This window comes from Streptococcus porcorum, assembly GCF_053203725.1.
This window is the reverse complement of sequence record NZ_JBRUDG010000010.1, coordinates 1-57,481: the sequence shown is the minus strand read 5'-3', so window position 1 is coordinate 57,481 and position 57,481 is coordinate 1. Positions and strand designations below refer to the sequence as shown.

The 57,481-nt window shown below is 40.2% G+C and carries 62 protein-coding genes (1 of these 62 cut by a window edge); 51 read left to right on the top strand and 11 right to left on the bottom strand.

Annotated elements, in window-relative coordinates; genetic code table 11:
* A protein-coding gene (gene vga(F) / locus ACVRWY_RS04230) for an ABC-F type ribosomal protection protein Vga(F) (protein ID WP_037622512.1) crosses the window boundary here: on the top strand, positions 1–1,060 show its 3' portion. The gene continues 326 nt to the left of window position 1, outside the view; the window shows 1,060 of its 1,386 coding nt (coding positions 327–1,386); the start codon falls outside the window, past its left edge; it ends in the stop codon at positions 1,058–1,060.
* A 254-nt stretch (positions 1,061–1,314) separates the two neighbouring features.
* Here vga(F) and ACVRWY_RS04225 read toward each other — a convergent pair whose 3' ends face one another.
* The 6 genes from ACVRWY_RS04225 to ACVRWY_RS04200 are packed head-to-tail and all read right to left on the bottom strand — an operon-like array spanning position 1,315 to position 4,423.
* Complete coding sequence (locus ACVRWY_RS04225) at positions 1,315–1,614, bottom strand: DUF5960 family protein (protein ID WP_027974808.1); 300 nt, start codon at positions 1,612–1,614, stop codon at positions 1,315–1,317.
* Positions 1,601–1,969 carry a hypothetical protein gene (locus ACVRWY_RS04220; protein ID WP_014636307.1) on the bottom strand — a complete coding sequence of 123 codons (369 nt, stop codon included), beginning with the start codon at positions 1,967–1,969 and terminating at the stop codon, positions 1,601–1,603. The genes ACVRWY_RS04225 and ACVRWY_RS04220 overlap by 14 nt, the downstream gene beginning before the upstream one ends.
* Complete coding sequence (locus ACVRWY_RS04215) at positions 1,966–3,381, bottom strand: Y-family DNA polymerase (protein ID WP_354368203.1); 1,416 nt, start codon at positions 3,379–3,381, stop codon at positions 1,966–1,968. The genes ACVRWY_RS04220 and ACVRWY_RS04215 overlap by 4 nt, the downstream gene beginning before the upstream one ends.
* Before the next feature lie 4 nt (positions 3,382–3,385).
* Positions 3,386–3,514: a hypothetical protein gene (locus ACVRWY_RS04210; RefSeq protein ID WP_014636309.1), complete on the bottom strand. Its 129-nt coding sequence runs from the start codon at positions 3,512–3,514 to the stop codon at positions 3,386–3,388.
* On the bottom strand, positions 3,504–3,731 hold the full coding sequence (locus ACVRWY_RS04205; RefSeq protein ID WP_354368206.1) for a hypothetical protein: 228 nt from the start codon (positions 3,729–3,731) through the stop codon (positions 3,504–3,506). Before ACVRWY_RS04205 ends, ACVRWY_RS04210 begins: the two co-directional genes overlap by 11 nt.
* A gap of 2 nt (positions 3,732–3,733) precedes the next feature.
* On the bottom strand, positions 3,734–4,423 hold the full coding sequence (locus ACVRWY_RS04200; protein WP_354368208.1) for an XRE family transcriptional regulator: 690 nt from the start codon (positions 4,421–4,423) through the stop codon (positions 3,734–3,736).
* A 287-nt stretch (positions 4,424–4,710) separates the two neighbouring features.
* Here ACVRWY_RS04200 and ACVRWY_RS04195 point away from each other — a divergent pair, with 287 nt between their 5' ends.
* Both ACVRWY_RS04195 and ACVRWY_RS04190 read left to right on the top strand, forming a co-directional pair.
* Complete coding sequence (locus tag ACVRWY_RS04195) at positions 4,711–6,534, top strand: ImmA/IrrE family metallo-endopeptidase (protein ID WP_354368210.1); 1,824 nt, start codon at positions 4,711–4,713, stop codon at positions 6,532–6,534.
* Between the two features lie 333 nt (positions 6,535–6,867).
* The gene (locus ACVRWY_RS04190) at positions 6,868–7,437 is read left to right on the top strand and encodes a hypothetical protein (RefSeq protein WP_354368212.1); all 570 of its coding nucleotides are present in this window, start codon (positions 6,868–6,870) and stop codon (positions 7,435–7,437) included.
* A 38-nt stretch (positions 7,438–7,475) separates the two neighbouring features.
* Here the strand turns inward: ACVRWY_RS04190 and ACVRWY_RS04185 are convergent, their stop codons facing one another.
* From ACVRWY_RS04185 to ACVRWY_RS04165, 5 genes are all read right to left on the bottom strand, one after another.
* Positions 7,476–9,437, bottom strand: coding sequence for a DNA polymerase (locus ACVRWY_RS04185; protein WP_354368214.1), 1,962 nt, complete (start codon positions 9,435–9,437; stop codon positions 7,476–7,478).
* 234 nt (positions 9,438–9,671) lie between these two features.
* Entirely contained in the window at positions 9,672–10,220 is a 549-nt protein-coding gene (locus tag ACVRWY_RS04180; protein ID WP_046391433.1) for a DUF2815 family protein, read from the bottom strand.
* A gap of 4 nt (positions 10,221–10,224) precedes the next feature.
* The gene (locus ACVRWY_RS04175) at positions 10,225–11,346 is read right to left on the bottom strand and encodes a DUF2800 domain-containing protein (RefSeq protein ID WP_354368216.1); all 1,122 of its coding nucleotides are present in this window, start codon (positions 11,344–11,346) and stop codon (positions 10,225–10,227) included.
* Positions 11,339–11,662 carry a hypothetical protein gene (locus ACVRWY_RS04170; RefSeq protein ID WP_172010419.1) on the bottom strand — a complete coding sequence of 108 codons (324 nt, stop codon included), beginning with the start codon at positions 11,660–11,662 and terminating at the stop codon, positions 11,339–11,341. Before ACVRWY_RS04170 ends, ACVRWY_RS04175 begins: the two co-directional genes overlap by 8 nt.
* A complete protein-coding gene (locus ACVRWY_RS04165) occupies positions 11,637–11,771 on the bottom strand; it encodes a hypothetical protein (RefSeq protein WP_256797823.1) in 135 nt (44 codons plus the stop codon). The genes ACVRWY_RS04170 and ACVRWY_RS04165 overlap by 26 nt, the downstream gene beginning before the upstream one ends.
* 288 nt (positions 11,772–12,059) lie before the next feature.
* Between ACVRWY_RS04165 and ACVRWY_RS04160 the strand changes: the two genes are divergently transcribed.
* The 48 genes from ACVRWY_RS04160 (at position 12,060) to ACVRWY_RS03925 (ending at position 57,384) form a co-directional block, all read left to right on the top strand.
* Entirely contained in the window at positions 12,060–14,345 is a 2,286-nt protein-coding gene (locus ACVRWY_RS04160) for a phage/plasmid primase, P4 family (RefSeq protein WP_354368218.1), read from the top strand.
* Positions 14,346–14,628: 283 nt separating this feature from the next.
* Positions 14,629–14,910 carry a VRR-NUC domain-containing protein gene (locus tag ACVRWY_RS04155; RefSeq protein ID WP_024399317.1) on the top strand — a complete coding sequence of 94 codons (282 nt, stop codon included), beginning with the start codon at positions 14,629–14,631 and terminating at the stop codon, positions 14,908–14,910.
* Positions 14,891–16,267 carry an SNF2-related protein gene (locus ACVRWY_RS04150; protein ID WP_354368221.1) on the top strand — a complete coding sequence of 459 codons (1,377 nt, stop codon included), beginning with the start codon at positions 14,891–14,893 and terminating at the stop codon, positions 16,265–16,267. Before ACVRWY_RS04155 ends, ACVRWY_RS04150 begins: the two co-directional genes overlap by 20 nt.
* Positions 16,260–16,736 carry a hypothetical protein gene (locus ACVRWY_RS04145; RefSeq protein ID WP_172005657.1) on the top strand — a complete coding sequence of 159 codons (477 nt, stop codon included), beginning with the start codon at positions 16,260–16,262 and terminating at the stop codon, positions 16,734–16,736. The genes ACVRWY_RS04150 and ACVRWY_RS04145 overlap by 8 nt, the downstream gene beginning before the upstream one ends.
* Positions 16,737–16,930: 194 nt before the next feature.
* Positions 16,931–17,113: a DUF6900 domain-containing protein gene (locus ACVRWY_RS04140; RefSeq protein WP_354368268.1), complete on the top strand. Its 183-nt coding sequence runs from the start codon at positions 16,931–16,933 to the stop codon at positions 17,111–17,113.
* A gap of 45 nt (positions 17,114–17,158) precedes the next feature.
* Entirely contained in the window at positions 17,159–18,196 is a 1,038-nt protein-coding gene (metK, locus tag ACVRWY_RS04135) for a methionine adenosyltransferase (protein ID WP_354368223.1), read from the top strand.
* 32 nt (positions 18,197–18,228) lie between these two features.
* Positions 18,229–18,621 carry a GNAT family N-acetyltransferase gene (locus ACVRWY_RS04130; RefSeq protein WP_000393259.1) on the top strand — a complete coding sequence of 131 codons (393 nt, stop codon included), beginning with the start codon at positions 18,229–18,231 and terminating at the stop codon, positions 18,619–18,621.
* On the top strand, positions 18,622–20,061 hold the full coding sequence (locus tag ACVRWY_RS04125) for a bifunctional aminoglycoside N-acetyltransferase AAC(6')-Ie/aminoglycoside O-phosphotransferase APH(2'')-Ia (RefSeq protein WP_001028144.1): 1,440 nt from the start codon (positions 18,622–18,624) through the stop codon (positions 20,059–20,061).
* A 476-nt stretch (positions 20,062–20,537) separates the two neighbouring features.
* Entirely contained in the window at positions 20,538–20,903 is a 366-nt protein-coding gene (locus ACVRWY_RS04120; protein ID WP_354368227.1) for an HNH endonuclease signature motif containing protein, read from the top strand.
* A gap of 298 nt (positions 20,904–21,201) precedes the next feature.
* The gene (locus ACVRWY_RS04115; RefSeq protein WP_044688781.1) at positions 21,202–21,663 is read left to right on the top strand and encodes a hypothetical protein; all 462 of its coding nucleotides are present in this window, start codon (positions 21,202–21,204) and stop codon (positions 21,661–21,663) included.
* The gene (locus tag ACVRWY_RS04110; RefSeq protein ID WP_354368229.1) at positions 21,635–22,888 is read left to right on the top strand and encodes a site-specific DNA-methyltransferase; all 1,254 of its coding nucleotides are present in this window, start codon (positions 21,635–21,637) and stop codon (positions 22,886–22,888) included. Before ACVRWY_RS04115 ends, ACVRWY_RS04110 begins: the two co-directional genes overlap by 29 nt.
* Positions 22,889–22,984: 96 nt before the next feature.
* Positions 22,985–23,233 (top strand): Nmad4 family putative nucleotide modification protein, encoded by a 249-nt coding sequence (locus tag ACVRWY_RS04105; RefSeq protein WP_354368231.1) that lies wholly within the window; start codon positions 22,985–22,987, stop codon positions 23,231–23,233.
* 1 nt (position 23,234) lies between these two features.
* Positions 23,235–23,447 carry a DUF4314 domain-containing protein gene (locus ACVRWY_RS04100; RefSeq protein ID WP_024399324.1) on the top strand — a complete coding sequence of 71 codons (213 nt, stop codon included), beginning with the start codon at positions 23,235–23,237 and terminating at the stop codon, positions 23,445–23,447.
* A gap of 282 nt (positions 23,448–23,729) precedes the next feature.
* Entirely contained in the window at positions 23,730–24,203 is a 474-nt protein-coding gene (locus ACVRWY_RS04095; protein WP_024414194.1) for a phage terminase small subunit P27 family, read from the top strand.
* Positions 24,200–25,792: a terminase large subunit gene (locus ACVRWY_RS04090; RefSeq protein WP_354368234.1), complete on the top strand. Its 1,593-nt coding sequence runs from the start codon at positions 24,200–24,202 to the stop codon at positions 25,790–25,792. Before ACVRWY_RS04095 ends, ACVRWY_RS04090 begins: the two co-directional genes overlap by 4 nt.
* Positions 25,793–25,862: 70 nt before the next feature.
* Positions 25,863–26,120, top strand: a complete 258-nt coding sequence (locus ACVRWY_RS04085; RefSeq protein WP_018374772.1) for a type II toxin-antitoxin system Phd/YefM family antitoxin — start codon at positions 25,863–25,865, stop codon at positions 26,118–26,120.
* Positions 26,117–26,488, top strand: coding sequence for a type II toxin-antitoxin system death-on-curing family toxin (locus tag ACVRWY_RS04080; RefSeq protein WP_024409988.1), 372 nt, complete (start codon positions 26,117–26,119; stop codon positions 26,486–26,488). Before ACVRWY_RS04085 ends, ACVRWY_RS04080 begins: the two co-directional genes overlap by 4 nt.
* 140 nt (positions 26,489–26,628) lie before the next feature.
* Positions 26,629–27,912 (top strand): phage portal protein, encoded by a 1,284-nt coding sequence (locus ACVRWY_RS04075; protein ID WP_354368236.1) that lies wholly within the window; start codon positions 26,629–26,631, stop codon positions 27,910–27,912.
* Positions 27,905–28,600, top strand: coding sequence for a head maturation protease, ClpP-related (locus tag ACVRWY_RS04070; protein ID WP_354368238.1), 696 nt, complete (start codon positions 27,905–27,907; stop codon positions 28,598–28,600). Before ACVRWY_RS04075 ends, ACVRWY_RS04070 begins: the two co-directional genes overlap by 8 nt.
* Positions 28,601–28,618: 18 nt before the next feature.
* Positions 28,619–29,824: a phage major capsid protein gene (locus ACVRWY_RS04065; protein ID WP_024052957.1), complete on the top strand. Its 1,206-nt coding sequence runs from the start codon at positions 28,619–28,621 to the stop codon at positions 29,822–29,824.
* Positions 29,825–29,826: 2 nt separating this feature from the next.
* Positions 29,827–30,084: a head-tail connector protein gene (locus tag ACVRWY_RS04060; protein WP_024418894.1), complete on the top strand. Its 258-nt coding sequence runs from the start codon at positions 29,827–29,829 to the stop codon at positions 30,082–30,084.
* Entirely contained in the window at positions 30,084–30,422 is a 339-nt protein-coding gene (locus ACVRWY_RS04055; protein ID WP_024418893.1) for a head-tail adaptor protein, read from the top strand. Before ACVRWY_RS04060 ends, ACVRWY_RS04055 begins: the two co-directional genes overlap by 1 nt.
* On the top strand, positions 30,415–30,783 hold the full coding sequence (locus ACVRWY_RS04050) for an HK97 gp10 family phage protein (protein WP_024418892.1): 369 nt from the start codon (positions 30,415–30,417) through the stop codon (positions 30,781–30,783). Before ACVRWY_RS04055 ends, ACVRWY_RS04050 begins: the two co-directional genes overlap by 8 nt.
* 6 nt (positions 30,784–30,789) lie before the next feature.
* Positions 30,790–31,116, top strand: a complete 327-nt coding sequence (locus ACVRWY_RS04045; RefSeq protein ID WP_024418891.1) for a hypothetical protein — start codon at positions 30,790–30,792, stop codon at positions 31,114–31,116.
* 1 nt (position 31,117) lies between these two features.
* The gene (locus ACVRWY_RS04040) at positions 31,118–31,687 is read left to right on the top strand and encodes a major tail protein (protein ID WP_018374763.1); all 570 of its coding nucleotides are present in this window, start codon (positions 31,118–31,120) and stop codon (positions 31,685–31,687) included.
* Between the two features lie 11 nt (positions 31,688–31,698).
* Positions 31,699–32,118, top strand: coding sequence for a hypothetical protein (locus ACVRWY_RS04035; protein ID WP_172020094.1), 420 nt, complete (start codon positions 31,699–31,701; stop codon positions 32,116–32,118).
* 182 nt (positions 32,119–32,300) lie between these two features.
* Positions 32,301–35,159, top strand: coding sequence for a phage tail tape measure protein (locus tag ACVRWY_RS04030; RefSeq protein WP_354368242.1), 2,859 nt, complete (start codon positions 32,301–32,303; stop codon positions 35,157–35,159).
* Positions 35,156–35,878: a phage tail protein gene (locus ACVRWY_RS04025; RefSeq protein WP_354368244.1), complete on the top strand. Its 723-nt coding sequence runs from the start codon at positions 35,156–35,158 to the stop codon at positions 35,876–35,878. The genes ACVRWY_RS04030 and ACVRWY_RS04025 overlap by 4 nt, the downstream gene beginning before the upstream one ends.
* Entirely contained in the window at positions 35,878–40,425 is a 4,548-nt protein-coding gene (locus tag ACVRWY_RS04020) for a phage tail spike protein (RefSeq protein ID WP_354368246.1), read from the top strand. Before ACVRWY_RS04025 ends, ACVRWY_RS04020 begins: the two co-directional genes overlap by 1 nt.
* Before the next feature lie 12 nt (positions 40,426–40,437).
* The gene (locus ACVRWY_RS04015) at positions 40,438–40,644 is read left to right on the top strand and encodes a hypothetical protein (RefSeq protein WP_044685893.1); all 207 of its coding nucleotides are present in this window, start codon (positions 40,438–40,440) and stop codon (positions 40,642–40,644) included.
* Between the two features lie 5 nt (positions 40,645–40,649).
* Positions 40,650–41,018, top strand: a complete 369-nt coding sequence (locus ACVRWY_RS04010) for a hypothetical protein (RefSeq protein ID WP_044685892.1) — start codon at positions 40,650–40,652, stop codon at positions 41,016–41,018.
* Positions 40,996–41,391: a phage holin family protein gene (locus tag ACVRWY_RS04005; protein WP_024388660.1), complete on the top strand. Its 396-nt coding sequence runs from the start codon at positions 40,996–40,998 to the stop codon at positions 41,389–41,391. Before ACVRWY_RS04010 ends, ACVRWY_RS04005 begins: the two co-directional genes overlap by 23 nt.
* Before the next feature lie 6 nt (positions 41,392–41,397).
* A complete protein-coding gene (locus ACVRWY_RS04000; protein WP_354368249.1) occupies positions 41,398–42,867 on the top strand; it encodes a LysM peptidoglycan-binding domain-containing protein in 1,470 nt (489 codons plus the stop codon).
* A 165-nt stretch (positions 42,868–43,032) separates the two neighbouring features.
* Positions 43,033–43,434, top strand: coding sequence for an RNA polymerase subunit sigma-70 (locus tag ACVRWY_RS03995; protein WP_172025452.1), 402 nt, complete (start codon positions 43,033–43,035; stop codon positions 43,432–43,434).
* Complete coding sequence (locus ACVRWY_RS03990) at positions 43,431–43,592, top strand: SHOCT domain-containing protein (RefSeq protein ID WP_162841141.1); 162 nt, start codon at positions 43,431–43,433, stop codon at positions 43,590–43,592. The genes ACVRWY_RS03995 and ACVRWY_RS03990 overlap by 4 nt, the downstream gene beginning before the upstream one ends.
* 56 nt (positions 43,593–43,648) lie before the next feature.
* Entirely contained in the window at positions 43,649–44,857 is a 1,209-nt protein-coding gene (locus ACVRWY_RS03985) for a recombinase family protein (RefSeq protein ID WP_105143029.1), read from the top strand.
* A 2-nt stretch (positions 44,858–44,859) separates the two neighbouring features.
* Positions 44,860–46,425 carry a recombinase family protein gene (locus ACVRWY_RS03980; RefSeq protein WP_222813119.1) on the top strand — a complete coding sequence of 522 codons (1,566 nt, stop codon included), beginning with the start codon at positions 44,860–44,862 and terminating at the stop codon, positions 46,423–46,425.
* A gap of 133 nt (positions 46,426–46,558) precedes the next feature.
* Positions 46,559–47,383, top strand: coding sequence for a Cof-type HAD-IIB family hydrolase (locus ACVRWY_RS03975; RefSeq protein WP_354368252.1), 825 nt, complete (start codon positions 46,559–46,561; stop codon positions 47,381–47,383).
* 1 nt (position 47,384) lies between these two features.
* Positions 47,385–48,824, top strand: coding sequence for a glycoside hydrolase family 1 protein (locus tag ACVRWY_RS03970; RefSeq protein ID WP_354368254.1), 1,440 nt, complete (start codon positions 47,385–47,387; stop codon positions 48,822–48,824).
* A 117-nt stretch (positions 48,825–48,941) separates the two neighbouring features.
* Positions 48,942–50,261, top strand: coding sequence for an FAD-containing oxidoreductase (locus ACVRWY_RS03965; protein WP_354368256.1), 1,320 nt, complete (start codon positions 48,942–48,944; stop codon positions 50,259–50,261).
* 14 nt (positions 50,262–50,275) lie between these two features.
* Positions 50,276–50,884: a GDSL-type esterase/lipase family protein gene (locus ACVRWY_RS03960; protein WP_354368258.1), complete on the top strand. Its 609-nt coding sequence runs from the start codon at positions 50,276–50,278 to the stop codon at positions 50,882–50,884.
* A 123-nt stretch (positions 50,885–51,007) separates the two neighbouring features.
* On the top strand, positions 51,008–52,255 hold the full coding sequence (locus ACVRWY_RS03955; protein WP_354368259.1) for an NRAMP family divalent metal transporter: 1,248 nt from the start codon (positions 51,008–51,010) through the stop codon (positions 52,253–52,255).
* A 143-nt stretch (positions 52,256–52,398) separates the two neighbouring features.
* The gene (locus ACVRWY_RS03950; RefSeq protein WP_354368270.1) at positions 52,399–53,151 is read left to right on the top strand and encodes an ABC transporter ATP-binding protein; all 753 of its coding nucleotides are present in this window, start codon (positions 52,399–52,401) and stop codon (positions 53,149–53,151) included.
* Entirely contained in the window at positions 53,152–55,122 is a 1,971-nt protein-coding gene (locus ACVRWY_RS03945) for an ABC transporter permease (RefSeq protein ID WP_354368261.1), read from the top strand. It abuts the gene before it with no gap.
* A 91-nt stretch (positions 55,123–55,213) separates the two neighbouring features.
* A complete protein-coding gene (gene relB / locus ACVRWY_RS03940) occupies positions 55,214–55,465 on the top strand; it encodes a type II toxin-antitoxin system RelB family antitoxin (RefSeq protein WP_029998583.1) in 252 nt (83 codons plus the stop codon).
* On the top strand, positions 55,449–55,715 hold the full coding sequence (locus ACVRWY_RS03935) for a type II toxin-antitoxin system RelE family toxin (RefSeq protein ID WP_024385715.1): 267 nt from the start codon (positions 55,449–55,451) through the stop codon (positions 55,713–55,715). The genes relB and ACVRWY_RS03935 overlap by 17 nt, the downstream gene beginning before the upstream one ends.
* A gap of 38 nt (positions 55,716–55,753) precedes the next feature.
* Entirely contained in the window at positions 55,754–56,422 is a 669-nt protein-coding gene (locus ACVRWY_RS03930) for a DNA-binding response regulator (RefSeq protein ID WP_354368264.1), read from the top strand.
* Positions 56,419–57,384, top strand: a complete 966-nt coding sequence (locus ACVRWY_RS03925; RefSeq protein ID WP_354368266.1) for a sensor histidine kinase — start codon at positions 56,419–56,421, stop codon at positions 57,382–57,384. The genes ACVRWY_RS03930 and ACVRWY_RS03925 overlap by 4 nt, the downstream gene beginning before the upstream one ends.
* The last annotated feature ends 97 nt before the right edge of the window (positions 57,385–57,481 follow it).

The following is a 57,481-nucleotide window of genomic DNA, read 5'->3' as shown; positions in this document are numbered from 1 at the left end:
CCAAGAACACCAGGAAAAGCTAATCAAACAAATCAAACGCTATCGAGGTAGTCTACTAGTTGTTAGTCATGATCGGCATTTTCTCAATCAAGTAGCCAGTCACATTTGGCATTTAGAAGAAGGAAAGTTTCAGGTTTATCTAGGAAATTACGAGGCGTTTGTAGAAAGTCGCCGAGCTAGGCGAGAAGGACAGCAGCAGGCCTATGAAACCTATCAGAAAAAAGTTGCCCAACTGAAAAAAGCCCAACATGAACGCCAAGTCAAGTCTCAGAAGATGGGGAAGAAAAAGAAAGGTGTTTCATCGTCTGAGTGGAAGGTTAGTGCTATGATGGGTTCCTATGATAGTCAAGCCAAGTCTATGGCCAAGACTGCCAAGCATTTGGAAAAACGGATAGAGCGTTTGGACAAGGTTGAACAACCCAGAAAGGAAGCGTGGGTAAAGATGGAAGCGAAAGGTGCCTTAGATACGGGTCTTCACAGTCTCTTTCGCTTGCAGGCTGGTCAGCTCTGGATTGGAGAAAAGTATTTATTTGATTTTCCTCAGCTTGGCATGATTTTTGGAGACAAGCTAGCTTTGGTTGGGTCAAATGGTACTGGGAAAACAAGTTTTGTTCGGAAATTGATTTCAAAAGAATTAGAAGGCTATTACAATCCAAAATTAAAAATTGCTTATTTCTCCCAGGATTTGACAAGTCTCAATGAAGAAGAAACAGCCTTTGTGAATGCTAGCTCAACGTCGCTTCAAGACAGGGGAACGGTTCTCAATCTTTTAGGCATGTTGGGGATTTCTTACGATAAGGCCCAGCAGAAGGTAGCAAATCTGTCTGGTGGTGAACGTGTTCGACTTTCTTTGGCCAAGGTCTTGTTATCGGATGCAAATCTTTTGATAGTAGATGAGCCAACAAACTATCTGGATATTACAGCCATAGAAGCTCTGGAGAAATTTTTGCAGGAATACCAGGGAAGTGTGCTCTTGATTTCCCATGATCAGCGGTTTGTTGAGAGTATTGTCCAAAGAAAATGGCTGGTTGAGTATAATCAGCTAACTGAGGAGCCATAGATGTACTCGCTTAGTCTCTATTGTCTTACATTGATGTATTGATATTTTCCTCAGAAGGAAAGAATTAAACATAGGGTATGTTTTTATAGAAAAGCTTAAAATAAATAGTGGCGCAATAGTGGAAAAGATTACAGATAATTACCCAATATATTTTGGTAAGAAGTATGGCATTAATTTAGAAGCTGAAAAGGAATTTTCAATTGAACAATAAATAACAAAAATATAAAAAACAGGAACAGTCAATTGAACAGTTCCTATTTTTCTGCTAAATATGTTGTAGTTTTCTTATATGTATAATGATAGATTAGTGGATTCTCTTCTAAGGTTCTTACTTCAAATATGAAGAAGTGATCGCGATTATCTCTAGCCTTTTCCTTATTTAGGACAAAGTAATTCTTACGAGAAGTTGCCATTGTTTTGAGGATATCATCAGTCAGAAAGGTCAATGGAATATTCATGTTGGAGTAGCGGTAGAAGTCACGTTCAAAATCTTGGTAGCTCTCGCTATAATAGTCCATTTGCAGGTGATTACGCTGAAATTCAAGCTGATTCATAGAGCACCTCCTCTACAAGTTCAATACTAACAATGTCTTTTAATTTCAAATTAATGTGACCTGTTGTAGTTTTTATTAATATGAAATCTTTGGTCAGACTTGGTATTGTTCCAGTATAGGAAACTCGATTGTTTTTTTCAACTACATGAATGCGCGTGTTCAGTTGCCCAGCATACACCTGACTGAGGAGTAATAATTTCTTCTCCAGTGACAAATCTGACATATACGTTACTTTGTTTGCATCGTCAGTGAGTGCTGATGTATGCTCAGATAGGAAAAAGCCCATCCATTTTTGCATCTTAGTATCCTGGTACTCTCTTGCTGATTGAAATGGTAAGTATGAACGGTCAATCATTTTAATCCCTCCAATCCACCAGCGGAATGACCGCCGATAAGTTTACTGCGTTCAATATTTCTGGAACCTTCAGTTAGGACTGTTCCTTTTTGAATAGCTAAAAAGCCAAACTGTTCTCTGACAACATCAATTGCTGTCTGAAGTCTATTTTCTTTTTCAATTTGTTCTACATCATCAAATAGTGATAGTAGGGTATAGTTTTCATCTACAAAACCACTATAAGATACACCAATTTGTCTCACTGCACCAGAGATGTATTTCTTTCGGAATAATCCAAGTACATGGCCCACCATTATTTTGGGGAGATTTGCTGGTTCAATTTTTTTCTGAGCATTAATAGATTTATTCATCTCAGTCCTAGAATAGCCAATATGGATTGAAACAACAGTTGCTTTCTTATGGGCTGAACGCAGTCGATTAGCAACCTGGTCAGCCATTTCAGCTAATACGATTTCAATTTCTCTTTGGGTTCTGTAATCTCTAGGAAGTACTTGTGAGTTACCCAATCCTCGTGATTTTGGTTTATAGGGTTCATGGACGTTGCTCTCATCAACTCCATTGGCGTGAAACCAAAGTTGAACACCGACTTTACCGAATTCTTTTTTGAGAATATCAGGATTGAAATTGGCCAGTTCTTTGATTGAATGAATACCAAGTTTTTGTAAGTTAATCTCGGTTTTACTACCAATCCCCCAAAAGTCTGTTAAATTTGGAATGGCCCATACCTTGGTTTCTACATCTTCGTATGACCAGTTAGCTCTCATTGTAGCAGTTTTCTTAGCTTCATTATCTAGAGCTAGTTTAGCTAGAAGAGGATTGGAATTGCTCATTCCAACAGTTGAAATAATACCTGTTTTACGATAAATATCTCTCTGAATCATAGCCGAAATATTATCTAACTTATCTTTCCTTGACATTGACTTATCAGAAATAAAGTAAGAGAGTGAGCTAGTAAGGTCAATAAAGCCTTCATCGATTGAATAGGGGAGAATGTCATCTGGAGCAGCATAGTCTTGAAAGATACGCTGAATCTCTAGATTCTTCTCAATATATCTGTCCATTCGAGGAGGAACGATGAGTGTACGCTTTGCCCAGTGTTCAATAAACGATTTATACTTCGGTGTTACCTCAATTTCCTGTTTCCATGCATTTTGATAGCTGAATTTTCGAGTGTTGATATCAAATGGCAAGTCGTAGGAACGACCTACATTTGCTTTACCGAAGACTTTCTTAAACATAGGAGAAGAAGCGAGAATCAATCCTGCCGAGTTGTCTGCACGGCTCATGACGCACAGTGATGTGTAGAGAGGATGCAAACCTCTATCCACACATTCTACCGAAGCGTAGAAGGACTTCATATCGAGGAAGGCTATGTCACTTTGAGGTTCAATAGAATAGTCTATATAGCCCATAGGATTATCTCCTTTTGAGCTTTTCTAGCTCTTCGATAAGTTCACCGATGTAATCTGTGATGTCGTATTCAAATTTGTCAGGGGTAAAGATAATACGTTCGTCTTTGATGTAAATCATTTCTTTAACGTTCATTGGTATTGTCATCCTCCTCGGTCATAGCAATTAAAATAGAATCTTTAATCAAAAAAGCGTAAGGATAGATTTTAGCATCCTCATTTTGAGGAATTAGAATTTCATCGAATCCTTCATTTTCTAGTCGTTCTTCAAAGTTGTCCATATTGAATATTTCAACTTTACAATCGGGGTTGAAACCATACATTCCAAGTTCTAAAATATCCTTTAGCTTCATGATTATACCCCCTCTACAGGCATGAAGTGTCCCACAACTAGACCAACAATTCTTGGCTCATCCTCATAAGGGATGAACTTCTCTGGATAGGCCTTATTCAAGGAGACCATTCTAAATCCATCCTCATCACGGTAGAGTTTTTTGATATAGACAGAGTCATTCCATGATAATGCATAGACCGCACCATCATAGTCGAAACCGTTTGAACGAATAAGTGCGACTTCACCGCTCTTATAAACGGGCTCCATAGAATCTCCCTCAATCCATGCGGCGATATCGTAGCCGTATTGTTCCTCATCAGAGTAGACTGTTTCAGTTTCAAACTCGTCAAAGAATCCTTCTCCGAGACCAGCGGAGAGTTGGATATCTGATAGCACTTGGACTGAGAAGAGTGGAGTTACGTTAGAGGTTTGTTGTGAAAGTAGAAGATCTTCTACATAGTCCTCTGCTTTTGCCTGATTGTCAGGAGATAACTGAAGATAGTTATTGACGATATTGTATTCAGATTCAAAATAGGTGACCGGGACATCTAGGATTTTGGCGAGAGCAGTAAGGTTTTTTTGATTCGGGGTGGACTTTCCTGACTCCCACTTATTGTATGAAGCTCTATTAATACCTAATTTATAGGCAATTTCAGACTGATTAAATTTTCTCTCAATTCTTTTTTCTTTAAGACGAATTCCAGAAAACATGACGCACCACCTTTGTTGCTTTATTATGCAACAATTATATCAAAAATATCAAACTTTGCAACAAAAGAACATTCAGATGCAAAATCTGCTTAGTATTCATCCATTATATATGTAAAATATATCGTTTGATCAATCGTTTTTCTGGTTTTAGTAGTTCAATCATATCTAAAGTAACATTAGCACAAATTTTCTTGTAATAGAATAATGTACTGATTTTTTTAACAATTTTTGATATAATATTCTCAACATTATGTTGCATTATAAAGCAACGAAATTGAGGTTGTAAGATGCCAATTACAGAATATATTAAAAGAAAATTTATAAATCAAATTAAGTCAGATATTCATAGTAATATTTTATTGGATATTAAAGCTAAGATAGAAACCAGTGTTGAGAGCTGGCAAGTGTTCTCAAAAGAACTTCCAAACATAAAATATATTAAAGTTACTCCGTTTAAAAAGGATTATCGAACTATTCGATTATTAGTTAATGTGACTTCAGAAACACATTTCGAGTTTATTTGTAAAGAGAAGACAGAAATAAGAGATATCCAAAGAAAACATACGATTGAGTATTTGTTATTCTTTGATGATGAAGTCATAATGTCACTAGTAGAAATTGGTGAACTTCGAAAAGTAAAGTTTGATAGTGAAACACAGCTTGATTCAACGTTACTTCCCTATATGTATCAAACAAAGTACGAGGAAGAAGCAGAACAATTTTTGAATACCTTTTATAGTTCTGCATTGAAGTTACCGCAACCTATTGACCCTCTAATTGCGATAAATAGCCTTGGACTGACATTGCTGGAAAGCCCCTTAAGCCCTGATGGTAGCATTCGTGGTCAAAGTCATTTTAGGTCAGAAATAGCTAGGGTATATGACCATACTTACAATTCTTACAAAAGTTTAGTTGTTTCTGAAGGAACGGTGATTTATGATGCAAGTAAATTTGTGAAAGGGAATAAAAACCTAACACTCATTCATGAGGCATATCATCACTATAGACATCGACCTCACATAATGATGAAGGAATTTTTACTTTCGCAAGATGATTATAAAGCCAGAGATAAAGATTTTAAGAACGCTAGAATGTGGATAGAAAAACAAGCGAAGGTTGTTCCACCTAGAATTTTGATGCCAAGAAGTACTTTTTGTAAAAAAGCATTAGAATTAATTACTGAGATTGCAGAAAATAACAAACGTACTGGAATGCTAGATATTCTTCAAATTACTATTGAAGAGTTGGCAGATTTTTTCCAAGTCTCAAAACAGTCAGCAAGAGTAAGATTGATTGAATTAGGATTTGATGAAGTTCGTGGGGTTTTGGAATTTGTAGATGGTCGATATGTTAACAATTATGCTTTTAATAAACTAAAAGTAAATCACAATCAGACTCTAACTATTTCAGAACAACAAATGTTTGATTTATATGCCTCCGATAGTAATTTTCGAGAATTGATTGATTCTAAACGTTATATCTATGTTGACGGACATGTGGTTATTAATAGTCCAGAAGTAGTTTGGTACTTTATTAAGTATCCTTTGATATCGCCAGCAGCTCTTGAGAAATTAGATGAGTATGCGATTATTTTTGACATTAAGCGTAAAGAATATGAGGAAATGGGTTTTGAAGAAGATTTTACCTTATATCTTTTACATCCTAGCTCGTATAAATTTGAGATTTCATACAAACATGGGATTGAATATTCTATAGATGAAAGAAAGCTTGAAGTTGAAACGGAGCAACGAAATCGTGAATTTACATTGTTTAAACAATTGCCAAATGACTTCACTGAAGCAATGAATAAAGTAAAAGATTATCAAGAAGAAACTTTCCCCCAAATCGCAGAAGCAGTAGATTCCAGTGAATCAACGATTAAACGACTGTTTAAAGGAACGGGTGGTAGTTTACAGCTCTTTGTATTGGTATTGGTGTATCTTGAGCTACCTGATTTTATTAATCAGCATCTGTTATCGCTCTCAAACTTTAAAATAAAAAATGGTGATAAAGAAGATATGGCTTACCAATACCTACTTAACCATTTCCAAGGACAATCTGTAGCGGCTGCAAAACAATTTTTAACAAAAAGAGGAATATCTATCAAGTAATCGTGTCACAATGTTGACACGATTTTTATATTATTTCGGTGATATTTTCTGTGTTTTAAGGAGAAAATTGCATAATAGCAAGGTTTTGACCGTGTCAGAATCTTGCTATTTTCTTTTTTATTTTCCATGAGATACTAGACTAAAAGTAATCTCATACCGTGATTTGCTACTGATCATAGCGAACCTCAAAGTCATGGTGTGAGAGTGCACAGTCAGTCTGTGAGGTTAGCTGACCGATAACATAGAGGAAAGTAACTATGCGGTCAAGAATATTTTTTGCATGCCTTGATTTGTCATGTGTGCTTTCGGTATTAACTGGGAAGCCAATTTATCATGACAATCAATGTCAACTTTTTCAACTACTGCCAAACTCAATCTTCATCAACTGGAGTACAACCAACTGAAAGTGAAGTAATAGCACCCATGTTCGTGCAGGATTATTACATGGATTCACGCCATTCAGGTTTGCTACGTGGTACGTTTCGTCAATGTCGTATTATGGGTATTCCAATACTAACTGCCTTTGTTCCAGTCGCAGAAGAGGACTATGAACAGATGGTCTGGTGGTACAATAACTCAGTTAATGATTATCTTAAAGATTATCGTAAGCCAAGTAAAAATGCTCCTAAGATTTCATCTTGGGAAGCATTCACAGAGAAACAAGATTTACCAATGATAGATGATGACATTGAGCTTTATCTATTCATGGATCAGTTTGAGTTTTTGAAAGCAAAACTTGCAGAATCAAATTTTCAAGCACCAGATATTTTGGAAATGTTATTTGATGGTTACGAGAATAAGGAAATCTTTGAAAAACTAGGAGTACAGAAATCTGCTGGATATAAGAAAGTAAAAAATACTCAGAAAGAAGGGTTAGAGCTTTACAACAAATTTAATAAATAACAGAATCGCCATCTCAATTACGAGGTGGCGATTTTTTGCTAGTCTTTTTGATAGAAAAAGCATTCATATCCATCAGCCCTAAGATTAATATCAGACAACCAGTCAGGTGCTATCCCCATTAATGATGCAACTTCATCAAGTTTTTGTTCAATTGGACATTCGATTATTACTTCATCGTGGACATGGCCTACAATCTTGAAATCATTTGAGCTTAGTTGCTTCATAGAGAACGCAAGTATGTCTCTACTGATAGCTTGAACAATGTTCTCCACAAATTTTGGACCGTAGCTTTCTAGCCTCTCCCAACGTCTGGCAGTTCCAGTTCCTTCGTATGTGATGGACTCTCCACCGAACTGGTTATCGCCAATTCTTGGTTTGATATATGATAATTTACGACCAGATGGAAGTGAAATGAATAGAATACCGCTTCTTACTTCAAATTTAATACCGTGAGTAGATGTTGGAATTAGGTCCTTTACAGCAGTCATAACCGCCCTGTCCACATCCCACCAGAAGAGAACGATATTCGGATTTGCTTGGCGCCATGAGTTAACAAGTGGTTGGAGTTCTTCCTCAGTTAGTCCCATATCAAGCGCACCCATGGCTTTCAATGCACCGACTGAACCACCATATCCGCAAGCTAGCTCTGCAATTTTCCCTTTTTGTCTCAATTCAGAATTTTGTCCATGTTTTTCAACTGGTACTCCAAACATCTGAGAAGCGGACATACAGTAGATGTCTTTCCCTTGTTCAAATACGTTACTGCGCCATCTCTCTCCTGCCAGGTGGGAGAGTACACGAGCTTCGATAGCTGAAAAGTCGCAAACAATGAATTTCTTTCCTTTACTAGGGACAAAGGCTGTTCGGATAAGTTGAGATAAGGTATCTTGTGTGTCGTAGAGTAGCTCAGTAGCATTTAAGTCACCTGTTCCGAAAAGTTCTCTAGCTTTCTCAAGGTCAGGAAGATGGTTCTGAGGTAAATTCTGAAGCTGTACCAAACGGCCAGACCATCGACCAGTTCGGTTTGCTCCGTAAAATTGGAACATCCCCCTTGCTCTACCATCCTTACACACACAGTTCATCATGGCCTGGTATTTAGACACACTTGATTTGGCAACTTGCTGTCGAAGTTTGAGAACTTGTGCCGTTTTATCATCGACCGTTTTGAGGAGTTCTTTCACAGCTTTTTTGTCTAGAGAATCAGTGGTTACTCCGTGTTCTCGCAACCAACCAATCATCTGCAGGACAGAGTTGGGATTTTCAAGACCCGTTAATGCTTTTAACTCTTCTTGGATTTTAGCTTTGCTCTCTACATCAACTTTGATAGCAGCTTTGACAAAATCCAAATCAATGCTAATACCATGGTCATTAATAATCTGATCCTGGTGGTACTCATCCCAAACAAAGTCAGGTACTGGGAAGTTTTTCAGTCGTTCCTTGATGGCCAATTCGACCTCAACATCACGTCTGTTGTAATCGCTAAAGGTAGACCACTTGTCAGGCGCGTGATTAGGGAAGTTGCGAACTCGCCCTCCATTGACCTTAGTAGGCTTACAAGGTACGCAGAAGTAGCGAATGAGGTCAGCACCCTCTCTCATCTTTTGGTCTTTGAGTTTGAGAACTGTTCCAACTCCTTCAAGGGAGAGGGGGAGTCCTAAATAGGCGGACCAAATCATGCTACATCTCCATGAAACTGGAGATAAAAATCCATCTAATAATAAATCAGGATGATATTTCTTGAGCCAATTGGATAGACAAATTCGCTCAAATGAAGCATTGAAAGCCCATTTGATGACACTATCGTCTACCAAGGCCTCAAGGATATCTTGTGGTAATTTCTCCTTAGTTAAGTCGTAAACAGTCACTGGTCCATTATCAACAGATACCGCAAACAAAAGGAGTTCAAAGCTTTCATCTTCCGCATAGCGATAGACACCAGATTTTCGTAGGTCAATTTCGCAATAGGTTTCAATGTCGATGCTGAGTTCTCTAATTGGCATAGTACGTCCTTTCTGAAAAAGGTGACAGAAGTACTGCCACCTTGAGTTCTATTTGTTTTTTCGACTGAGTGGTGTTTGACTAAGTTTCTCTTTCTTTCGTTTAGCCCTTCGTTCAATTTCATTTCGAATGTCATCTCTAATGGTCATATACCCGAAGTATAGTCCGATAAGTACCCAGAGGCCCATAATAGTACAAGTTAAAATAGTATACATCATCAATTTAATTCTCTCTTTCTAGTTCAAAAAGTCATCATCGTCTTCTGTCGCAAAATCATCCTCAGCACGAGTGCGTCCTCCGAGAGGTTCACCATCACGCAATTTTTGCAAGTTATTCAAACCGCAAGCAATACCTTTGTTACCATTTGAATTGAAAGCATAAAAGGTAATAGAAGCACGACCGTAGATACCAGAGTACAATTCTGAAGTATCAATGATTTCTTGACGATTTCCGTCAACCACACCAGGTTTGTGTGGCGAGTTGGCATTTACAAAGTAAGCATTTTTGTAAGCTTCATCATCAGGGCGTTCAAGGTCACCATCACGAAGTGGAGTTTTCAGAGTAGATAATGCAGGTACTGATTTGCCATTGCCTTTGAGTTTTGACTCACCTTCTTTATAGGCTTGCTCAATAGCAGCCTTGATTTTGTTAATGGTGACTGTATCCTCTTTTGGGATGATGAGTGAGGCGCTATACTTGGGAGTGCTACCGTTAATCGACTTTGGCTCATTGGCATTTAAGTAGCTGAAGCGAGTGTTTGGTCCTGTTATTACTTTAGTTGTCATATAGTTATTCCTCTTTAAATTCATTTTTTGCTAGGTTCATCTCTTGACGGCTATCGTCAATAGGAACGAGAGTTGGTTTTCCACTTGGTTTTATGATAAGACCACCAAGCAGGTCATTAAAGGTTTTCTTACCAAGGAGTTTGGTCATGGCAGTGATAGTGAGCAGTTTCTTCTCATAAGGGTCATAGCCTGCTTCAATCACTGCTTGGCTAACGGCTGACTCATCTGAGAATTTACGAACAGAGCGACCTTCAACCAGTTTGTATCCTGGGATAGGATGTCCATCTGTTGCTTGATTTAAAGCATAAGTTTTGATGTCGTTTGCCCATGAAATCAACAGGTCAAGTTTAGGCAAAATCTCTGCAATGTCCTCGTTATCAAGGGAAGCTGGATCCGCAAACTCCATCTTGGCTAGTGCCAAATTATCCTCAGCACGTTTGCGACAGGCATTCTTGAGTTTACAGAATTGGCAGTGTTTACCAGACTGCATTTCCCCTTCACCTTTGAATGCAAGTTCAGCTTTTGGAGCGAGTTCGTTTTCTGCCCATTCAAGCAGCTCAGTCTTTTCCATCTCAAAGGTAGAAATGTTATGTTTTCGTGGTTGAAAGATTGTCATGGTAACTTTATCAAAATCATAAAGTCCATCAAACATCTCAAGTGCTCCAAGTGCATAACACATCATTTGCGGGTTGTGGTTTGCATCAACTAGAACACCAAGCCCGTGCTTATAGTCAATTACCTGAAGAAGTCCGTCTGCCACGATGATGCAATCCCCAGTCCCAAAACCTTCAGGCACCCATTTGGAAAAGTTCAGTTGTTGTTCGACAAGAACTGTAGGGACACGAGAGTAGCCTTTGGCTTTCTCGACTTGTTCCATGACATAGTTGCGGTATTCTTCAGCGCAATTCTGCATTTCATCGTTATAAAATGCCAATTCCTCAGTTGGATCACGCGCATTCCTACCCAAAGCTTTCTCGACTAGATAAGCACATAACTCGTGAGCATCCGTACCCTCAAGAGCGAAATCAGAAGTTGTGTCTGGTAAATCTTCGGTGAGGCGAACAGATGGTGGGCAATTCAACCAACGATGTGATGCAGATGCGGATAGAATGGCGTGGTTAGTCATTACCAATTCCTCCAGCTTCTTCAAGTACTGCCGCAAAGTGTTTTGGGTCAAGTGCTGAGAGTGAAGAAGCACCGTAAGCATTTAGAAGAGCACGGACGTCTTCCTTATAGCCATCTTTTGCTTTCGTGGCAAGTACAGCACGGACATCCTCCAATTGAATTTCCTTTTGTGGTTCATTTTTTGGTGGATTTGATTTAGGTACTGTTTCATCCTCAGTAGTGAGGAGTTTCTTGAACTCATCCACCAAGCGAAGGTAGTACTTTGCGGTTTCTTCCATATCATGAATTAGTCTATTCAGTTCTTTCATTTTGCTCATTGTTTTCTTCCTCCATAATTTTCCGAGCGAGTAGTTTTGAGATGACGCTGATAGCGATGAGAGTATCAGCAACATCATCATCAGGTTCGATGTATGGTTCGTTTGCCATATTGGGTCCTCCTATCTTACTAAGTAAGGTTTTTATTAAATTTTCCACTTTGCAAGAGATTTTTTTAGACATACCTCTTACACATTACTAAGTAGAACCAAGTGATGTTTTTCCGTTAGATTTGAAAAAATTTTTGAATATCAAAAAAGTTTCCTGTGCAATTTAATAGGAAACTTCTATTTTTTTGAATGTTTTTTTCTGAAAGAGCGGAAAAATTTGTCAGATTCTTACTTAGTAAGTTAAGAAGATATATTTCTAAAATTACTGCAAAAATATGGAGGGTGCATAATGCAATTTACCTTATCTCATTCAGGACAGAATGGGGTTCAGACAACCACGGTCTATCCCAATCAAGTTACTATTACTGATGAAATATCGCTACAAACTGTTGCGCAATTTGACCATGTGGCAGGGCTGTTTTTAAACAATACACGCTCAAATGCAAATTTCATTAAGTCGGACGTTTTGGTCATGGATATTGATAATGACCATTCTGAAAATCCAGATGAATGGATGACGGTCGAGCGATTAAAAGAAATCTTTGCGGATTACAATTTTGCCTTGGTAACTAGTCGAAGTCATATGCAGGCAAAGGCAGGAAAAGCTCCAAGACCAAAATATCATATTTACTTCCAAATCAATGAGGTAACTGATAAAGATGTCTACGTAGCTATGAAGGAAGAACTTTGTAATCAATACAAGTTTTTTGATGATAATGCCAAGGATGCGGCACGTTTCTTCTTTGGAAATCCAAATGCACAGGTTATATGGCATGATTCATGGCTAATTATTGATGAAGATTTGTTTCAAGCTGTATCTATTGATGACGAGGAAGATTTCGATGCAGACTTCTATACTCCTACAAGTGGACCAATCCAGCAAGGCAGTCGTAATTCAACGATGTCTGTATTTGCTGCGAAAATTCTCAAACGTTTAGGTGTAACGCAAGAAGCAAGAGATGGTTTTGATGAGCAGGCACAGAAATGTGTACCGCCACTTGATAAAACAGAGTTAGATACCATCTGGGGTAGTGCTGTGCGATTCTACAACAGAACTATAAAAACATCTAAAGGCTACGTGGCTCCTGATGCTTTCAATAGAGAAACATTAAAACCAGATGATTACTCGGATGTTGGAGAAGCGGGAGTTCTTGCAAGAGAGTATGCGAACAGGCTCGCTTATACCAATGCAACGGATTATCTTTACTATGATGGAACTCATTGGCGTGAGAACAAGCAGTTGGCATTAGGGGCAGTTGTACACTTTACTGATGAACAACTTGCTGAAGCGAATGCACTCTTGGAATCTGCAGTGAAGCAACTTCAGTCTTCAGGTATTGATGAATTGACCATTAAGGCTGGTGGAAAGCGTCTAGAAAATGCAGTCGAAACTCCACTTCAGTTGAAATATTTAAAAGCTTATCTAGCAGCTAAAGAGTTCCATAAATTTGTTATGAAACATCGTGACTATAAGAATTTGATGGCTGTATATAACACAGCTAAGCCAATGCTTTCAGTAGAATTGTCAGAATTAGATAGTGATGACTTATTACTCAATACGCCAGAGGCTACCTATGATTTACGAAAAGGAATAAATGGGTCACAAGAACACAATCCTGAAGATTATATAACTAAAATGACAGCAGTCTCTCCTAGTGATCAGGGAATGGGATTATGGCAGGAAACTTTAGCTACCTTTTTCTGTAATGACCAAGAATTGATTGATTATGTTCAAGAAATTATTGGTATGGCAGCCATCGGGAAGGTCTATCAGGAACATATGATTATTGCCTACGGAGGTGGGGCAAACGGCAAGTCTACTTTTTGGAACACCATCGCTCGTGTGCTAGGGAGCTATTCAGGAAAATTATCAGCGGATGCCTTAACCATGTCAAACAAGCGAAATGTCAGTCCTGAGCTTGCAGAGCTTAAAGGGAAACGACTGGTCATTGCTTCTGAAATGGCAGAAGGGATGAGACTCAATACAGCCGTTGTTAAGCAGATTACCTCAACAGATGAAATCCAAGCTGAGAAAAAGTACAAGGATCCATTTCACTTCGTGCCATCACACACGCTGGTTCTTTACACCAACCATCTGCCTAAAGTAGGGGCGAACGATGATGGAACTTGGCGACGTTTGCTTGTTATCCCGTTTAACGCCAAAATCACTGGTCGCTCTGACATCAAAAACTTTGCGGATTATCTGTACGACAATGCAGCACCAGCAATCATGTCTTGGATTATAGAAGGTGCAGAAAAAGCTATTAAAGCGAACTTCAAAACAAAAGTACCAACTGCTGTATCCTCTTCCGTCAAAGCCTATCGTGAGGCCAATGATTGGTTAGGACACTTCCTTAGTGACTGCTGTCAAGTTGGTGATCAGTTGACAGAAAAATCAGGAGAACTATACAGTCAGTATCGTGCTTATTGTGCCAAAAACATGGAGTATACACGCAGTACGACCGATTTTTATTCTGCTCTTGATCAGGCAGGTTTTAAACGAAAACGGACAAGTAAAGGTAACCTCATTCTTGGTTTGAAATTGGTTGATGATGGCTATGATTTCTTAGATTAGTGACCAGCATTTTTAGCCACCTTACCTCCACAAGAGAGGTGATGGACTAATTTAGGTGTGTAGGTCGTTGACTGAATGGTTGGAACTTATTTTGAATGAGGTTTCAGATAAATGATTAAAACGACCAACATGAGTGACATTTTTTGATTTTGTGTAGGTCTATTATGGTCTTTTCTAAAACTATCCTATAAGCAAAAATTACTATAAAAAAGCCTATAAGAGGAGTTTTGGAAATGACTGCACTAGACCTACACACTTCAATTTGACGAAAGGATTTAGAACGATGAGAGAAAAGTACGTTGAGCAAGCTTTGGTGAAGTCTGTGAAAGCTAGAGGAGGCATTTGTCCTAAGTGGGTATCGCCATCTTTTTCTGGTGTACCAGACAGGCTAGTGTTTTTACCCAATGGCAAGTTTGGCTTGGTGGAAGTAAAGGCTCCCGACCAAAAGCCAAGGAAGTTACAAGTGTCAAGGCATAAACTGTTTGAGCGGTTAGGTTTTAAGGTTTATGTTCTTGACCACATTGAGATGATTGGAGATGTGCTAGATGAAATTGACATTACATAACTATCAAGTAGTCGCCAAGGACTTCATCATAGGTCACCCTTATGCAGCAGTCATCCTAGACATGGGGATGGGGAAGACGGCAACAACCTTGTCTGCAGTGAATGAATTGATGTTTGACCGATTTGAAGTCACAAAGGTTTTGGTTATTGCCCCACTGCGCGTCGCAAATACTGTCTGGAGTGACGAGATTGAACAATGGGCGGAGTTGCGTAACTTACGGTATTCGAAAATTGTGGGAACACCAAAGCAACGAAAGGTAGCTCTTCAGAAAGATGCGGATATCTATATCGTCAATCGTGAAAACCTACCTTGGTTGGTGGAACAATGCAGTCCCTATTTCAAGTGGGATATGGTAGTAATTGATGAATTGAGTTCTTTCAAGTCATGGCAGTCCAAGCGTTTCAAAGCTTTCATGGCTATGCGTCCTTATATGAAACGTATTGTTGGGTTGACTGGAACACCAAGTTCAAACGGACTAATGGACTTGTTCGCAGAGTTTAAAGTCATTGACGGAGGGGAACGTCTTGGTCGATTTATTGGTGAGTTTCGTAGTCGTTACTTTGAAGAGGGTCGTCGCAATGGCAATATTGTCTATGAATACATCCCCATGGACTATGCGGAGTGTCAAATTCAAGACAAGATTAGTGATATTACCATTTCCATGAAAGCATTAGACTATCTGGAGATGCCTGAACTGATTTCAACCAAGAAACTGGTTCGTATGACAGATAAAGAAAAAGAGAAATACAGCCAGTTCAAGAAGGAGTATGTATTATCCGAGTTGGATGGATTAGAAGTAACTGCTGCCAATGCTGCAAGTCTTACGAACAAGTTAGTTCAGTTATCGAATGGAGCAGTATATTCAGATGATCATACGGTTGTGCCACTACATGAACAGAAACTAGATGCCCTTGAAGATATCCTTGAATCCGCAAATGGAGAGCCGGTTTTAGTTGCCTATTGGTTCAAACATGACTTGGCTCGGATTATGGGTCGTTTAGAAAAACTCAAGGTAAAGAGTCGGGTATTGAAAATAGAAGAAGATATTCGTGAATGGAATAAAGGTAATGTTTCAGTTGGCTTACTTCATCCTGCTGGAGCAGGTCATGGTTTGAACCTCCAAAAAGGCGGTCACCACTTGGTCTGGTTTGGTTTAACATGGTCGTTTGAACTATATCAACAAACGAATGCACGGCTTTGGCGACAGGGGCAAGAGTCTGAGACTGTTGTTATCCAACACATTGTGACTGAAGGAACGATTGATGAAGAAATCCTAAAGGCACTAGAAAACAAAGATGCACAACAAGAACGGCTGATTGAAGCAGTTAAAGCACAAGTAGGAGGGGCAGATGGATAAGGCAGAGCACATACTGACGAATTACAATGAACTCAAAAGTGACTTGGAGATGTTAAAGTATCGTTTGGAACATTTCAAACCAGTGACAGAAAATGAGGTTATTGGTTCACTCGTTTTTGAAAAATCTGATGAACCTAGAGTTAAAAGTACACCTATCAATCAACGGTCAGAGATGATTGCGCTGAATTTTCGTGAGAAGATGATTCAGGAAAATGAGGAACAATTGGCGGATTTATCGCAACGGTATATTCGATTGGCTAATGATCTTGATAATTTTGAGATGGCTTTAAAATTTCTAAAGGGAGATTTGTATGATTTTGCGCAATCCATGCTTAAGACAGATAGTAATTGGGATAGTTTGATGAGAGAGTTTCATATTAGTCGAAGTACTGTTAGAAATTGGCGACGTAAGGTCTTAGACCATGTTAGGGAAGTGTATATGAAAATGGGATTTTCTTTGGAGAAGTAACCTCTCCCTGACCTACCTTTGACCTACCAGTAACCTCCCCCTGCACTAAGTGTGACCTAACATTGACCTCACTTTGTCAAAATTTGTGGTAGAATTGTAAGTGTCAAAAAAGATAAAAAATACCCAGTAATGACTGGATATATCTCCTTTTTAGAGTTAATATGTACACAACAAAAGAAGAGGAGACCAATACAATGACAGAACGCCAACAAGAAAAACTGGATGCGATTTTTACAAGGATTGCTCAAGAGGAATTACAAGTTGAAACCTTGGAACAACGCTGGAGCGATAACCTTGATTTCTACGACATTCCAGTTTGGGGAATTAAAAAAGCACTCGAACGAGCCTACGAAGAAGGCAGAAATTCAGTAAAATAAACACAAAGCCTAGCCAGACGGTTGGGCTTTTTGCGTGGAGGAATTATGATTATTTCTAGTGAACAGGTGTCGGTTGGACACCCAGATAAAATCTGTGATCAGATTTCAGATGCCATTTTGACGGAGTGTCTCAAGTTTGACAAATCAAGTCGAGTGGCAGTTGAGACCTTAATCAAAGATAACCAGGTTATAGTAGCTGGTGAAATTTCGACAAGACATTACTTTAATCTCGAGAACATTGTTCGTCAGGTTGTCGAGCCACTTGGTTTGAAGAACGTCCAAGTAACAAATTTACTTGGGCTCCAAAGCTCAGATATTGCACAAGGAGTAGATAATGGTGGTGCTGGTGACCAAGGAATGATGTTTGGTTATGCGACAGACGAAACTCCTGAGTACCTGCCACTTCCTTATGTTCTAGCAACCCGAGTCCTTGAGAAACTGATGTCGCTTGGTCACCCCTTACTTGGAAAGGATGCTAAGGCACAGGTATCCTACGACTATGATAAGAAACGGATTGATACCTTTTTAGTTTCCATCCAACATACCGAAACGGCTGACCTTGCCAAAGTGAAACGAATTGTGACTGAAGCTATGATGTCAGTAGCACTTCGTTACCGTCAGAATTTAGATTTCAAAGTTCTAGTCAATCCAACAGGTCGCTTTGTACTTGGTGGTTCATTTGCGGATGCTGGAGTTACTGGTCGAAAAATTGTGGCGGATACCTACGGTGGTTTTGCACATCATGGCGGAGGTGCATTCTCTGGAAAAGACCCAAGCAAGGTGGACAGATCCGGTGCCTACATGGCACGAAAGATTGCAAAGGATATTGTTCGAGAAGGGTATGCGAAACGATGTGAAGTACAATTAGCCTACGCCATTGGAGTTGCAGAACCTGTGTCGGTGCATGTAGAAACCTTTGGAACCAGTCGCTACACCGCAAAACAACTGGAAGGAATGATTCGTGAGCGTTATGATTTAACACCACGAGGTATCATTAAGGAACTTGATCTCTTGAATGTAGATTACACCAAGACAACTTGCTTTGGGCATTTCACAAAAGGTTATCTTCCTTGGGAGAAATAGTGATATAATTGAGAGAGTAAAGGAGTATTCAGATGGAAGAAGTTTTAATTGATGATAATATGGTTTTTGATATTGATAATTTAAAAGGATTTCTTAATGATACCAGTTCATTTGGGTTTATAGCTAAAGAAAATAATAAAATTATAGGATTTGCATATTGCTATACACTTTTAAGACCTGATGGAAAAACAATGTTTTATTTACACTCAATAGGAATGTTACCTAACTATCAAGACAAAGGTTATGGTTCAAAATTATTATCTTTTATTAAGGAATATTCTAAAGAGATTGGTTGTTCTGAAATGTTTTTAATAACTGATAAAGGTAATCCTAGAGCTTGCCATGTATATGAAAAATTAGGTGGTAAAAATGATTATAAAGATGAAATAGTATATGTATATGATTATGAAAAAGGTGATAAATAAATGAATATAGTTGAAAATGAAATATGTATAAGAACTTTAATAGATGATGATTTTCCTTTGATGTTAAAATGGTTAACTGATGAAAGAGTATTAGAATTTTATGGTGGTAGAGATAAAAAATATACATTAGAATCATTAAAAAAACATTATACAGAGCCTTGGGAAGATGAAGTTTTTAGAGTAATTATTGAATATAACAATGTTCCTATTGGATATGGACAAATATATAAAATGTATGATGAGTTATATACTGATTATCATTATCCAAAAACTGATGAGATAGTCTATGGTATGGATCAATTTATAGGAGAGCCAAATTATTGGAGTAAAGGAATTGGTACAAGATATATTAAATTGATTTTTGAATTTTTGAAAAAAGAAAGAAATGCTAATGCAGTTATTTTAGACCCTCATAAAAATAATCCAAGAGCAATAAGGGCATACCAAAAATCTGGTTTTAGAATTATTGAAGATTTGCCAGAACATGAATTACACGAGGGCAAAAAAGAAGATTGTTATTTAATGGAATATAGATATGATGATAATGCCACAAATGTTAAGGCAATGAAATATTTAATTGAGCATTACTTTGATAATTTCAAAGTAGATAGTATTGAAATAATCGGTAGTGGTTATGATAGTGTGGCATATTTAGTTAATAATGAATACATTTTTAAAACAAAATTTAGTACTAATAAGAAAAAAGGTTATGCAAAAGAAAAAGCAATATATAATTTTTTAAATACAAATTTAGAAACTAATGTAAAAATTCCTAATATTGAATATTCGTATATTAGTGATGAATTATCTATACTAGGTTATAAAGAAATTAAAGGAACTTTTTTAACACCAGAAATTTATTCTACTATGTCAGAAGAAGAACAAAATTTGTTAAAACGAGATATTGCCAGTTTTTTAAGACAAATGCACGGTTTAGATTATACAGATATTAGTGAATGTACTATTGATAATAAACAAAATGTATTAGAAGAGTATATATTGTTGCGTGAAACTATTTATAATGATTTAACTGATATAGAAAAAGATTATATAGAAAGTTTTATGGAAAGACTAAATGCAACAACAGTTTTTGAGGGTAAAAAGTGTTTATGCCATAATGATTTTAGTTGTAATCATCTATTGTTAGATGGCAATAATAGATTAACTGGAATAATTGATTTTGGAGATTCTGGAATTATAGATGAATATTGTGATTTTATATACTTACTTGAAGATAGTGAAGAAGAAATAGGAACAAATTTTGGAGAAGATATATTAAGAATGTATGGAAATATAGATATTGAGAAAGCAAAAGAATATCAAGATATAGTTGAAGAATATTATCCTATTGAAACTATTGTTTATGGAATTAAAAATATTAAACAGGAATTTATCGAAAATGGTAGAAAAGAAATTTATAAAAGGACTTATAAAGATTGATTATATAATATATGAAAAGCTATTATAAAAGACATTAGTATTAAATAGTTTAAAAAAATGAAAAATAATAAAGTATTCATATGCCCAATCCTCAAGTATCCTCTATAACCGTATCACTTTTTAGTTTCATGTTGCCGATGATTTCAATTGACATTAACGTAGAAGAAAAATTGGTAAGTATCCAAAAATTTCCTGAGACAGAAGCAGAGATAATAACAATCTCCAATCTCCGATTATTTTTCTTCTTAAATCAATTAAAACGTGTGAAAATATCTGAATGGAAGGAATATTATTCAAATGAGATGGAGATTTTAGATGGTACTCAGTGGAATGTATCATTTGTCATGAATGGAAGAACCTACAATTGCTCGGGGGATAATAATTTTCCAAGAGAATGGACGTTGTTTTGTAGGGCAATAAATAGATTAGTAAAGTACAATTACCTAGAATAATTGTGCTTTTTCTTTGGAGGAAAAATGCCAAGAAGACCAAGCACACCTTGTAAACAAAATGGTTGTCCTAACCTAGTACCTTATGGTCACAAGTATTGTGAGAACCATAAAGCAAACTACCAACTGGATACCAAGTCAACCAAAGCCAAAGGATACAATGCCCAGTGGAATAAAGTACGACTTCGTTACTTAAAAGTTCATCCATTCTGTGTTCAATGCAAATTCAAAGGTCGATTAACCAAAGCAACAGTGGTTGACCATATCAAACCCCACCGAGGTGACCAAGACCTCTTTTGGAATCAATCTAACTGGCAAGCACTTTGTAAGTCTTGTCATGACAGGAAGACCAAGACGACTGACCGATATGTGGAGTATACGTATCGATTTTAGTCTTGGAGTTTCGTTACAAAAGTATCCAATTTTTAACCCTATGGGGGAGGGGGGACAAAATCTCTAAACCCTTGTGGCACAAAGACCGACGCCCCCTCAAACGTGCAATTTCGCAAAATTCGCAAGCGGGTACATTAAAATCGCTTCATTTTGACGTTCCTTCCCACCGTTATCACGTTTCTAATGTGGGGATGTAGCGTTCCCAAGTATGTCATTTTAGTAATAAAATAGTGAAAAAGGCTAGAAACAATGTAGAAAATAGTTGTTTTTAGTCCTTTTTTGCTGGAAAGGAAAACAAATGGACGAAAGTCAACGCAAACAAATCTGGAAAATGCGAGCAGAAGGTCTTGGCTATGGCTTAATCGGTAAGGCTACAGGACTGTCTAGAGATTCCGTTAAGAAATACTGTAAACGAAATCCAGCATTGCTTGGTCATGGTGCTGCGACAAAGCAGATGGCAAAAGCCGACCAGAATGATGGACTTCGCTGCCAACAGTGTTATCAGCTACTATCAATCCAAAAAACTGGAAGACCAAAGAAGTTCTGTTCGGATAAGTGTCGTAAGGTTTGGTGGACCACTCATTCTGACGAACACGATAAATCAAAAACCGCATATGAAGATTTGACTTGCCAACAATGTGGTAGGTTATTTTTATCTTATGCCAATCCAAATAGAAAATATTGTAGCCATTCGTGTTACATTCAATCACGATTTTATAAAGGAGAAACCAATGACAAGTCAACCAACAATGGAAATTAGAGAGATTCGATTATCTGAACTACACCCAGCCTCTTACAATCCTCGAAAAAAACTCAAAAAGGGTGACAAGGAGTATGAAAAGATTAAGCAAAGCCTACTCAAGTTTGGCTACGTTGACCCCATCATCGTCAATAAAGATTTGACGGTTATTGGTGGCCATCAACGATTAACTGTATTGAAGGACTTAGACTATGAAACTGCCAAATGTGTCATTGTCGATTTATCCAAGGAAGATGAAAAGGCCTTAAACATTGCCCTTAATAAAATCACCGGTCAATGGGATGACCAGCTTTTGGCGGACTTGCTTTTGGATTTACAGGAGTCAGATTTCAATCTCGACCTGACTGGTTTTGAACCACCAGAAATTGACGATATCCTATCAAATGTCCATGATAAAGACCTATCAGATGATGACTTTGATGTTGAAGAGGAATTGAAGAAACCGACCTTTTCAAAACGAGGTGACATTTGGCAACTTGGTAAGCATCGAGTGATTTGTGGCGATTCAACTAAAGCTGAAACGTATGACCAACTGTTAGGTGATAAAAAGGCAAACTTGGTTGTGACTGACCCTCCCTATAATGTTAATGTAGAAGAAACAGCTGGAAAGATTCTCAATGACAATATGCCTGATAGTGACTTTTACCAGTTTCTCTTTGATATGTTCACTCAAGTAGAAAAACATATGGAGTCTGATGGTTCAATCTATGTATTCCATGCAGATACGGAAGGACTGAACTTCCGAAAGGCATTTAAAGATGCAGGTTTCTATCTCAGTGGGTGTTGTATTTGGAAGAAGAACTCATTAGTTCTTGGGCGTAGTCCCTACCAGTGGCAACATGAACCATGTCTCTTTGGTTGGAAACAAAAGGGAAAACATCAGTGGTTCAGTGACCGTAAACAGACAACCATTTGGGAATATGACCGTCCAAAATCAAGTAAAGACCACCCAACGATGAAACCAATTCCTCTGATGGCCTATCCAATTCAAAATTCATCGATGCGTGGGACGCTTGTCCTAGATCCATTCCTTGGTTCTGGTTCAACCCTAATGGCTGCAGACCAAACTGGAAGGGTTTGTTACGGCATTGAGTTGGATGAGAAGTTTGTGGATGTCATTGTAAAACGTTTTATAGAGTCAACAGGAAATGATAACGTAACGGTATTGCGTGATGGACAGACTTTGACCTTTGCTGAAGCGACTTCCATATTAGCAAACGAATAATTATCAAATATATCTTCAAAATAATCTATTAATGACTGGATATAAGTCTCCTTTAGAGTTAATATGTACACAACAAAAGTAGAGGAGAACAAAACCATGACAACAACACTTGAAAAACTCTATGAAATCTACCCAACAACCGCAAGCATCATTCCTTACAAGGAATGGGTTATCGTTGCATCCAAAGGAGACAAAGAAACAGTAGTTGAGATTTACGAAATCGTTGATAGCCTTGAAGAATTTGAACTATTTGAATGCCGACTTAATCGCATATACATGGAATCAATAATTGTTACGGATCTTGGTCACGCTGTCAAGTGGGCATTCGATATGTTTGGAGAATAACATGGACACAAAAATTTTCAATAACCTAAAGACAATCTATCCGGTTGGTACAAAGGTTAGATTAGTAAAAATGGATGATCCACATCCAGTTCCTAAAGGAACACTTGGTACAGTTATTGGAGTGGATGACATTGGCTCACTCTTAGTTAAGTGGGAAAATGGCAGTTGCCTGAATGTTTTATATGGAATAGATATCGTGGAAAAGGTAAAGTAAGATGTGGGAAATAATGACTCGAACGGTTGGTGATAGGCATTACGTTTGTGAATTTCTCCGTGAAGATACAACAGACCCGAGAAATATAGACGGTGCTTGGATTAGAATTCTGACAATAAAACGTGATGGTGAATATATCTACCAATATAGATATGGGAATGAAATAGATAACATGGACGACATTGATAGAACAGTTTGTCAGGCTGTTCTTGATAACTTTAATGAACTTTAGGAAGGAACTCGAATTGAGTTCTTTTTTCTTACTCTAAAGGAGGTGAGATTGTGGCAATCAGGGGGCGAAAACCAAAGCCAACGAATATGAAAATACTTGAGGGAAATCCTGGTAAGCGACCACTTCCTACGAATGAAGTCAAACCTAAACAAAAAGCCCCACGTTGCCCACAGTGGCTTGAAGATGATGCAAAGAAGGAGTGGAAACGGATGGGAAAAATTCTCGAACAGATGGGAATTTTGACTGAAATGGACATGACTGCATTTGCTGGTTATTGTCAAGCATACGCTCGCTGGAAAGAGGCAGAAGAGTTCCTTTCCAAGCATGGCTCCATTATCAAAACCCCGAATGGCTATCTCCAACAAGTCCCTCAAGTCTCTATCAGCCAGACTAACTTAAAAATCATGCTTAAATTCTGTGAACAGTTTGGTTTAACACCATCAGCACGTAATCGTTTAGCAACTATGGATGCGGAAGTTGGTACTGGTGATGAAATGGAGGATTTGTTAGGAGGAATTTTATGAGCTATCATTATGAACCAAGTCCATTCATGCTTCCAACCTCACACTATGATAAGGTAAAGGCTGATAGGGCAGTAACATTTATCAATAACCTCTCCCATACCAAAGGCAAGTGGGCAGGAAAGCGATTTGATTTGTTGCCGTGGCAGGAACAGATTATCCGTGACCTATTTGGGATTGTGAAAGAAGATGGTAACCGTCAGTTCTTAACAGCCTATATAGAAATTCCAAAGAAGAATGGTAAGTCTGAGCTAGCAGCGGCTATCGCTCTTTATCTACTTTATGCGGATAATGAAGCCAGTGCAGAAGTTTATGGTGCGGCTTGTGACCGAAACCAAGCGTCAATCGTGTTTGATGTAGCCAAACAGATGGTACAGATGAGTAGACCGCTTGAGAAACGCTCAAAGATTATGGGGGCGACAAAGAGGATAGTGAATTATTCCAATTCGGGATTTTACCAAGTTCTTTCTGCAGAGACTGGGACAAAGCATGGACTAAACGTATCTGGCTTGGTCTTTGATGAAATCCACGCTCAGCCTAATCGTCATTTGTATGATGTATTAACCAAGGGGTCAGGAGACGCAAGGGAACAACCCCTCTTTTTTATTATCACAACAGCTGGAACGGATAGAAACTCTATCTGTTACGAATTGCATTCCAAAGCATTGGATATTCTGAATGGTAGAAAGAAGGATACTTCATTCTATCCAGTGGTTTATGGATTATCCGATGAAGATGATTGGAATGATGAAGCAAACTGGAGAAGAGCCAACCCTTCACTAGGACATACTATTGGGATTGACCGTGTTAGAGAAGCCTACCAACAGGCACTTGATAACCCAGCAGAAGAGAATGTCTTTAAGCAGCTTCGTCTAAATATGTGGACAAGCTCAAGCGTTGCTTGGATTCCTGAACATGTCTATGCCAAGGGAAATGATCCTATTCAATATGAAAGCCTCAAGGGTCGTAGTTGCTATGCAGGGCTAGACCTGTCTAGTACGTCCGATATAACAGCTTTTGTCTTGGTATTTCCTCCTAGATTTGAAGAGGAAAATTATATCGTACTGCCATACTTTTGGCTACCTGAGGATACACTGGAACTGAGATGTCGACGTGACCATGTTCTGTACGATGTCTGGGAGCGTCAGGGCTACATCAAAACTACGGAGGGGAATGTTGTTCACTATGGTTTCATCGAAAAGTTTATTGAAGAATTATCGGAAATTTATCATATCAAGGAAATAGCCTATGACCGTTGGAATGCGACACAAATGGTTCAGAATCTAGAAGGTATGGGCTTGACCATGGTGCCTTTCGGTCAGGGATACAAGGATATGAGTCCACCTTCAAAGGAACTCTATAAACTGATGATGGAAGGCAAGATTCAACATGGTGGGCATCCAGTTCTGAAATGGATGGGACAAAACGTAGTCATGAGACAAGACCCTGCTGGCAATATCAAGCCTGATAAGGAAAAGTCAGTCGAGAAGATTGACGGTATTGTAGCACTCATTATGGGACTGGACCGTTGTATTCGTCATCAAACCGATGATGGGAGTGTCTATGATGAACGTGGAATATTGAGTTTTTAGGATGAAAACAACCTAAATAGGTTGAATATATCCTAAAAAGTGGTAGAATAGAGAAAAGGAGGATATTACCATGCAAATCAATATCGAAAACTTAGTCTCTATTTCTGAAGCAAATCAAAACTTTTCTAAGGTAGCTCGTATGGTCGATACGAATGGTACTGCAGTAATTTTGAAAAATAACACACCAAAGTATGTATTAGTGGACTATCAGAGTCTAATTAAAGAGGAACAGGCAACACCTACGGTTGTTGAACAATCAACTTTGGATGAAGTTGCGACTTCAGTTTTATCACGCCATCTTGATGCATTTAAGGAATTGGCAAAATGAAAGTATTAACTGTTGAACAGGTTATTGAATTACACACTAGGTTAATTCAAGCTACTGGGGGTTTAGATGGTGTTAGGGATGTTGGTTTAATAGAATCTTCACTATCTTCAGCTTTTAGTACATATTTTGGTGTTGAGAAGTATCCAAGTATTGAAGAAAAGGCTGCTAGACTTTGTTATTCGCTAGTTAATAATCATGCCTTCCTTGATGGGAACAAGCGAATTGGAGTTTTTGTCATGATTATTTTCCTAGAATTAAATGGCATTGTGTTAAATCAGACTGATGATGAAGTAGTGAAGCTAGGACTTGGAGTAGCTTCATCAGAATTAGATTATGATGCAATTTTAGAATACATTCGGAATCATTAAAACTTTTCTTATTGAGGATACAACTTCAAGAAAGTGATTGAACTTGGTATCTTCTTGAAGAAGGAGAGATGAAAACCATCTAAGAATAAACGAGAAGCACTTCAATTGAGGTGCTTTTTTCGTACTCAAAAGGAGGAACTATGGGACTAGTAGATTTACTGGGACGTAAGCGTGCTAGAGATAAACCACGAAATAGTTATGAAGGTCAGGACTTCTCATATCTGTTTGGACGAACGACCAGTGGGGAGAATGTGGATGAGTTTAAAGCTATGCAGACGACAGCTGTGTATGCTTGTGTCCGTATCTTAGCTGAAGCAGTTGCTTCATTACCCATTCATGTATATGAGAGAACGGCAACTGGAAAGGAGAAGAAGGTGGAACATCCCCTTTATTTTCTTTTGCATGATGAACCTAACCCTGAGATGTCATCCTTTGTCTTTAGAGAAACCTTGATGACCCATCTTCTGATATGGGGCAATGCCTATGTCCAGATTATCCGAGATAGGAGTGGACAGGTAATCAGTCTTTACCCACTCTTACCAGATAAGATGTCTGTTCATCGGGACGAAAGCGGAAAGCTCTATTACAAATACAAGCGTCAGTCAGAAGAAAATCCTAACTTTAAGGAAAAGGGTGATGCTATCTTGAGAGCAGAAGATGTTCTCCACGTTCCTGGTCTGGGTTTTGATGGCTTGATCGGTTATTCTCCAATTGCCCTTGCCAAAAATGCTATCGGTATGACCTTGGCTACGGAAAACTACGGGGCATCATTCTTTAAAAATGGTGCAAATCCAGGTGGCGTTTTGGAACACCCAGGTATTCTCAAAGATCCAAAACGAGTGAGAGATTCATGGAATGCAGTCTATAATGGGGTAACCAATGCACATAAGGTGGCAGTACTTGAGGAAGGGATGAAATACACTCAAGTAGGCATTCCACCTGAAGAAGCTCAGTTTCTTCAGACAAGAAAATTTCAAATCAATGAAATTGCAAGGCTCTACCGCATTCCACCTCATATGGTTGGCGACTTGGAGAAATCCTCATTTTCAAACATTGAGCAACAATCTCTAGAATTTGTTAAATACACCTTAGACCCTTGGGTAGTTCGTCTCGAACAGGCTTTCAAGAGGTCTCTTTTTTTACCTGAAGAAAAGAAAACCTACTTTGTAAAGTTTAATGTGGATGGTCTTCTTCGTGGTGACTATCAGAGTAGAATGAATGGTTATGCGATTGGGAGACAAAATGGCTGGCTGTCGACAAATGATATACGTGAACTTGAGGACTTAAACCTCCTCTCAGATGAGGAAGGAGGTAATCTCTACTTGATAAATGGAAACATGACGAAATTGAATGATGCGGGTGGCTTTATGAAACAAGCACCGGTAGAACAAGAAACTCAATCTGAGGAGGATACGGATGCATAAGTTTTGGAATTTTACAGAAGATGATAGTGGTCGAACACTTCGTATTGAAGGACAGATTGCTGATGAGACGTGGTTTGGCGATGAAGTCACACCACAAGTATTTAAAAATGATTTACATGCAGGAAACGGAGACATCACCCTCTGGATTAATAGTCCAGGGGGTGATGTTTTTGCGGCTGCTCAAATCTATAACATGCTGATGGATTACAAAGGTGATGTCCATGTAATGATTGATGGCTTAGCCGCAAGTGCTGCTAGTGTCATTGCCATGGCAGGTACAACGGTTTCTATGAGTCCAGTTGCCATGATGATGATTCACAACCCTTGGACTGTGGCACAAGGTGAAGCCAAGGATATGCAGAAGGTCATTGAAATGTTGGGAGAGATTAAGGAATCCATCATCAATGCCTACGAAGTAAGAACAGGACTTTCAAGAACTAAGCTATCACACCTCATGGACTCAGAGTCTTGGTTCAATGCCAAAAAGGCTGTTGAACTGGGCTTTGCGGACAAGATTCTCTTTGACAAACAAGGGGAACATGGAATGGATATTGAGAGTTATTCTTTCAGTCGAACTGCTGCCCAACAAGATTTACTTGTCAAAATGCAGGCGAAGCTTGAAGTCCAACAACCAAAGAAAACAATCCCTATCAATCAGTTGGAAAAACGATTGAATTTGCTCAAATAACGAAAGGAATATGAACTGATGTCTAAATTACTTGAATTGAAAGAAAAACGTAACCTAGCTTGGCAACAAGCAAAAACCTTCCTTGATTCTGTTCGAACAGAAGATGGACTTGTATCAGAGGAAGATTCCAAACGCTATGATGACATGGAAGCAAAAATCAACCTCTACAATCAAGAGATTGCTCGATTGGAGCGACAAGAAAAGATTGACCTTGAACTTGCTCAACCAGCCTCACAGGCTCTAATTGGGCAGCCCACTACAGTTCTGAATGACAAGACTACTGAAGAGGAAAAGAAGGGTGTGGCTTCAGATAGCTATGCCAAGACATTTTGGACAAGTGTTCGTAAACGTCACTTCTTTGATGTCAAAGATGTCCTTCGAGTTGGAGAAGATACCGAAGGTGGTCATCTGGTTCCTGATGAGTATGAGAAGAAACTGGTTCAAGGATTACAAGAAGAGAATTTCTTCCGTAGCCTTGCGACTGTTATCAAAACATCTAGTGGTGAGCGAAAGATTCCTGTTGTGACTGGACATGGATCAGCCTCATGGATGGATGAAAATGGTTTATATCCAGAAACAGAAGAAACCTTTGGTCAGGTGACACTCGACTCTCATAAGATTGGTACTGCCATTCGCATTTCAGAAGAGTTGCTAAACGATTCAGTCTTTGACCTTGAATCCTATATGACAGCTGAATTTGCTCGTCGAATTGGAACGGAAGAAGAAAAGGCATTCTTGATTGGTGATGGTTCTAAGAAACCGACAGGTATCTTTACTCAGGCAGAAGTTACAGGTCCAACGACTGCTACAAAGGATATTACTTTTGATGACATGATTGAACTGTATCATTCTCTACCAGCACCCTATCGTAAGAACGCAGTTTGGATATTACATGATACGACTGTCAAAGCTATCCGTAAACTCAAGGACAATAATGGTAATTACATCTGGCAACCGTCTACACAAGCTGGACAACCGGATTTAATTCTAAATCGTCCATACTATACCTCAACCTTTGCCCCACTTCCTGAAGCAGGAAACAAGGCCATTGCATTTGGTGATTTCTCATATTATTGGATTGCGGACCGTCAGGGACGTACCTTCAAACGTTTGAACGAACTCTATGCCAATAATGGACAGATTGGTTTTCTTGCTTCACAACGTGTTGATGGGAAGTTAGTCCTACCTGAAGCCGTGAAGACACTAACAGTAAAGGCTAAGTAGGCATGGTTAGTTTAGCAGAAGCAAAACAGTATCTCAAAGTGGAACATGATGATGAGGATGGACTGATTGAGCAGTTACTTGAAACCAGTCAACAACTCTGCGAAGATATTTTGCGACAATCAATTTATTCAGACGTTCTAAAGATGGCAATCCTTTATGGGGTTGCCTATCTTTATGAACACAGAGAAGATGCCAATCATAAGGAGTTGAAAGAGACTCTCTACCATTTGTTGTTGTCTGAACGAAAGGATGTGTTCTGATGAAGATTGCACCGTTGAGGGAACGCTTGTCATTTCAGATTCGACAGATTGTTCAAGATGAGATTGGCAATGAAACTTCGACATGGATACCTTTATTTGACCGGTGGTGCTCTTGTCGTCCTCTCACCTTGACCGAAAGGGATGGGAGTGTGACGAAACTGGAACAAGAGAAAGTCCAGTTCACCCTCAGGTATGAAAAGGCAATTCTTGGACTTCATTCTTTAACGACTCACATTCAATTTCGTGGTCAAACCTATGAGATTGAGTCTATTGATGGAGATACAGTACCACGTAAACTGATTTACATCGTCGCCATTAGGGAGGAGAGTTATGACTAGAATTGAACTAGATGCACTTGAAACTGCCATCGAAAATGAGCTGGCGGAATTTGTAGAGGATACAACAGAGGTGATGCGTGAAGTTGTAGAGGAAGTCACCGAGGAATCCATCGTAACCTTGAAAGCAACGTCACCTAGAAAGAGTGGTTTCTATGCCAAAGGGTGGAAGAGTAAAGCAACGATTGATACCAGGACAGGTCTAACCAAGACCATTCATAATCGAACGCCAGGCCTGACGCATCTGTTAGAAAATGGTCATGCCAAAAGCTCTGGTGGGCGAGTTGAGGGAATTAAGCATATCGCACCTGTTGAGAAACAAGCAATACAATCCTTAGAAGAAAAGCTGAGAAAGCGAGTGTGATATGACATGTTACTGAGCGAAATGTACTCCATTCTCAAAGAATTACAGCTCCCACTCGCCTACCATCATTTTGAAGAAGGGAGTCGTCCAAGACCACCGTATATGGTTTATTTGGTCACTGATTCAGATAATCATGGTGCAGACAATTGGACTTATCATAAGCAAAATAATCTGCAATTGGAACTCTATACCATAAAGAAAGATTTAGCAGCTGAACAAAAGGTGGAGTCATTATTAGACAGCCACCTTATTTATTTTGAAAAAGTAGAGACCTATATCTCATCTGAGAAAATCTACCAAGTAACCTATTACATCACATTACATGGAGGATAATATGGCTGAAAAGAATAAGGTCACCTTTGGACTACAAGATGTCCATTGGGCAGAAGTTACAAGCGAAGGTTCTGATGGTACATTGACATACGGCAATGTAGAACGACTTCGTGGTGCTGCAGAATTAACCCTTGAACCAACAGGAGACAAGGGTTCTTATAAGGCAGACAATATCAATTTTTATACAACGGAGTCAAACGATGGTTACGAAGGAACACTAAAAGTTGCTCTTCTAACGCAGGAATTTTTGACTCGAGTCCTCGGAGAGCAGTTGGATGCGACGACAAATACCATTTCAGAAATCGCAAACAGCGAAAAGAAAAATTTTGCATTGATGTTCCGTTTTGAAGGGGATAAAAAAGAAACATTACACGTTTTGTATTATTGTTACGCATCTCGTCCGACTGTTGGTTCAAAAACCAAGTCTGGTTCAGATATCAATGAGGTAGAGTTGACCTTTACTGCCAGTCCTCGCCCACTTGATAAGGTTGTACGTCGACGAACAACAGAGGAAACGAGCGATGAGATTCGTGAAAACTGGTTCAAGGCAGTTTTTGAACCTCGTAAGTAAGGGAGAAGGCAATGAGAGAAAGCATTACTATAGCAGGAACGACCTACGAGTTAGCAACCAATGCCTACACACCAATTGCTTATAAAGAGCAGTTTGGTAAGGACTATTTCCAAGACTTATTCTCGATGGTCAATAGTGAAGCAATCTTGGCAAAACTTGACCAGTTAGAAGATGGAGAGGAATTACAGGCACATCATATTGATGTTTCTATTCTGTCTGATTTCGATATGACATTTTTCCATCGAATCTTTTGGGTTTTTGCGAAGTCAGCCAATCCACGAGTGAAACCATTTGTGGATTTTTATATGGAGATGGAAGAATTTCCAGTGCAGGAAGTAGCCCCTGTCTTGATGAATATGTTGAACCAAGGGATGTCAACCAGAAAAAAGCAGATGAAACAGAAACAGCGAGTGAAGAAATCTTCACAGTAGAGAGTTATTTCTCCTGTTGTAAGGAGACTGGTCTGACTATTGACGATTTAAAACATATCTCTATTGGGATGGCACTTGACTACCAAACGGACTATGTGGAGATGCGTACTCGAGAAACTTCTCAAACACGCCCAGCAACTCAAGCTGATTTTGATAATTTCTGATGGTAGAAAGGAGGGACTATGGCAGGAAACATAAAGGGAATTACGATTGAAATTGGTGGCGATACTCAACCCTTACAAGATGCCTTAAAGGGTGTAAACAAACAAGCATCTGAAGCTACCAAAGAACTAAGACAAATTGATAAGGCTCTCAAGTTTGATACAGGCAATGTCACCCTCCTTACTCAAAAGCAGGAAGTCTTGGCAAAACAAGTCGAGACAACCAAAGAAAAATTGGCAACGCTCCGTCAAGCCCAATCACAGGTGGAAGCTCAATTTAAGGCTGGGGATATTGGGGCAGACCAGTACCGTGCCTTTCAACGTGAGGTGGAAACTACTCAAAGGTTGCTAACGTCCTATGAAACTAAGTTAGCTGATGTGTCATCAACACTTGAGAATCACGGTCGAGCTAGTAGTTCAGCGGCTCAACAATTAGATAAACTCCAAGTGGAGCAGGGGCAGTTAGCAAGTGAGATGAACAAGGTCACGTCTCAATTTGAGTTACAAGAAAGTGCTTTGACATCCAGTAGTTCCGAAGCAGAACGTAATGCCATAGCCCAACAAAAGATTGGAGCACAGTCAGAAATTGTTTCTAAACAAATTTCCAATCTCGAAAAGCAACTAGCCCTGACAAAGAGTGAATATGGTGAGAATTCCATTGAAGCCAATAAGATGGAAGCTGAGTTGAACCAAGCAAAGACCGCTCTCAATAACCTGAACAACGAGATGGATGAGACCAAATCCTCTGCCGATGGTGCTCAAGATGGCATGAAAGCCATGTCTGACACCATTCGGGCTGAGGCACTTCAAGCGACCAGTGAGAAGCTAGCAGACATCTCTCAGAAAATCTTCGAAGTCGGAACAGAGTCCATGTCTGCGGCAGCTCAACTTCAAGCCAGCAATGCCCAATTCTCTACCGTATTTGGGGATATGGAGAATTCTGCTAAGGATGCCCTCAATATGATTGGGGAAGAGATGGACATTGTTCCAGAGCGTCTTCAAGGCTCCTTCACTCAGATGGCTTCCTTTGCCAAAACCTCTGGAATGGATACGGCTCAAGCTTTGGATCTGACCACTCGTGCCACCAGAGCAGCGGCTGATGGGGCAGCATTTTACGACAAATCCATCGAAGAAGTCACCGAAAACCTACAGTCCTTCCTCAAAGGAAACTATGAAAATGACGCAGCTCTAGGTATTTCTGCGACAGAAACCACTCGTAATGCAGCGGCAAACAAGCTCTATGGAAAGTCCTTCAATGAACTATCAGAAGCTCAGAAGCAGTTAACCCTCCTTCAAATGGTAGAGGACGGCAATGAACTCTCGGGAGCCTTGGGGCAAGCTGCAAGGGAATCAGACGGACTGGAAAACGTTCTGGGTAACCTAAGACAGTCTGGAACTAATGCTTTAGCAGCAATCGGTCAACCGATTCTGGAGATGCTTATTCCAGTCTTCCAAAGTTTGGCAGACATTATTAGTCAACTAGCGACTTGGTTTACCAACTTATCCAGTCCCATCAAGGAAGTTGTCATTATCTTCACAGGAATTTTAGCTGTGGTAGGGATGTTACTTCCTGTTTTCTTGGGCTTACAGGTTGCGGCAGCCGCTATGGGGACAACCGTTGTTGGAATGATAACGGCATTTTTGCCAATTGTGGGGATTATTGTTGGTATTGTAGCTGCCATTACCTTACTGATTGTTGGGTTAAAAGAACTCTGGACGAATCACGAAGGCTTTCGAACGGCTGTGACGGAAATCTGGAATAGTATCCATGCCTTTCTGTCCATGATCATCCAGCAGATTTCTAGTTTTGTTATGTCCATCTGGGGAACGCTAACCACATGGTGGACTGAAAACCAGCAATTGATTCTAAATGCTGCAACCACGGTATGGAATGCCATCACTACGGTTATTCAAACGGTGATGACTATTCTTGGACCGCTCATCCAAGCAAGTTGGGAGAATATCAAACTCATCATCACAGCCGCTTTGGAGATGATAAAGATTGTGGTCGAGACTGCTATCAATGTGGTACTTGGTATCATCAAGGCAGTCATGCAGGTTATCACTGGTGATTGGACTGGCGCTTGGGAAACCATCAAACAGGTCTTATCAATGGCATGGGAGGGCATCAAGTCCCTTATTTCCTTAGCCCTCAATTTCATCACCCAGTACATCTCAACTGCTTGGACAGGTATCAAGAATACCATCTCAAATTTACTGACAGCTATCAGTTCAGTCGTTTCATCCATTTGGTCAGCAATCCAATCGACCATATCCAGTATTTTATCTAACATCGGCTCAACAGTCTCCAATATTTGGAACAGTATCCGAAACACGGTCTCTAGTGTCTTGAATGGCATTTCAAGCACGGTGTCATCCGTTTGGAATGGTGTCAAGAATACCATTTCAAATGCCATCCATGGGGCAAAAGATGCCGTGAGTAACGCTATCAATGCCATCAAAAATCTCTTTAACTTCCAAATTCGCTGGCCGCATATCCCCCTCCCTCACTTTAGGGTGTCTGGGTCTGCCAATCCTCTTGATTGGTTGAAGGGTGGAATTCCTAGAATTTCCATCGATTGGTATGCCAAAGGTGGTATTCTAACCAAACCAACCGCATTTGGAATGAATGGCAATAGCCTGATGGTTGGTGGTGAAGCAGGAAAAGAAGCGGTGTTACCTTTGAATGAACAAACCTTGGGTGCCATTGGTCGAGGAATCGCAAAGACCATGACAAGCAACCTACCACCCATTCACATCACTATTACAGGTAACACAGTCAGAGAAGAGACTGATCTTTACCGACTAGCGGAGATGGTTGGAGAAAAACTAGTGTATGAATTAGAACGTCAACAAGGATTGAGAGGAGTGAAACCATGATTAGACATAATGCATTAACCATTGGTGGAGTATCCACGTCTAGTTTTCCTTTTAAGGTAATCGTGGAAGAAAGTCCTTCAATCACAGTAAGTGAAAGTAAGACTCAATTGATAGAACACCAAGGCCTGTCAGGAGCGGTTCTTCAAACCAATCCTCGCAGAAGTGTCATGGAACTGAGCTACACCCTTTATCTTGTAAAACCTAGTGAAGAACAGTTATTTTCATTTTTGAAGCTATTTCTGAAAGAAGGATTTTGGCTTGAGAACGCTAGTTTCAAGACCATACGCTTTTGGTGTTACAAGGTTCAGCATACTCCAGTTCAAAAGGATAAGATGGGTGTGTATGAGCTTAAGGTTATTTTTTCTTGTCACCCAACTAAGTGGTTCAAAACGACGACCTCGCAGGTGTTTAGGACTAGTGGTACTTTGAGAAGTCAAGGTTCAGCCATTGCTTTTCCAAAGATTACCATAAGCGGCAACTCAAGTAGTGAAACTAGCTTTACGATTGGGGATGATGTCATCCGCTTGGAGCGATTACAAGAAACACTCATTATGGATAATAATCCTAGTCAGCCAAGTTTTAAGACACAAAGAGGTCAGCCTGTAAAATGGTCTGGTGATTTTATCTCCATTGATGCAGGTAGAAATGATTCAGTTGGAGTTGTCTTAGGTTCTGGCATCACATCATTAACAATAGAAACGAATTGGGGGTGGGCATAGTGCTATCATTATTAGACAAAACAGTTCGAACGGCAAAATGGCATGGGAAACCACTCCCAGAAACCATTAAGGCAAGTGTCAAAGAAACCTTGAATGGGGATTTTGTCCTGAACTTTACCTATCCGATCACAGATAGCGGATTATTTCGAGAGTTAAAAGAGGACTACCTCGTTCGTAGCCCAGTTCCAGTATTGGGACACCAGTTGTTTCGGATTAAGAAAGTCATCGAAGGAGACACCAGTCTTGAAGTTGTGGCCTATCACATTTCAGATGACATCATGACGAGGTTAGTATCGCCATTTAGGTGTGAACAGGTACCCTGTGCAACAGCACTATCAAGCATGGTCATGGCAAGCAAGTCTCCATTGGGGGATTTTTCTTTTACCAGCGACATTGTCAAGAACAGAACCTATACAACGGACCAGGAACAGACTCTGTACTCCACACTATTGGATGGTAAACACTCTATCCTTGGAACTTGGGAGGGAGAATTGGTTCGTGATAATCTTGCCCTAACTATAAAGGGTGAGCGAGGACAAGACAGTGGGGTAGTCATCTCTACTCACTACAATTTGAAAAAGTATCAACGAACCAAAGAAAGTTCACAGGTTATCACTCGTATCCATGCCACTTCAAGCTTCAAACAAGAGGGGCAGGATAGGGAGACTGTACTTCAAGTCACTGTAGATAGTCCGTTGATTAACTTCTATCCTTTCATCAATGAAGTGACCTATACAAATAATAGCGTCAGAACTCGTCAAGAGTTAATAGAGTGGGCTAGTAGCAAGTTTCGCTTAGAGGGAATTGATAAGCCAAAAGATGCCATCATCATTGAGGCATTCGAGTTAGATGGTCAAACGGTTCATCTAGGCGATACAGTGACTTTAAAAAGCAAGCTACACGGGATTGATGTGAGGAAGAAAGCCATCGCCTATGATTATGATCCTTTAGCAAAGAATTACCGCTTTATCACATTTGATGATAAGGCAAGTATCGGAACAGGTAAAACTGGCGGTAGCTTGACTACCCTAGCAAATAATCTCCTTGATGGGAATAAGCGGAGTGAGGATGTTGCCGTTGAAATTGCCATTGAAAATGCCAACAGAGCCTTTGAAGCAGAATTTGAGAAACGTCAAGTAGCCATCGATAACGCTATCGAACAGGCTCAAAGTCATGGGGAGGTCTATGCGGATCGATTAAAGGCCAGCATTGATAGTGAACTTTCTTCTATTCATCAACAGATGCGACAACAGGAAGAGGAGCAGCAACGCACAACTCGTGATTTATTGGCAAAGGCTGGGGTAAACACCAACCTAGCCACAGAAGCCAAACTGAAGGCAGAACAGGCTCAAACTGGGGCGACTGAAGCCCTCAGGAGAGCAGAACAAGCCAAGCTTGATGCCATTAATGAGGCTAACCGATTGACTTCAACGGAGCGTAGTCAGACAGAGACAAAGATTGCGACAGCAAGATCACAAGCTATCTCTGAAGCTAGTCGATTGGTAGATGTAGCAAAATCACTGTTGAGTGGACAGTTGGCAACTGTCAGTACCAATCTCTCGCAAACCAAGGAGGATATAAAACTTCTTGCGAGTAAGCAACTGGTGGATAGTCTGACTGGTCGAGTATCCGGTGCAGAATCCATGATTCAAGTACAAGCAGACCAAATTTCTCAGCGTGTTAAAACCAGTGATTTTAACCAAGCGAAACAGAGAATCGAAACTGCCGAGTCGTCTATTACGCAATTGGGGAATCGCATTACAACTGAACTCAGTCAGGTGGATGCGAAAATTCCAACTAGCCTAGATGGCCTAAATTTGATGACTGGTACTCGTGATTGGTCGAATAGAAGAAATGCCTGGCATTTAGGAAACAACTGGTCTACCGAAACAGAGAATTTCAGAGGACTGGTTGTTCGTTCAACCCAAGCAGGGTTTAACGGAAGTCATCAGAATATTGTTGTGAAAGCAGGAGATATCATTACTTTTAGCTTTTATGCCAAAGCAAATCAACCTCTATCCTCCATTAAGGTCTCATCGATTTGGACGGGTTCGAGTGTTTATCGTGCTCCAGTCGCAAGAGTGAGGGAATCGGACGATATTATATCCGTTACAAGTGACTGGAAACGCTACTGGAAAACAGTACATGTCATATCTGATGGTTCACTCCAATTTCGAACGGAGTACAATGCAAGCACAATCCCAAATGGGAATAAATTCTATGTGGCAGGATTGAAAGTCGCAAAAAGCTCACTGGACACAGGCTATTCAGAAAATCCATCAGATATAGCTGGTGAATTGACCGCCCAACGGACACTCATCACGCAAACAGCGTCAGGTGTGGAGCAGGTTTCTACAAGATTATCCGAAGCAAATGGAAAGATTTCTAGTAGTGAGACACAAATTCGACAATTAGTTTCGGATGTATCCTCGAAGGTTAGTCAAACGGATTTCAATAACTTGAAACGAACTGTCGAAGGACATACTACATCCATCCAACAAACACAGCAATCTATCTTGCTTAAGGCTGATAAGACTGTTCTTGAGGGGGTCAAAATAACCGCTGATAATGCCTTAGCTAAGGCCAACACAAACGCTAGTCAGATTACCCAAACCAAGGCAGACTTACGTATTGCCAATGATGCCATTTCACAGAAAGTCGCAAAGACGGATTTTAATAACTTGACTGGTCGAGTAGCAAGTGCAGAATCCACTATACGTACACAGGCTGGGCAAATTGAACAACGACTAACAAGTACACAAGTTGAATCAGCTATTAACTCAAAAGGTTACCAAACCAAGTCACAGGTCGATTCCAATATTACTGGTCGTGGCTATCTAACCAGCAGTTCTCTCCAACCCTATGCGACGACAACTAGTGTGCAGAATTTGGTTAGAACCACCTCTGATAGTTTTACCCAGCGAATCAGTCAAACGGAAAGCAGAATCCCTACCTCAGTTTCGCATCGCAACTTGATAGCTGGTACTTCGGATAGATGGAGTGCTTATCAGACGATAAATGTGAGTAGTAACTGGATAGCCTCTTTAGGAAGAGTGCAATTTGGGGATAGTAGTGGAATTTATGTTGGATCAAAAGTTCATTTATATGTTCATGTCTCAGCGGATGAGATTACCTTTGACCCTGCTGTAACGACTCGTACTATGAAACTTCAAGGTCCAATATTGGATAGTCAAAATATTTGGACATGGACCAACTGGAATTTGTATCACCCTTTCTACAATAAATGGAGCAGCAATCTGACAACAGGTAACAACTATCGCTTGATAAAATTGACCGCTACCGTCACTCAAGAGATGTACCAACACTCTAAAGGTTTTGAACTTCAAGTCAGAGTTGATGGGGTTAAGACTGGTAAGTTCCATGTGAGAGCCTTAATGGTATCAACTGGTGATATTTTTCCAGACTATTGGACACCGTCATTAGATGACTTTACGACTGTAACCGCCTTTCATGAAGTGCGGGATACTGTAAGCAGTCACACTCGAACAATTGGAGATCACACCAATCAAATCAGTCAGGTTGTTCAAACGGCTACTGGGATTGTGACACGAGTTGGCAATCTAGAAACAAGTCGAGCGACAACGGCTGCCGTCAATGCCATTCAAACTCAAGTTTCAACTCTTGCAGGGTCGTGGTCGGTTCGAAATCTGACCAGTGCAGGCACAGTTTTGAGCCAACTTAATCTCAATAAGGATGGGACGGTCAAAATCGATGGAAAACTCGTCCAAATTACAGGCACTACCTATATCCAAGATGGTGTCATTGCGAGTGGTAAGATTGCCAGTCTTGATGCAGGCAAGATTACGACAGGTATTATCTCTGCAGCTCGAATTGGAGCAGAAGCAATCACCGCGGATAAACTAAAGGTTGACCAAGCATTCTTTACCAAGTTTATGGCTACAGAAGCCTATCTCAAGCAGTTGTTTGCCAAATCAGCCTTTATAACCCAAGTGCAGTCAGTAACCCTATCTGCCAACAACATTTCTGGCGGAATCTTGTCAGCAATCAACGGAGCTATGAAAATCAATCTGTCACTTGGAAATATCAAGTTCTTTACAAACTCTCCATCCATTTCTCGTGAGGTTAGTGGTTATCCTCACCAGTGGGTTTCATTTGAAACAGGTACCTCAAACGGTAAGCCATGTGGTGTAACCATAATCGGTTCCAATCGATGGAACAACTGGAATGCCAATGACGGTGGTTTTGTAGGAATTCGAGCATGGAACGGTACAGATACCGACCAAATTGATGTGGTAGGCGATAAGGTACGTTTAGCTAGTGCTCCATATACCAATCCAGATGGTTGGGAAATAGTAACGTTGCCTAACCGACTGAGTATTGATGCTTATAAAGCATCTGACCGACCAAGTTCAATTTTGAATATCGGAGATATCCGTATCTATCGAAACGGTACAACCTACGTCAGTTTGAAAGATGTTCTTCATCAATTCAACCACAATTTTAAACACTTAGTAAACATCACAGGTCGAGGTGATGTCATCTTGACATGGGATACGATTAAATAAAGGAGTTCACAGATGAATCTAGAACAAATCAACCAATCATTAAAACTAACTATTCAGGAGCTTGTCTCAAAGCTCTCTGATGAAATTACCGCTAAGAACCTCATCGCCATCCAATTGGTGGAGAGGGATGAGGAACTTAGCCTATTGCGTAAAGAAAAACAGGAATTGACTGAGTTATTAGAAGTTCAGACAAAACCTGAAGAAGGGAAAGGAGAATAGTTATCATGGCACTTCTCAATATTGACAAAGTAACAGAACCATTTGATTTGGAGACAGCTCTCGCTTACATGCGTAAGAATGGAGAGTTCATCCGATGTAAGACAGCTGAGCAAGATTTTTACATGTATCTTGAAGAAGTAAGGCGACCTGCCATTAAAAATGGAAAGCGGCAGTTGGTTACAACAGAAACAGTTTGGGCATTTAATCAGTGGGGCAGTACCACATTAACTCTGAATCTTTCTGATTTATTCCATGATTGTTTTTATCTGATGCGGTTTGATGAGAACGGTCAACCAGATTGGTCAGATCCTACCATAGTTAAGGAAGGTTCAGTAGAAAGTGAGGTGACCGATGAAGGAACTGTTAACACTTAATAAGATTTTATTCTCTATGATTGGAGGCTTGATTGGTAGTCTATTTGGAGAGTTGGATGGTATCCTGTATGCCCTACTTGTCTTCATTATTATTGACTATCTAACAGGAATTTTTGCGGCAGTTGTTGAGAAACAATTGTCAAGCAGTATCGGTTTTCGTGGCATCTTTAAAAAGATAGCCATTTTATTTTTAGTTTCATTAGGTCATATGATTGATACTGCAATCATCAAGCAGGGTGGAACAATTCGAACCATGGTCATTTTCTTTTATCTCAGTAATGAGGGGTTAAGTATCTTAGAAAATACTGTTCGAATTGGTCTACCAATACCTGAGAAACTACAAGCAATTTTAAAACAAATCAACGAGAGGTGAAAAGATATGGGAAAACATCTAGTCATTTGTGGTCATGGGCAAGGGCGAACAGGCTATGATCCTGGAGCAGTGAATGCCAAACTAGGCATCACAGAAGCTGGAAAGGTTCGAGAATTAACCAAGTTAATGTCCAAGTACAGTGGACAACAGATTGATTTTATTACCGAACAAAATGTTTATGATTATCGGAGTATTACTAGTATTGGTAAGGGATACGACTCAATTACTGAATTGCACTTCAATGCCTTTAATGGTAGTGCCAAAGGTACAGAAGTCTTGATTCAATCTTCTTTAGAAGCAGACAAGGAAGATATGGCTATCCTATCTCTCCTTTCACGATACTTTCAAAATCGTGGCATTAAGAAGGTAGATTGGCTCTATAATGCCAACCAAGCAGCGAGTCGTGGATATACCTATCGTTTGGTGGAGATTGCCTTCATCGATAATGAACAAGACATGGCGATTTTTGAAACCAAGAAAGAGGAAATTGCGAAAGGTCTTGTGTCAGCAATAACAGGAGTTGAAGTCAAGACAATAGTTCCCTCGCCCCCCAGTTCAATCGCTGGGAGTTCAGGAACTCCTTCAAAGTCAATCTATCTTGTTGGTGATAGTCTTAGGGTGTTGCCTCATGCGACTCATTATCAGACTGGTCAGAAAATCGCTAACTGGGTCAAGGGGCGCACCTACAAAATCCTCCAAGTGAAGAAAGTTCACCAGTCAAACAGTAAGAGAGCTTATCTACTTGATGGAATCAAGTCATGGGTGCTTGAGCAGGATGTAGAAGGAACAACTAAAGGCCATAGTGAGCAGACCTATCAAGCACAAAAAGGCGACACGTATTATGGCATCGCTCGGAAGTTTGGTTTAACAGTAGATGCCCTACTTGCAGTGAATGGTTTGAAGAAGTCGGATATCCTGAAAGTTGGGCAAACACTCAAGGTTAACACAGCTTCAAGGACAACAACCGCTATTCCAACCAGTGTTGCAAGTCGGGTTGTTGCGTCAGCTTTATCCAAGGTCGGTCAAAAGGTGACCGTTCCATCTAACCCTTATGGCGGACAGTGTGTTGCCTTGGTGGATAAGATTGTTCAAGAGCTTACGGACAAGAATATGTCCTATACTAATGCCATTGATTGTTTGAAGAAAGCAAAATCAAATGGTTTCCAAGTAATCTACGATTCTTGGGGTGTGAATCCTAAAGCAGGTGATTTCTATGTCATTCAAGCAGATGGTATGGTATATGGTCACATTGGTGTCTGTGTGACGGATTCTGATGGAAAAAGTATTGATGGTGTGGAACAGAATATTGATGGATATTCTGACCATAATAAGAACGGTATCAATGACCAATTAGAAATTGGTGGCGGCGGGGTCACTCGTCGTGTGAAACGTCAATGGATGGCGGATGGCTCACTCTACGATTCAACTGGAACAGTTAAACTCGGTAAAGTTGTTGGTTGGTTTAGAATTTCATAATTTAGTTATAAGCCTGGTGGAAACATCAGGCTTTATTTTTTTTGCCTTTTTTTCAATAAGTGCGGAAAAATTACTCCCAAACCTACCTAGTAAGGTAGGAGGAATAAAATTATATTTGGACTAAACTGTTCACAATTTCCCCTAGTAGGTAGAAGGAGGAATAAAATGACCCCAGAACAAAAAGTAGCTATTCGCTGTTTACGAGAACATGGTCTTGGTTATAAAGCCATAGGTATAAAACTCAATTTATCTATTAATACCATTAAGTCATTTTGTCGTAGAGAGGTAATAAAAGCAGGCGATAAAACTGATGACGAACTGCCAGATTATTGTCATGCTTGTGGTCGTATTTTGTCGCATATAGACGGTAAGAAAAAGAAACGGTTTTGTAGTACGTCTTGTCGTCAAACTTGGTGGAATGACCATCTAGATGAGGTTCATCGAAAGGCTTACTCAGAGCATATCTGTTTGACTTGTGGAATCTCGTTTATGTCTTACGCTAATCCAAAGAGAAAGTATTGTAGTCGCAGGTGTTATATGACTGCTAGATTTGGAGAAAAGAGATGACAGAACAAGACTTTCAACAAGAAATAATCTATCAGCTAACCATGGCACAGGCGAGTCGACTCCTGGCAGTTGGGCTGATATCTGAAGCTAATTTTCAAGAATTTAAGGTAAAAATGCTCGAAAAATATGAACCATTTATGAGTCAATTAGTGGCCTAAAGACTTGATAAATAAGGGCTTTAGAGTGATATATAGTAGCGAAAGGAGATGTATCAATGAAACGAATTAAAACGATACAAGCCCAAAAGTTAACCGCCATCAAAAAGTTAAAAGTAGCAGCATATACTAGGGTTTCGCATACGAGTTTACTTCAATCCTTATCCAATCAAGTGAGTCACTACAGCCAGTTGATACAGGCAAATCCTGAATGGAGCTATGTGGGTGTTTACAGCGATTCTGCGATTAGTGGACGTAGCCAAGTCCATAGACGAGATTTTCAAAATTTACTTGAAGATTGTCGCAAGGGAAAGATTGACCTTATTTTAACCAAATCCATTTCACGCTTTGGGCGAAATACGGTAGAGCTTTTGGAAACCGTTCGTGAGCTGAAGCGACTTGGTATTAGTGTTCGCTTTGAAAAAGAAAATATAGACACCCTAACTGCTGAAGGAGAATTACTTTTAACTCTACTTGCCTCTATGGCTCAAGAAGAATCACAGTCTATTAGCCAGAATATCAGATGGCGAGTAAAGAAATGCTTTGAAGAGGGGAAGCCCTATATTCCTCAAGATATCTTTGGCTATCGATGGAGTGGCGAAGAATATGTTATTGAACCACATGAAGCCTCTATTGTTAGACAGGTTTTTGAATGGTACATGGAAGGTCTTTCAGTTCCAAAAATTGCTAAAAAGCTTGATGCTAGGGGTGAGCGGACGAGACTAGGGAATCGCTTCACTAAGCGAGTCATTTATAACATGTTTGACCAAGAAGCCTATTGTGGACGCTTGATTTTACAGAAGACTTTTCGAGATAATTTTGGGAGTCGGTCGATTCCAAATGATGGGCAGATGGCAAAGTATATTGTTGAGAATGCCCATGAAGCTATTGTGACACCGGAGTTCTTCCAACAAGTTAATCGAGAGAAAAAGCGACGTGCTAAGAGAAGACCATCAAAGCACGATGCCCTAGCAAAGTTACAAGGCAAAGTATATTGTGAGCATTGTGGTTTAGATATGCTTTTGACTGTAGAAACCAAATCCAATCAGGAAAAGCGAGTAAGGTATTACTGCAGGACAAGAGATGCCAAAGGTGTTGAGGCTTGTCTAGGACGTACTATTACAGAAGAACAACTTTTTCAAGCTTTTGGCGAGACCTTAAAGGCAGAAGATATTCACCATATTTCTTTTAATAGCGTGACCAATGAAGCTAAAGCTACCTATAGAAATGGAAAAGAAAAACACATCATCATTCAGAAAGGACGGTAGGCATGAAAAAAGTCATCACGATAGAACCAGCTAAACAAGTAAGCCATAAGGTTGACCTGCCGAGCTTTACCAAACGACGAGTGGCAGGCTATGCCAGGGTATCAACTGATCATGAAGGCCAGACGACCTCCTACGAAGCTCAGATGAAATACTATACAGACTACATCAACAGTCGCTCGGATTGGGAATTTGTCAAGATGTATTCAGACGAAGGGATTTCTGGGACTAATACCAAGGCACGGATTGGCTTTCAACGGATGGTGGAAGATGCCCTTGACGGAAAGATAGACCTTATCCTGACCAAGTCGGTCAGTCGGTTTGCCAGAAACACGGTTGACTCCCTCTCAACGGTTCGGAAGCTCAAGGAAGCAGGAGTTGAAATCTATTTTGAAAAGGAGAACATTTGGACCTTTGATTCTAAAGGGGAGCTTCTGATTACCATTATGTCAAGTCTAGCCCAAGAAGAGAGCCGTTCCATTTCAGAGAACGTGACTTGGGGTAGACGACGCCAGTTGGCTGAAGGGCAAGTGACCTTTTCCTATAGCCAAGTTTTAGGCTTCAAGAAAAGTGACACGGGTGGTTTTGAAATAGACCATGAGGAAGCTAAGATTGTTCGGTATATTTTTCATCAGGTCTTATTGGGAAACAATCCCAACAAAATCGCAAGGGAGTTGACTGCCCAAGGAATTCCGACCCCACAAGGGAAAAGGAAGTGGAGTTATGGCACGGTCAAGCGTATGCTTCGGAATGAAAAATACAAAGGGGATGCTCTTCTTCAGAAAAGTTTTACAACCAATTTCTTGACGAAAAGCACTAAACCCAATGAAGGAGAGCTTCCACAGTATTATGTGGAGAACAGCCACGAAGCCATTATCAAGCGTGAAGTCTTTGATTTGGTTCAAGTTGAATTGGATAAGCTGGAGAAGAAACGGCAAACTAGTAACATCTTCACAGGACGTCTGTTCTGTGGTGACTGTGGGGGAGCTTTTGGAAGTAAGGTGTGGCACTCCACCAGCAAGTACAAACGAACCATTTACCAGTGCAATTCCAAGTACAAGGGCGAGCATAAATGTCGGACACCTCATGTGACTGAGGAAGAAATTAAAGCCTGGTTCCTCTCAGCTATCAATCAACTTCTCAGTAATCGAGATGAGATTATCGCAAATACAGAACTCTTAATTGACATGGCAAAAGACACCTCGCCACTTGAATCTAGGATTGATGACTTGGAGCATCACCTTGAAACCATACGACAAGACATCAAGGACTTGGTCGATAGGAATGCGAGGAAGGCTCAGAATCAAGAACTCTACCAAAAGCAGTACGATACCCTAGTAACAGCCTACCAAGAAAAACAGAAAGAGTTGCAGGAAACTAGGTCATCCTTGGAAGAGCAGAAAAGTAAGAGAATTAGCCTAGATGGTTTTATCCAACAACTCAAAGAGCAGGACGACCTCATCACAGACTTCAACCAAGAACTCTGGCAGACCAGTGTTGAGAGACTAGACATCAAAGTGGGTAAGAAAATCAGCCTGACATTCAAAAATGGCGTACGGATTGATTTATAGAAGACAAGGGCGTGTCAATTCTGCACGTCTTTTTTGGTGTTTCTGTGTTATAATAGAAGAAGTTATATTAGGATTCGAGTTGCACACCCCTTTAGGGTTTTGCACCCCCTTGAAAGGGAAAAGGTTAGATTGTATGATAAAGCTGATAGCAACAGATTTGGATGGCACTTTGTTGGATCAATATGGTCAATATGATAAAGATCGATTTGAGCGTATCCTGACTCAATTAGAGCAAAAGGGGATTCATTTTGTTGTGGCGACAGGAAATGCAATAGAGCGTGTCAACCTTATTTTTCAGGAACTTAGTCCTCGTTTGTCTTATGTTGCTGAAAATGGAGGATACGTCCAAACAAGCTCTAAAATTTTACGGAAGAGTCAAATTACTCAAGATGATGCGTTGGCATTTATTGACTATTTTAAAGAAAGCTTGGTTGATTACCGTGTGGTGCTTTCAACTGCTCATCGCTCCTATGTATTGGACAGTGTTATTTTTTCAAAAGAACATGAGATGATTGAAGAAGAACAGTGGAACGCTTTTTTAGCTCATTTAGAGTTTGTGCCAAACTTTGAAGGGGTTGACTTTAATCATTTGACAAAAATCAATATGTTGGTTGAAAAAGACACCAATCAAGTCATTGAAAGGTTTAATAAAAACTTTAAGGGCAATCTTAGGGCAGTAACGAGCGGTTATGGGGCGATTGATATTTTACCTAGAGAGGTCGATAAAGCAAGTGGCTTAGAACTTTTACTGAAGCAGTGGCAACTAAGCCCTCATCAAGTGATGGCTTTTGGTGACGGAGAAAATGATCGAGAGTTATTGGCAATGACACCGCATTCGTATGCCATGGCTAATGCTCCTGAAAGTGTGAAAAAAGTTGCATTGCACTGTGCTCCTCATCATACTGATGATGGGGTGCTTCAGGTGATTGAAGAATTTTTGAAAGATAAAGGAGAATAATATGACAAATCAATTTCCAAAAGATTTTTTATGGGGTGGCGCAACAGCTGCCAATCAATTTGAAGGAGCTTATAACTTGGATGGTAAAGGTCTATCTGTTCAGGATGTGACCCCAAGAGGTGGTGTTCCAGCCAAAGTTGGCGATCTTAATCCGCTGATTACAGAAGTTCCAACACCTGATAATTTAAAATTAGAGGGGATCGATTTTTACCATCGCTATAAAGAAGACATTGCCTTATTTGCAGAAATGGGATTTAAGGTTTTTCGTTTATCTATTGCTTGGTCACGTATTTTCCCAAATGGAGATGAGACAGAACCCAATGAAGCTGGATTAGCTTTTTATGATAAGGTGTTTGATGAGTTGGCTAAATACGATATTGAACCTTTAGTCACCCTATCACACTATGAAACCCCTCTGCATTTAGCAAGAAAGTATAATGGTTGGGCTAGTCGTGACTTAATTGATTTTTACGCGAGATATGTGACAACAGTCTTTGAGCGTTATAAAGATAAGGTAACCTACTGGTTGACCTTTAACGAGGTAAACTCTGTCTTACACGCGCCATTTATGTCAGGTGGTATTGCGACACCGATGGAGGACTTATCCAAACAAGACCTTTATCAAGCGGTGCATCATGAGTTGGTGGCATCGAGCTTAGCAACAAAAATTGGACATGAGATTAACCCTAACTTTAAGATTGGTTGTATGGTGATTGCTATGCCAGCCTATGCCATGACAGCGAATCCGTTGGATCAATTGGCTGTTCGTGACTTCAATAATCAAAACTATCTCTTTAGCGATATTCATGCTAGAGGAAAATACCCAAATTATATTAAGCGTTATTTCAAGGAAAATCAGATTGAAATCCAGTTTGCTCCAGGGGATAAGGCTTTACTAGAAGAACACACGGTTGATTTTATTTCCTTTAGTTACTACATGAGTGTGGCGGTAGCGCATAACCCAGAAGATTATGAAACAGGTAGAGGTAATATTTTAGGAGGTGTTTCAAATCCTTATCTTGATAGTTCTGAATGGGGATGGCAGATTGATCCTGTAGGTTTGCGTTTGGTACTCAATGACTTTTATGACCGTTATCAATTGCCACTCTTTATTGTGGAAAATGGTTTGGGTGCTAAAGATGTTTTAGTGGATGGCCCTAATGGACCAACGGTTGAGGATGACTACCGCATTGATTATCTTGAAAAACACCTCAAACAAGTAGCAGAAGCTATCGAAGATGGTGTCGAATTGTGGGGTTACACAACTTGGGGACCGATTGATCTCGTCTCAGCAAGCACGGCGGAACTCAGTAAGCGGTATGGCTTTATCTATGTTGATAGACATGATGATGGGACAGGAACCCTTGCGCGTTATAAGAAGAAATCATTTGCTTGGTATAAAGAAGTTATTGAAAGTAATGGGGCAAGTTTATACAGCTAGTTTATGAAATATCAATCTCACCAATTTGGTGGGATTTTTTATCGTGGCGTAGCTATTTTCTGACTTTTTTTTAAAGAGGTGATACACTAAACTTATCAGAATCAAAGGAGAAAAAACATGAAAACTTACGATATGATTGTCATTGGTTTTGGTAAGGCAGGAAAAACCTTAGCGGCCAAGATGGCTATGCAGGGTAAAACAGTTGCTATGGTTGAGCAGAGTCCTCAGATGTATGGAGGTACTTGTATCAATATCGGCTGCATCCCAACCAAGACTCTACTGCACGCAGCAGAAAAGGGGCTGGATTTTTCCAGTGTCATGGCAGAAAAAGACGCGGTGACCAGTCGTCTGCGTGCTAAGAATTTTGCTATGTTGGATCAAAAAGATACGGTTCATGTCTATACGGCAAAAGCAAGATTCGTCCAAAATAAAGTTATTGAGCTCCTGTCCGACCAAGACCAAGAACAGATTACAGCGGAAACTATTATTATCAATACTGGCGCGGTTTCAAATCGCCTTCCCATACCAGGTTTGGCAGAAAGTCAAGGTGTTTATGATTCGACAGGTATTCAAGAGTTAGCGCAACAACCAGATCGCTTGGGGATTATCGGTGGTGGAAATATCGGTTTAGAGTTTGCGACTCTGTATGCTGAGCTTGGGAGTCAAGTAACCGTTTTTGATCCCCAATCTCGCTTGTTTGTAAGAGAGGAGCCGATGGTTTCAGACTTAGCTAAGACCTACATGGAAGAGCAAGGGATTCACTTTGAGTTGTCTTCAACTATCTATCAGGTGGCAAATAAGGATGACAAGGTTGTGACAACGAGTGACAAAGGAGAGTTTGTCTTTGATGCCGTGCTTTATGCCACAGGACGCCGACCAAATACGCAAGAACTGAATCTTGAAGCGACTGATATTAAGCTCACGGATCGTGGAGCTATTGAGGTTGATGACTTTTGTCAAACCAGTGTGCCTGGTGTCTTTGCAGTAGGAGATGTTAATGGAGGTCCTCAGTTTACCTATGTTTCTTTAGATGATTACCGTATTGTTTATGGTTATTTAACTGGAGATCAGTCCTATTCCTTACAAAAGCGTCGTCATGTTCCCACAACTACCTTTGTCAATCCTCCTTTGGCACGTGTTGGTCTAGATGAGGCGACTGCTAAAGCAGAAGGATTGAGCTACAAAGCTAATACCTTGATGGTGGCTAATATGCCCCGTGCGCATGTTAACGGTGATTTACGTGGTTTCTTTAAAGTCGTGGTTAACCCAGAGACCGAAGAAATCTTAGGAGCAACCTTATATGGTGCAGAGGCAGGAGAATTGATTAACCTCATTACTATGGCGATGGATAATAAAATTCCTTACACTTACTTCCAAAAACAGATTTTTACTCATCCTACCATGGCAGAAAATTTCAACGATTTATTTAATGTTTAAGGAGACATCATGCTATGAGCTCTGCTTTTTTAAAAATGCTAGAAAAATACCAGAGAGAAAAACTGAGCCAATTTGCTAGTGAGCCAGCTAAAACTGAGCCTTGTTTGCTGTTTTTGGGTGATTCAATCATGGATCTGTTTAAGACGGAACAACTAATAACTCAGCTGACACTTGTCAATCGAGGCATTAGCGGGATTGATACTAGCTTTTTGTTAGACCACTTTGATGAGATAACTAGGGGCATTTTGCCTGAAAAGATTTTCCTTTTGATAGGGACCAATGACCTTGGACAAGGAGAGGATCCTTTGAGTATCTATTGCCGTATTGATGAGCTTTGTCACAGACTGTCAGAAACCTTCCCGCAAGCACAGCTCTATCTCCAGTCTGTTTATCCTACACATGACAGTAGAGAGTTTTCTGAAACGGTGGGCTCTCGAACAAATGACCGCATTGAACAACTAAATCAGTTGTTACAGGGAACTAGAGGAGTGACCTACTTGGATATTCATGATAAGCTCATTGATTTAACAGGTCAGCTTGACAAAAGCTACACTACAGATGGTTTACATCTTAGCCCTTTAGGTTATGATCAAGTAGCAGAGGTTCTCGAAACACTTCTTTAGTATAAAAGGCTGGATGTACTATCTAGCCTTTTGTTTGTAGTTTTCCGAAAAATAACTGAAACACTCTTGAAAATTATCTGAAAATTTTGTATAATGTAACTATTATTTTCAAAGGAGTGTTTTATGTCACAAACTGATTCAAAATGGCGAAATAGATTAAAAGCTATGGGACCTGGTATTCTGATGGCGTCAGCAGCTGTCGGAGGTTCTCATATTGTTTCTTCAGCTCAAGCAGGTGCCTTATATGGCTGGTCTTTGCTTGGTTTGGTTATCCTAGCCAATGTCTTTAAGTACCCGTTCTTCCGTTTTGGTGCGGAATATACAGCTGACACTGGTAAGACCTTGGTTGAAGGGTATGCTGAAAAAGGCAAGCTTTACCTTTGGGTCTTCTTTATCTTAAATGTTTTCTCAGCTATGGTAAACACAGCTGGCGTGGCTATTTTATGTTCAGCTATTATTGCCAGTGCCTTTCCAATGATTGGTCTAAGCATTACCCAGTGGTCATTGATTTTACTAGCGATTATTTGGGCAATGCTCTTGTTTGGAGGCTATAAGCTCTTAGATGGCATGGCTAAGTGGATTATGTCAGCTCTAACAATTGCAACGGTGGTTGCTGTTATTGTTGCAGTTATCGAGCATCCTGAGGTTGGTGCTGACTTTGTTGAAAAGACTCCTTGGCAAATGGCAGCCCTACCTTTTATCGTTTCTTTACTAGGTTGGATGCCAGCTCCGATTGAAATTTCAGCTATCAACTCACTCTGGTCAGCTGAGAAAAAGAAATCGGTCGATTTTAGTACTGAGGATGCCCTCTTTGACTTTAACGTTGGTTTTATCGGGACTGCGATTCTGGCTGTTTTCTTTGTGGCTCTTGGGGCGCTTATCCAGTATCCAACAGGTAAACCTGTTGAGGGTGCATCTGCAGCTTATATCTCACAATTTGTAGGCATGTATGCTTCAGTACTTGGAGAGTGGTCACGTTACTTGATTACTTTTATCGCCTTCTTGTGTATCTTTGGAACAGTAATTACAGTTGTTGATGGGTATTCCCGTGTTAACCAAGCCTCGCTTGATTTGTTGTTGAACCAAAAAGAAACTCAGGCTAAGTCTTTAAATATTTGGATGACAGTCACTGCTATTGTTGGGTTGATTATTATCTTCTTCTTTGCAGGACAAGTGGCTACTATGTTACGTTTTGCCATGATTGGGTCATTCTTGACGACACCATTCTTTGCCCTGTTAAACTACGTCTTGGTAACTGGCGAAAATAAAAATCTTCCGACTTGGCTAAAAGCACTAGCGATTGCAGGTTTGATCTTCTTGTTTGGCTTTGCCTTGTTCTTTATCTACGCTTTGGCGATTGGCCAAGTTTAATGTTACTGACAGCATCTGAGGATGCTGTTTTTTCTTACAAGATTGTAAGGTTTGAGAACGATGTTGTAAGTTTTTGATTGAGTAAAAATCGATATAATAAATTCATCGGTTAAGGAGTAATAAAGAAATGGAGATTTGAAATGATGTTGCTAAAAATCAATCATTTAGAAAAAGTTTACCGCACGCGCTTTTCAAAAGAGGAAACGCGTGCCTTGCAAGATGTGGATTTTAAGGTAGAAGAGGGTGAGTTTATCGCCATAATGGGTGAAAGTGGTTCAGGTAAGACGACTTTGCTCAACATTCTAGCAACCCTGGACAAGCCGACGAGAGGTTCGGTTATCTTAAATAATCAGGATATTACGAAAATCAAGGAAAGCAAGCTGGCGGATTTCCGTTTGCGTAACCTGGGCTTTGTCTTCCAAGATTTTAATCTCTTGGACACCCTGTCCATCCAAGACAATATCTTTTTACCTCTGGTATTGGCACGTACCAGCCATGAGGAAATGGAAAAACGTTTGAAAGTCCTGGCGCCAAAACTGCGGATTCAAGATTTGCTGAAAAAACGTCCCTTTGAACTATCTGGTGGACAAAAGCAGCGCGTGGCCATCGCTCGTAGTTTGATTACCCAGCCACAAATTGTCCTAGCAGACGAACCGACGGCTGCCCTAGATTACCGCAATTCAGAAGACTTACTGAATTTGTTTGAAGACATCAACCGTGACGGTCAAACCATTCTCATGGTGACCCACTCAGCCAACGCAGCCAGCCATGCCAAACGTGTTCTCTTTATCAAGGATGGTCGGATTTTCCACCAATTGTACAAGGCAGGTAAGAGCAATCAAGACTTTGCCAAGGAGATTTCGCTCAACATGTCTGCACTTTTAGGGGGTGAGTAGATGTTTTACCTCAAACTTGCTGGGCAAAATATCCGAAAATCCATGGGTGTTTTTGCTCCCTTTGTTTTAGCCAGTCTTGTGCTATTTACTCTGATTTGTTCCATGTTCTTACTCATGCTAAGTCCAGTTATGAAGACCATGGGCTCTGGTGCTGTTTCTATCGGTCTTGGCGTGATTGTTCTGACCATTTTCTCGGTCATTATGGAGATTTATAGTTTTAATTTCCTAATGAAACAACGGGCGAGGGAATTTGGTCTCTATAACATGCTGGGGATGAACAAGAAAAAAGTAGCCTTGATAGCCAGCCTCGAATTGATGATGATTTTCTTGCTAGTTGTGGTTCTTGGTTCTGTCTTAGCTGGTGTGTTTGCAAATGTTCTCTACTTGATTTTTGTCAATCTAACACATTATAGTGATTTGCATTTTGGAATAGACCCTTTGGCATTTGTCATGACCGCCTTTCTCTTTGCTGGTATCTTCTTTCTCTTGGAATTGCTAGCTATTCGGACCATTGGTAAGACCAGTCCGCTGATTTTGTTCCGAGCTAGTGAGAAAGGGGAGAAGGAGCCAAAAGGCAATGTTCTTCTAGCTGCTCTTGGTGTAGTGGGACTGGGTATTGGATACTACCTATCACTTTCATCTAAAGCAGAAGGTGTAGCTCTTATCTTTCGGTTCTTTATCGCTGTGCTCTTTGTTATTGCGGGGACCTATCTGTTCTACATCAGCTTTATGACTTGGTATTTGAAGGCTCGTCGGAAAAACAAGCGGTATTTCTATACGCCAGAGCATTTCATTACCACGTCGCAGATGATTTTCCGTATGAAACAGCATGCAACTGGTTTGGCAAATATTACCCTCTTAGCAGTCATGGCCTTTGTGACCATTGCAACAACGACTTCACTTTATACTGGCATGTCAAGCATGACAAGTGGTCTATATCCAAAGGAAACATCTATTACCTACAAAGTTGCGGATAGAAGTCAGGGTGAAAGTGCCTATCAGCAATCGGTGCTCAGCCATTTTCCAGAAAAAGCGGAAGATAGTCTGTCCTACCTGACCTACCAAGCTGGTCTGGTCTATGACGGTGGGAAGGAGATTGTCATTAGTCCAGAAACCATTGCCAATCCAGACTTTAGCAAAATAGCCTTTACCTACTTCGTCACCCAAGATGATTTCCGGAAGTTGGGCAATGACCTGCCAGAGCTGGCTGCCAATCAAGTTGCTTTTATGCGTCCGAGTGAAATGCCGTCGCTAGAGAAAGTCACTCTAGGTGATAGTACTTTCGAGAATGTAGCTAATCTTGACCAGGCTATTTTCCCAGACATCACCAATACGCTAAATGCCGCCGTTATGGTAGTCAGTGATGACACTGTGTTGGATACTGTTCGTGAGTATTATGAGTCCAATAATCCGCAAGGCTATCAGGTTAGCCTGGACTACCGTGTCTTTACCGACTTGACTGATGAAGAGGTTGCTTCGATTGGTGAGCAAACTGGGGACTCTTATAATATCAACGATGCAAACGGAGAATTCCTAGGATATGCTATGCAAAAATCCGATTTCAACAATTTACTGATGGGCTTTAGAGGCGGTTTCCTCTTTACAGGTTTCTTGCTGGGAATTAGTTTCCTACTTGGTGCAGCCTTGATTATCTACTACAAACAGTACTCGGAAGGACATGAGGATAAGAAATCCTACAAGATCCTACAAGAAGTGGGCATGAGTGCAGCAGCGGTCAAAAAGACCATTAACTCCCAAATACTTATTGTTTTCTTCATGCCTTTGGTCATGGCGACCCTACACTTTGTCATCGCCCTTGTCATGCTCAAGCAAATGCTACTGATTTTTGGTGTTACCTCATCACTAATGATTTATACGGTCAGTGGAATTACTTTGCTTGCAGTTGCCTTGATTTACTTTGTCATTTACAAGTGGACCAGTCGCACCTATTATCGTATTATTGAACGATAAAAGAAGTCTCGCTTATGCGGGATTTCTTGCATTTTCAGGGAAATGGTGTTACAATGGTAATACCAAAGGAATACTATAAGAGGTAAGAAAAATGGCAGCTATCACATTGAAAGTTTCTGAGCAGGACAAGCTCTTTATGCAGGCTATGGCAAAGTTTGAAGGTGTCAGCTTGTCAGAACTCATTCGGACTAAAACCCTTGAAGCCCTTGAAGATGAGTACGACGCCCGTGTGGCAGACATCGCTCTGGCTGAATACGAGGCTGATTTAGCGAAAGGTATTGAGCCGATAAGCTGGGAGGAAATGTTGGAAGAGTTGGGGTTGACGGATGAAGACCAGTTATAAACTCGTACCAACCGGTCGTTTTATCAAACAGTTGAAAAAGCTGGACAAATTTACTCAAAAACAGATTACCAACTATCTGTCCAGTCATGTGACTGACAACCCCAGACAATACGGAAAAGCCTTGACTGCCAATCGTTCTGGTCAATGGCGGTACCGTATTGGCAATTATCGGGTCATCGTCAGCATTGAAGATGATAAATTGATTGTAACTGCCCTTGAAGTCGGGCATCGAAAAGAAGTATATAAATAAAAAGCCAAGACCTGTGTCCTGGCTTTTGCAGAATGAAGATGATGAAAAAAGCGAAGATTTATATTATTGAAGACGACGAGATGATTGTTCAGCTCCTAAAAAATCATCTTGGAGCAACTTATCAGGTGGGGAGTGTGGCAAATTTTAGGGCAGTGGCACAAGAAGTCGCGGAGTTTCAGCCCGATGTGGTTTTGATGGATATCACCTTGCCTTATTACAACGGTTTTTACTGGACGACTGAAATCCGTAAAACCATGACCATGCCGATTATCTTTATCTCCTCTAGCGATGATGAGATGAATGCGGTTATGGCTATGAACATGGGAGGGGATGATTTTATCTCAAAACCTTTCTCCCTGGGGATTTTAGATGCCAAAATCGGAGCCTTCTTGCGTCGGGTCAATCAATTCAGCAAATCAACTGATTTGTCTATCGACCAGTTTCAACTGAGTTTGGACGGACGATTTTCAAGCGAATCGGAACAGGTTCAATTGTCTCCTACAGAAACCAAGATTTTATCTACCTTACTAGAACGACAAGGGCAGATTGTCAGTAAGGAAGAACTCTTGGAAAAACTCTGGGAAAATGAAGAATTTATCGATCAGAATACCCTCAATGTCAACATGACTCGTCTGCGTAAGAAGGTGAGTGAGGTGGGATTTGACCGTATTCATACTGTGCGTGGCGTGGGGTACCTGGTCAAATGATAGCAAAATTTATCCGAGAATACCGTAGTTTTTATTTCGCTTATCTGGTCTTGTCTGGTAGTTTTATCTTGCTCTTTTTACTTTACAAACTGCCCACCGAATTCCTGCAAAACGCTCTGCTATTGTCCCTAACCCTCTTAATCCTTCTGACTGCAGGGCTTTTCTGGAAGTTTCGCAACCGCATGAGAGCCTTGGAAGACTATGTCCATGAGGAAGCTTCTCCCCTGCTTAATAAGCCTGTGGACCTTATCTATCTTAACTTGATTGAAGCGGAGAAAGAGACAACGAGGGAGCAGCTCTTGGAATATAAGTCAAGGGAAGAGGACCTGCAAGCAATGGTTAAATTATGGTCTCACCAGATGAAAGTGCCTATGGCAGCCCTGTCACTCATGAGTCAGACTAATCAGCTATCTTCAAAGGATGTAGATTATCAGTTACTACGTATGGAAAACTATTTGGGTAATTTACTCACCTATATGCGATTATCTAGTCAAGTTAGTGATTTTCGCTTTGAAGACTTTGATACTCGTGATTTGGTGGTTGATATTATTAAAAAGTACCGTCAGCAGTTTTTACAAAAAGAGATAGCTGTTGAGATTATGGGACATTGGCAACTGAAAACCGATCGTAAATGGTTGTCTTATGCCCTAGAGCAGTTAATCGATAACGCGCTCAAATATACACCCAGTCAGGGGAAGATTACCATCAACCTATCAGATGGTATTGAGGTTGCAGATACTGGTATTGGGATTTTAGCTGAGGATATTCCTCGTCTGTTTGAAGAAGGCTTTACTGGCTATAACGGTCGTGAGCATCAGAAGGCAACAGGTTTTGGGCTCTACCTGACTAAAAAAATCTTGACGCAGTTAGGACTTGCTATCCGCGTAACCAGTCAGGTTGATAAAGGCAGTCAGTTTTATATTGTAAAGATGGGCTCTTTGTCAACTGTAGTGGGTAGATGAAAAGCTAACACCTAGAGAGGACGAAATTCGTTCTCTCTTTCTTTATGTTCAAGGCAATCAAAATCCGTTTTTTAAAGTTTTCAAAGTTCCTGAAACC

Excerpts from the sequence above, each read along its gene's own strand:
- ACVRWY_RS04225 (WP_027974808.1), bottom strand. The coding sequence starts at position 1,614 with ATGAATCAGCTTGAATTTCAGCGTAATCACCTGCAAATGGACTATTAT.
- ACVRWY_RS04220 (WP_014636307.1), bottom strand. The coding sequence starts at position 1,969 with ATGATTGACCGTTCATACTTACCATTTCAATCAGCAAGAGAGTACCAG.
- ACVRWY_RS04215 (WP_354368203.1), bottom strand. The coding sequence starts at position 3,381 with ATGGGCTATATAGACTATTCTATTGAACCTCAAAGTGACATAGCCTTC.
- ACVRWY_RS04210 (WP_014636309.1), bottom strand. The coding sequence starts at position 3,514 with ATGAACGTTAAAGAAATGATTTACATCAAAGACGAACGTATTATCTTT.
- ACVRWY_RS04205 (WP_354368206.1), bottom strand. The coding sequence starts at position 3,731 with ATGAAGCTAAAGGATATTTTAGAACTTGGAATGTATGGTTTCAACCCC.
- ACVRWY_RS04200 (WP_354368208.1), bottom strand. The coding sequence starts at position 4,423 with ATGTTTTCTGGAATTCGTCTTAAAGAAAAAAGAATTGAGAGAAAATTT.
- ACVRWY_RS04195 (WP_354368210.1), top strand. The coding sequence starts at position 4,711 with ATGCCAATTACAGAATATATTAAAAGAAAATTTATAAATCAAATTAAG.
- ACVRWY_RS04190 (WP_354368212.1), top strand. The coding sequence starts at position 6,868 with ATGACAATCAATGTCAACTTTTTCAACTACTGCCAAACTCAATCTTCA.
- ACVRWY_RS04185 (WP_354368214.1), bottom strand. The coding sequence starts at position 9,437 with ATGCCAATTAGAGAACTCAGCATCGACATTGAAACCTATTGCGAAATT.
- ACVRWY_RS04180 (WP_046391433.1), bottom strand. The coding sequence starts at position 10,220 with ATGACAACTAAAGTAATAACAGGACCAAACACTCGCTTCAGCTACTTA.
- ACVRWY_RS04175 (WP_354368216.1), bottom strand. The coding sequence starts at position 11,346 with ATGACTAACCACGCCATTCTATCCGCATCTGCATCACATCGTTGGTTG.
- ACVRWY_RS04170 (WP_172010419.1), bottom strand. The coding sequence starts at position 11,662 with ATGAGCAAAATGAAAGAACTGAATAGACTAATTCATGATATGGAAGAA.
- ACVRWY_RS04165 (WP_256797823.1), bottom strand. The coding sequence starts at position 11,771 with ATGGCAAACGAACCATACATCGAACCTGATGATGATGTTGCTGATACT.
- ACVRWY_RS04160 (WP_354368218.1), top strand. The coding sequence starts at position 12,060 with ATGCAATTTACCTTATCTCATTCAGGACAGAATGGGGTTCAGACAACC.
- ACVRWY_RS04155 (WP_024399317.1), top strand. The coding sequence starts at position 14,629 with ATGAGAGAAAAGTACGTTGAGCAAGCTTTGGTGAAGTCTGTGAAAGCT.
- ACVRWY_RS04150 (WP_354368221.1), top strand. The coding sequence starts at position 14,891 with ATGAAATTGACATTACATAACTATCAAGTAGTCGCCAAGGACTTCATC.
- ACVRWY_RS04145 (WP_172005657.1), top strand. The coding sequence starts at position 16,260 with ATGGATAAGGCAGAGCACATACTGACGAATTACAATGAACTCAAAAGT.
- ACVRWY_RS04140 (WP_354368268.1), top strand. The coding sequence starts at position 16,931 with ATGACAGAACGCCAACAAGAAAAACTGGATGCGATTTTTACAAGGATT.
- metK (WP_354368223.1), top strand. The coding sequence starts at position 17,159 with ATGATTATTTCTAGTGAACAGGTGTCGGTTGGACACCCAGATAAAATC.
- ACVRWY_RS04130 (WP_000393259.1), top strand. The coding sequence starts at position 18,229 with ATGGAAGAAGTTTTAATTGATGATAATATGGTTTTTGATATTGATAAT.
- ACVRWY_RS04125 (WP_001028144.1), top strand. The coding sequence starts at position 18,622 with ATGAATATAGTTGAAAATGAAATATGTATAAGAACTTTAATAGATGAT.
- ACVRWY_RS04120 (WP_354368227.1), top strand. The coding sequence starts at position 20,538 with ATGCCAAGAAGACCAAGCACACCTTGTAAACAAAATGGTTGTCCTAAC.
- ACVRWY_RS04115 (WP_044688781.1), top strand. The coding sequence starts at position 21,202 with ATGGACGAAAGTCAACGCAAACAAATCTGGAAAATGCGAGCAGAAGGT.
- ACVRWY_RS04110 (WP_354368229.1), top strand. The coding sequence starts at position 21,635 with ATGACAAGTCAACCAACAATGGAAATTAGAGAGATTCGATTATCTGAA.
- ACVRWY_RS04105 (WP_354368231.1), top strand. The coding sequence starts at position 22,985 with ATGACAACAACACTTGAAAAACTCTATGAAATCTACCCAACAACCGCA.
- ACVRWY_RS04100 (WP_024399324.1), top strand. The coding sequence starts at position 23,235 with ATGGACACAAAAATTTTCAATAACCTAAAGACAATCTATCCGGTTGGT.
- ACVRWY_RS04090 (WP_354368234.1), top strand. The coding sequence starts at position 24,200 with ATGAGCTATCATTATGAACCAAGTCCATTCATGCTTCCAACCTCACAC.
- ACVRWY_RS04085 (WP_018374772.1), top strand. The coding sequence starts at position 25,863 with ATGCAAATCAATATCGAAAACTTAGTCTCTATTTCTGAAGCAAATCAA.
- ACVRWY_RS04080 (WP_024409988.1), top strand. The coding sequence starts at position 26,117 with ATGAAAGTATTAACTGTTGAACAGGTTATTGAATTACACACTAGGTTA.
- ACVRWY_RS04075 (WP_354368236.1), top strand. The coding sequence starts at position 26,629 with ATGGGACTAGTAGATTTACTGGGACGTAAGCGTGCTAGAGATAAACCA.
- ACVRWY_RS04070 (WP_354368238.1), top strand. The coding sequence starts at position 27,905 with ATGCATAAGTTTTGGAATTTTACAGAAGATGATAGTGGTCGAACACTT.
- ACVRWY_RS04065 (WP_024052957.1), top strand. The coding sequence starts at position 28,619 with ATGTCTAAATTACTTGAATTGAAAGAAAAACGTAACCTAGCTTGGCAA.
- ACVRWY_RS04060 (WP_024418894.1), top strand. The coding sequence starts at position 29,827 with ATGGTTAGTTTAGCAGAAGCAAAACAGTATCTCAAAGTGGAACATGAT.
- ACVRWY_RS04055 (WP_024418893.1), top strand. The coding sequence starts at position 30,084 with ATGAAGATTGCACCGTTGAGGGAACGCTTGTCATTTCAGATTCGACAG.
- ACVRWY_RS04050 (WP_024418892.1), top strand. The coding sequence starts at position 30,415 with ATGACTAGAATTGAACTAGATGCACTTGAAACTGCCATCGAAAATGAG.
- ACVRWY_RS04045 (WP_024418891.1), top strand. The coding sequence starts at position 30,790 with ATGTTACTGAGCGAAATGTACTCCATTCTCAAAGAATTACAGCTCCCA.
- ACVRWY_RS04040 (WP_018374763.1), top strand. The coding sequence starts at position 31,118 with ATGGCTGAAAAGAATAAGGTCACCTTTGGACTACAAGATGTCCATTGG.
- ACVRWY_RS04035 (WP_172020094.1), top strand. The coding sequence starts at position 31,699 with ATGAGAGAAAGCATTACTATAGCAGGAACGACCTACGAGTTAGCAACC.
- ACVRWY_RS04030 (WP_354368242.1), top strand. The coding sequence starts at position 32,301 with ATGGCAGGAAACATAAAGGGAATTACGATTGAAATTGGTGGCGATACT.
- ACVRWY_RS04025 (WP_354368244.1), top strand. The coding sequence starts at position 35,156 with ATGATTAGACATAATGCATTAACCATTGGTGGAGTATCCACGTCTAGT.
- ACVRWY_RS04015 (WP_044685893.1), top strand. The coding sequence starts at position 40,438 with ATGAATCTAGAACAAATCAACCAATCATTAAAACTAACTATTCAGGAG.
- ACVRWY_RS04010 (WP_044685892.1), top strand. The coding sequence starts at position 40,650 with ATGGCACTTCTCAATATTGACAAAGTAACAGAACCATTTGATTTGGAG.
- ACVRWY_RS04005 (WP_024388660.1), top strand. The coding sequence starts at position 40,996 with ATGAAGGAACTGTTAACACTTAATAAGATTTTATTCTCTATGATTGGA.
- ACVRWY_RS04000 (WP_354368249.1), top strand. The coding sequence starts at position 41,398 with ATGGGAAAACATCTAGTCATTTGTGGTCATGGGCAAGGGCGAACAGGC.
- ACVRWY_RS03995 (WP_172025452.1), top strand. The coding sequence starts at position 43,033 with ATGACCCCAGAACAAAAAGTAGCTATTCGCTGTTTACGAGAACATGGT.
- ACVRWY_RS03990 (WP_162841141.1), top strand. The coding sequence starts at position 43,431 with ATGACAGAACAAGACTTTCAACAAGAAATAATCTATCAGCTAACCATG.
- ACVRWY_RS03985 (WP_105143029.1), top strand. The coding sequence starts at position 43,649 with ATGAAACGAATTAAAACGATACAAGCCCAAAAGTTAACCGCCATCAAA.
- ACVRWY_RS03980 (WP_222813119.1), top strand. The coding sequence starts at position 44,860 with ATGAAAAAAGTCATCACGATAGAACCAGCTAAACAAGTAAGCCATAAG.
- ACVRWY_RS03975 (WP_354368252.1), top strand. The coding sequence starts at position 46,559 with ATGATAAAGCTGATAGCAACAGATTTGGATGGCACTTTGTTGGATCAA.
- ACVRWY_RS03970 (WP_354368254.1), top strand. The coding sequence starts at position 47,385 with ATGACAAATCAATTTCCAAAAGATTTTTTATGGGGTGGCGCAACAGCT.
- ACVRWY_RS03965 (WP_354368256.1), top strand. The coding sequence starts at position 48,942 with ATGAAAACTTACGATATGATTGTCATTGGTTTTGGTAAGGCAGGAAAA.
- ACVRWY_RS03960 (WP_354368258.1), top strand. The coding sequence starts at position 50,276 with ATGAGCTCTGCTTTTTTAAAAATGCTAGAAAAATACCAGAGAGAAAAA.
- ACVRWY_RS03955 (WP_354368259.1), top strand. The coding sequence starts at position 51,008 with ATGTCACAAACTGATTCAAAATGGCGAAATAGATTAAAAGCTATGGGA.
- ACVRWY_RS03950 (WP_354368270.1), top strand. The coding sequence starts at position 52,399 with ATGTTGCTAAAAATCAATCATTTAGAAAAAGTTTACCGCACGCGCTTT.
- ACVRWY_RS03945 (WP_354368261.1), top strand. The coding sequence starts at position 53,152 with ATGTTTTACCTCAAACTTGCTGGGCAAAATATCCGAAAATCCATGGGT.
- relB (WP_029998583.1), top strand. The coding sequence starts at position 55,214 with ATGGCAGCTATCACATTGAAAGTTTCTGAGCAGGACAAGCTCTTTATG.
- ACVRWY_RS03935 (WP_024385715.1), top strand. The coding sequence starts at position 55,449 with ATGAAGACCAGTTATAAACTCGTACCAACCGGTCGTTTTATCAAACAG.
- ACVRWY_RS03930 (WP_354368264.1), top strand. The coding sequence starts at position 55,754 with ATGATGAAAAAAGCGAAGATTTATATTATTGAAGACGACGAGATGATT.
- ACVRWY_RS03925 (WP_354368266.1), top strand. The coding sequence starts at position 56,419 with ATGATAGCAAAATTTATCCGAGAATACCGTAGTTTTTATTTCGCTTAT.